This window comes from Musicola keenii, assembly GCF_014855505.1.
Lineage (GTDB): Bacteria > Pseudomonadota > Gammaproteobacteria > Enterobacterales > Enterobacteriaceae > Musicola > Musicola paradisiaca.
Window position 1 is genome coordinate 115,344 of sequence record NZ_JAAWVW010000004.1, and the last position, 57,671, is coordinate 173,014.

General features: G+C 53.2%; 53 protein-coding genes and 2 tRNA genes (2 of these 55 cut by a window edge). 17 read left to right on the forward strand and 38 right to left on the reverse strand.

Going from position 1 to position 57,671, the window contains the following annotated elements; translation table 11 throughout:
- Together HEP82_RS05625 and gpmA are read left to right on the forward strand one after the other, a co-directional pair.
- Nucleotides 1-1,259, forward strand: the end of a protein-coding gene (locus tag HEP82_RS05625) for an efflux RND transporter permease subunit (protein WP_192457195.1). Its footprint begins 1,879 nt before the window's first position; 1,259 of the gene's 3,138 nt are visible here — the last part of the coding sequence; the start codon falls outside the window, past its left edge; the stop codon is at nt 1,257-1,259.
- Between the two features lie 148 nt (nt 1,260-1,407).
- Nucleotides 1,408-2,160, forward strand: coding sequence for a 2,3-diphosphoglycerate-dependent phosphoglycerate mutase (gpmA, locus tag HEP82_RS05630; protein WP_012764785.1), 753 nt, complete (start codon nt 1,408-1,410; stop codon nt 2,158-2,160).
- Nucleotides 2,161-2,219: 59 nt separating this feature from the next.
- On the opposite strand, the gene aroG is transcribed toward gpmA, so the two are convergent.
- The 25 genes from aroG to sdhC form a co-directional block, all read right to left on the reverse strand.
- The gene (aroG, locus tag HEP82_RS05635) at nt 2,220-3,272 is read right to left on the reverse strand and encodes a 3-deoxy-7-phosphoheptulonate synthase AroG (protein WP_192457196.1); all 1,053 of its coding nucleotides are present in this window, start codon (nt 3,270-3,272) and stop codon (nt 2,220-2,222) included.
- A 184-nt stretch (nt 3,273-3,456) separates the two neighbouring features.
- Nucleotides 3,457-4,182 carry a nicotinamide riboside transporter PnuC gene (gene pnuC, locus HEP82_RS05640; protein WP_192457197.1) on the reverse strand — a complete coding sequence of 242 codons (726 nt, stop codon included), beginning with the start codon at nt 4,180-4,182 and terminating at the stop codon, nt 3,457-3,459.
- Nucleotides 4,183-4,275: 93 nt separating this feature from the next.
- Nucleotides 4,276-5,319: a quinolinate synthase NadA gene (gene nadA, locus HEP82_RS05645; protein ID WP_192457198.1), complete on the reverse strand. Its 1,044-nt coding sequence runs from the start codon at nt 5,317-5,319 to the stop codon at nt 4,276-4,278.
- Nucleotides 5,320-5,536: 217 nt separating this feature from the next.
- On the reverse strand, nt 5,537-6,253 hold the full coding sequence (locus tag HEP82_RS05650) for a DUF554 domain-containing protein (protein ID WP_192457199.1): 717 nt from the start codon (nt 6,251-6,253) through the stop codon (nt 5,537-5,539).
- A 397-nt stretch (nt 6,254-6,650) separates the two neighbouring features.
- Nucleotides 6,651-6,726: transfer RNA gene (locus tag HEP82_RS05655), tRNA-Lys, on the reverse strand.
- Nucleotides 6,727-6,762: 36 nt separating this feature from the next.
- A tRNA-Lys gene (locus HEP82_RS05660) sits at nt 6,763-6,838 on the reverse strand.
- A gap of 171 nt (nt 6,839-7,009) precedes the next feature.
- Entirely contained in the window at nt 7,010-7,819 is an 810-nt protein-coding gene (gene cpoB / locus HEP82_RS05665; protein ID WP_192457200.1) for a cell division protein CpoB, read from the reverse strand.
- Between the two features lie 9 nt (nt 7,820-7,828).
- Nucleotides 7,829-8,335 (reverse strand): peptidoglycan-associated lipoprotein Pal, encoded by a 507-nt coding sequence (pal, locus tag HEP82_RS05670; RefSeq protein WP_012764779.1) that lies wholly within the window; start codon nt 8,333-8,335, stop codon nt 7,829-7,831.
- 38 nt (nt 8,336-8,373) lie between these two features.
- Nucleotides 8,374-9,660, reverse strand: coding sequence for a Tol-Pal system beta propeller repeat protein TolB (gene tolB, locus HEP82_RS05675; protein ID WP_192457201.1), 1,287 nt, complete (start codon nt 9,658-9,660; stop codon nt 8,374-8,376).
- 129 nt (nt 9,661-9,789) lie between these two features.
- Complete coding sequence (gene tolA, locus HEP82_RS05680) at nt 9,790-10,959, reverse strand: cell envelope integrity protein TolA (RefSeq protein WP_192457202.1); 1,170 nt, start codon at nt 10,957-10,959, stop codon at nt 9,790-9,792.
- 64 nt (nt 10,960-11,023) lie between these two features.
- Nucleotides 11,024-11,449, reverse strand: coding sequence for a colicin uptake protein TolR (tolR, locus tag HEP82_RS05685; protein ID WP_192457203.1), 426 nt, complete (start codon nt 11,447-11,449; stop codon nt 11,024-11,026).
- A gap of 12 nt (nt 11,450-11,461) precedes the next feature.
- Entirely contained in the window at nt 11,462-12,148 is a 687-nt protein-coding gene (tolQ, locus tag HEP82_RS05690) for a Tol-Pal system protein TolQ (protein WP_192457204.1), read from the reverse strand.
- On the reverse strand, nt 12,145-12,549 hold the full coding sequence (ybgC, locus tag HEP82_RS05695) for a tol-pal system-associated acyl-CoA thioesterase (RefSeq protein ID WP_192457205.1): 405 nt from the start codon (nt 12,547-12,549) through the stop codon (nt 12,145-12,147). Before ybgC ends, tolQ begins: the two co-directional genes overlap by 4 nt.
- Before the next feature lie 134 nt (nt 12,550-12,683).
- Nucleotides 12,684-12,977 carry a cyd operon protein YbgE gene (ybgE, locus tag HEP82_RS05700; protein WP_192457206.1) on the reverse strand — a complete coding sequence of 98 codons (294 nt, stop codon included), beginning with the start codon at nt 12,975-12,977 and terminating at the stop codon, nt 12,684-12,686.
- Complete coding sequence (gene cydX / locus HEP82_RS05705) at nt 12,974-13,090, reverse strand: cytochrome bd-I oxidase subunit CydX (RefSeq protein ID WP_012764772.1); 117 nt, start codon at nt 13,088-13,090, stop codon at nt 12,974-12,976. The genes ybgE and cydX overlap by 4 nt, the downstream gene beginning before the upstream one ends.
- Nucleotides 13,091-13,106: 16 nt before the next feature.
- On the reverse strand, nt 13,107-14,246 hold the full coding sequence (gene cydB, locus HEP82_RS05710) for a cytochrome d ubiquinol oxidase subunit II (RefSeq protein ID WP_192457207.1): 1,140 nt from the start codon (nt 14,244-14,246) through the stop codon (nt 13,107-13,109).
- 12 nt (nt 14,247-14,258) lie between these two features.
- Nucleotides 14,259-15,827, reverse strand: a complete 1,569-nt coding sequence (cydA, locus tag HEP82_RS05715) for a cytochrome ubiquinol oxidase subunit I (RefSeq protein WP_192457208.1) — start codon at nt 15,825-15,827, stop codon at nt 14,259-14,261.
- A gap of 701 nt (nt 15,828-16,528) precedes the next feature.
- Nucleotides 16,529-17,401, reverse strand: a complete 873-nt coding sequence (gene sucD, locus HEP82_RS05720; RefSeq protein WP_192457209.1) for a succinate--CoA ligase subunit alpha — start codon at nt 17,399-17,401, stop codon at nt 16,529-16,531.
- Complete coding sequence (sucC, locus tag HEP82_RS05725) at nt 17,401-18,567, reverse strand: ADP-forming succinate--CoA ligase subunit beta (RefSeq protein ID WP_192457210.1); 1,167 nt, start codon at nt 18,565-18,567, stop codon at nt 17,401-17,403. Before sucC ends, sucD begins: the two co-directional genes overlap by 1 nt.
- Before the next feature lie 132 nt (nt 18,568-18,699).
- The gene (gene odhB / locus HEP82_RS05730; RefSeq protein WP_192457211.1) at nt 18,700-19,920 is read right to left on the reverse strand and encodes a 2-oxoglutarate dehydrogenase complex dihydrolipoyllysine-residue succinyltransferase; all 1,221 of its coding nucleotides are present in this window, start codon (nt 19,918-19,920) and stop codon (nt 18,700-18,702) included.
- A gap of 16 nt (nt 19,921-19,936) precedes the next feature.
- On the reverse strand, nt 19,937-22,744 hold the full coding sequence (sucA, locus tag HEP82_RS05735; RefSeq protein WP_192457212.1) for a 2-oxoglutarate dehydrogenase E1 component: 2,808 nt from the start codon (nt 22,742-22,744) through the stop codon (nt 19,937-19,939).
- Between the two features lie 228 nt (nt 22,745-22,972).
- Nucleotides 22,973-23,689 (reverse strand): succinate dehydrogenase iron-sulfur subunit, encoded by a 717-nt coding sequence (locus HEP82_RS05740; RefSeq protein ID WP_012764765.1) that lies wholly within the window; start codon nt 23,687-23,689, stop codon nt 22,973-22,975.
- An 18-nt stretch (nt 23,690-23,707) separates the two neighbouring features.
- Nucleotides 23,708-25,474 carry a succinate dehydrogenase flavoprotein subunit gene (gene sdhA / locus HEP82_RS05745; RefSeq protein ID WP_192457332.1) on the reverse strand — a complete coding sequence of 589 codons (1,767 nt, stop codon included), beginning with the start codon at nt 25,472-25,474 and terminating at the stop codon, nt 23,708-23,710.
- Nucleotides 25,474-25,821 (reverse strand): succinate dehydrogenase membrane anchor subunit, encoded by a 348-nt coding sequence (gene sdhD, locus HEP82_RS05750; RefSeq protein ID WP_192457213.1) that lies wholly within the window; start codon nt 25,819-25,821, stop codon nt 25,474-25,476. The genes sdhA and sdhD overlap by 1 nt, the downstream gene beginning before the upstream one ends.
- Entirely contained in the window at nt 25,815-26,255 is a 441-nt protein-coding gene (gene sdhC, locus HEP82_RS05755; protein ID WP_051122267.1) for a succinate dehydrogenase cytochrome b556 subunit, read from the reverse strand. Before sdhC ends, sdhD begins: the two co-directional genes overlap by 7 nt.
- Before the next feature lie 594 nt (nt 26,256-26,849).
- Between sdhC and HEP82_RS05760 the strand changes: the two genes are divergently transcribed.
- Nucleotides 26,850-28,136, forward strand: a complete 1,287-nt coding sequence (locus HEP82_RS05760) for a citrate synthase (protein ID WP_192457214.1) — start codon at nt 26,850-26,852, stop codon at nt 28,134-28,136.
- Between the two features lie 108 nt (nt 28,137-28,244).
- Here HEP82_RS05760 and pxpA read toward each other — a convergent pair whose 3' ends face one another.
- From pxpA to HEP82_RS05795, 7 genes are all read right to left on the reverse strand, one after another.
- Nucleotides 28,245-28,982, reverse strand: a complete 738-nt coding sequence (gene pxpA / locus HEP82_RS05765; RefSeq protein ID WP_192457215.1) for a 5-oxoprolinase subunit PxpA — start codon at nt 28,980-28,982, stop codon at nt 28,245-28,247.
- Nucleotides 28,972-29,901: a 5-oxoprolinase subunit PxpC gene (gene pxpC / locus HEP82_RS05770; protein WP_192457216.1), complete on the reverse strand. Its 930-nt coding sequence runs from the start codon at nt 29,899-29,901 to the stop codon at nt 28,972-28,974. The genes pxpA and pxpC overlap by 11 nt, the downstream gene beginning before the upstream one ends.
- Nucleotides 29,895-30,551: a 5-oxoprolinase subunit PxpB gene (gene pxpB / locus HEP82_RS05775; protein ID WP_192457217.1), complete on the reverse strand. Its 657-nt coding sequence runs from the start codon at nt 30,549-30,551 to the stop codon at nt 29,895-29,897. Before pxpB ends, pxpC begins: the two co-directional genes overlap by 7 nt.
- Before the next feature lie 16 nt (nt 30,552-30,567).
- Nucleotides 30,568-31,311, reverse strand: a complete 744-nt coding sequence (locus tag HEP82_RS05780) for a type 2 GTP cyclohydrolase I (RefSeq protein ID WP_192457218.1) — start codon at nt 31,309-31,311, stop codon at nt 30,568-30,570.
- Nucleotides 31,312-31,350: 39 nt separating this feature from the next.
- Nucleotides 31,351-32,784: a deoxyribodipyrimidine photo-lyase gene (gene phrB, locus HEP82_RS05785; protein WP_192457219.1), complete on the reverse strand. Its 1,434-nt coding sequence runs from the start codon at nt 32,782-32,784 to the stop codon at nt 31,351-31,353.
- A gap of 24 nt (nt 32,785-32,808) precedes the next feature.
- The gene (locus HEP82_RS05790; protein ID WP_192457220.1) at nt 32,809-33,762 is read right to left on the reverse strand and encodes a YbgA family protein; all 954 of its coding nucleotides are present in this window, start codon (nt 33,760-33,762) and stop codon (nt 32,809-32,811) included.
- 322 nt (nt 33,763-34,084) lie between these two features.
- On the reverse strand, nt 34,085-34,291 hold the full coding sequence (locus HEP82_RS05795) for a YbfA family protein (protein ID WP_192457221.1): 207 nt from the start codon (nt 34,289-34,291) through the stop codon (nt 34,085-34,087).
- A 457-nt stretch (nt 34,292-34,748) separates the two neighbouring features.
- On the opposite strand from HEP82_RS05795, the gene kdpF reads away from it, so the two are divergent.
- From kdpF to kdpE, 6 genes are read left to right on the forward strand one after another with little or no spacing between them, the layout of a single operon-like run.
- Nucleotides 34,749-34,838: a K(+)-transporting ATPase subunit F gene (gene kdpF, locus HEP82_RS05800; RefSeq protein ID WP_153247079.1), complete on the forward strand. Its 90-nt coding sequence runs from the start codon at nt 34,749-34,751 to the stop codon at nt 34,836-34,838.
- The gene (kdpA, locus tag HEP82_RS05805; RefSeq protein ID WP_192457222.1) at nt 34,838-36,562 is read left to right on the forward strand and encodes a potassium-transporting ATPase subunit KdpA; all 1,725 of its coding nucleotides are present in this window, start codon (nt 34,838-34,840) and stop codon (nt 36,560-36,562) included. Before kdpF ends, kdpA begins: the two co-directional genes overlap by 1 nt.
- 14 nt (nt 36,563-36,576) lie before the next feature.
- Nucleotides 36,577-38,643, forward strand: coding sequence for a potassium-transporting ATPase subunit KdpB (gene kdpB, locus HEP82_RS05810; protein WP_192457223.1), 2,067 nt, complete (start codon nt 36,577-36,579; stop codon nt 38,641-38,643).
- A 16-nt stretch (nt 38,644-38,659) separates the two neighbouring features.
- Entirely contained in the window at nt 38,660-39,235 is a 576-nt protein-coding gene (gene kdpC, locus HEP82_RS05815) for a potassium-transporting ATPase subunit KdpC (protein WP_192457224.1), read from the forward strand.
- Nucleotides 39,236-39,249: 14 nt separating this feature from the next.
- Complete coding sequence (gene kdpD, locus HEP82_RS05820) at nt 39,250-41,982, forward strand: two-component system sensor histidine kinase KdpD (RefSeq protein WP_192457225.1); 2,733 nt, start codon at nt 39,250-39,252, stop codon at nt 41,980-41,982.
- Entirely contained in the window at nt 41,969-42,667 is a 699-nt protein-coding gene (gene kdpE / locus HEP82_RS05825) for a two-component system response regulator KdpE (RefSeq protein WP_192457226.1), read from the forward strand. Before kdpD ends, kdpE begins: the two co-directional genes overlap by 14 nt.
- Before the next feature lie 21 nt (nt 42,668-42,688).
- On the opposite strand, the gene HEP82_RS05830 is transcribed toward kdpE, so the two are convergent.
- Complete coding sequence (locus HEP82_RS05830; RefSeq protein ID WP_192457227.1) at nt 42,689-43,525, reverse strand: hypothetical protein; 837 nt, start codon at nt 43,523-43,525, stop codon at nt 42,689-42,691.
- Nucleotides 43,526-43,850: 325 nt separating this feature from the next.
- Here HEP82_RS05830 and HEP82_RS05835 point away from each other — a divergent pair, with 325 nt between their 5' ends.
- A complete protein-coding gene (locus tag HEP82_RS05835) occupies nt 43,851-44,279 on the forward strand; it encodes an EamA family transporter (protein WP_012764746.1) in 429 nt (142 codons plus the stop codon).
- 86 nt (nt 44,280-44,365) lie between these two features.
- Here HEP82_RS05835 and pgm read toward each other — a convergent pair whose 3' ends face one another.
- On the reverse strand, nt 44,366-46,009 hold the full coding sequence (gene pgm / locus HEP82_RS05840) for a phosphoglucomutase (alpha-D-glucose-1,6-bisphosphate-dependent) (RefSeq protein WP_192457228.1): 1,644 nt from the start codon (nt 46,007-46,009) through the stop codon (nt 44,366-44,368).
- Nucleotides 46,010-46,033: 24 nt separating this feature from the next.
- Nucleotides 46,034-46,564 carry a replication initiation negative regulator SeqA gene (gene seqA / locus HEP82_RS05845; protein WP_192457229.1) on the reverse strand — a complete coding sequence of 177 codons (531 nt, stop codon included), beginning with the start codon at nt 46,562-46,564 and terminating at the stop codon, nt 46,034-46,036.
- Nucleotides 46,565-46,846: 282 nt separating this feature from the next.
- Between seqA and ybfF the strand changes: the two genes are divergently transcribed.
- Complete coding sequence (ybfF, locus tag HEP82_RS05850; RefSeq protein WP_192457230.1) at nt 46,847-47,617, forward strand: esterase; 771 nt, start codon at nt 46,847-46,849, stop codon at nt 47,615-47,617.
- Between the two features lie 192 nt (nt 47,618-47,809).
- A complete protein-coding gene (gene ybfE, locus HEP82_RS05855) occupies nt 47,810-48,091 on the forward strand; it encodes a LexA regulated protein (protein WP_012764742.1) in 282 nt (93 codons plus the stop codon).
- Nucleotides 48,092-48,131: 40 nt separating this feature from the next.
- Here the strand turns inward: ybfE and HEP82_RS05860 are convergent, their stop codons facing one another.
- Nucleotides 48,132-49,817 carry a methyl-accepting chemotaxis protein gene (locus tag HEP82_RS05860; RefSeq protein ID WP_192457231.1) on the reverse strand — a complete coding sequence of 562 codons (1,686 nt, stop codon included), beginning with the start codon at nt 49,815-49,817 and terminating at the stop codon, nt 48,132-48,134.
- A gap of 404 nt (nt 49,818-50,221) precedes the next feature.
- On the opposite strand from HEP82_RS05860, the gene fldA reads away from it, so the two are divergent.
- Entirely contained in the window at nt 50,222-50,749 is a 528-nt protein-coding gene (gene fldA, locus HEP82_RS05865; protein ID WP_012764740.1) for a flavodoxin FldA, read from the forward strand.
- Between the two features lie 322 nt (nt 50,750-51,071).
- On the forward strand, nt 51,072-51,518 hold the full coding sequence (gene fur / locus HEP82_RS05870; protein WP_192457232.1) for a ferric iron uptake transcriptional regulator: 447 nt from the start codon (nt 51,072-51,074) through the stop codon (nt 51,516-51,518).
- A 166-nt stretch (nt 51,519-51,684) separates the two neighbouring features.
- Here fur and glnS read toward each other — a convergent pair whose 3' ends face one another.
- Both glnS and nagE read right to left on the reverse strand, forming a co-directional pair.
- Nucleotides 51,685-53,343 (reverse strand): glutamine--tRNA ligase, encoded by a 1,659-nt coding sequence (gene glnS / locus HEP82_RS05875; protein ID WP_192457233.1) that lies wholly within the window; start codon nt 53,341-53,343, stop codon nt 51,685-51,687.
- Between the two features lie 161 nt (nt 53,344-53,504).
- On the reverse strand, nt 53,505-54,971 hold the full coding sequence (gene nagE / locus HEP82_RS05880) for an N-acetylglucosamine-specific PTS transporter subunit IIBC (protein ID WP_192457234.1): 1,467 nt from the start codon (nt 54,969-54,971) through the stop codon (nt 53,505-53,507).
- A gap of 293 nt (nt 54,972-55,264) precedes the next feature.
- Between nagE and nagB the strand changes: the two genes are divergently transcribed.
- The 3 genes in view from nagB to nagC are tightly spaced (at most 30 nt apart) and all read left to right on the forward strand, a layout consistent with a single transcriptional unit that may run on beyond the window.
- Nucleotides 55,265-56,065, forward strand: a complete 801-nt coding sequence (nagB, locus tag HEP82_RS05885) for a glucosamine-6-phosphate deaminase (protein WP_192457235.1) — start codon at nt 55,265-55,267, stop codon at nt 56,063-56,065.
- Nucleotides 56,066-56,095: 30 nt separating this feature from the next.
- Nucleotides 56,096-57,250, forward strand: coding sequence for an N-acetylglucosamine-6-phosphate deacetylase (gene nagA, locus HEP82_RS05890; protein ID WP_192457236.1), 1,155 nt, complete (start codon nt 56,096-56,098; stop codon nt 57,248-57,250).
- A 7-nt stretch (nt 57,251-57,257) separates the two neighbouring features.
- On the forward strand, nt 57,258-57,671 hold the beginning of the coding sequence (nagC, locus tag HEP82_RS05895) for a DNA-binding transcriptional regulator NagC (protein ID WP_192457237.1). It continues 810 nt past the right edge of the window; the window shows 414 of its 1,224 coding nt (coding positions 1-414); the start codon lies at nt 57,258-57,260; its stop codon lies beyond the right edge, outside the window.

Here is a 57,671-nt window from a genome sequence, read left to right on the forward strand (position 1 = left end):
TCCGGCTGAAGCCGAAGGATCAATGGCGCCCCGGTATGACCATGGACAAGCTGGTTGCCGAGCTCGATCGCACCGTCAATATTCCCGGCATCGCCAACGTGTGGGTTCCGCCCATCCGCAACCGGCTCGACATGCTGGCGACCGGCATCAAAAGCCCGGTGGGTATCAAAGTCAACGGCGATAATCTGCACGATATCGAGCAGGTCGCCGCGCATATCGAGCAGGTGGTGAAACAGGTGCCGGGCGTGACGTCGGCGCTGGCGGAACGCCTCTCCGGCGGACGTTATATCGATATTGATATCGACCGGGTACGGGCCGCGCGTTACGGCGTGTCGGTGCAGGAGTTGCAATCGATGGTGTCGACGCTAATTGGCGGGCAAAACATCGGCGAAACTATCGAGGGGCGGCAACGCTATCCTATCAACGTGCGCTACCCACGAGAGATTCGCGATTCCGTCGAGGCGGTGCGCAATCTGCCGGTCGTTACGCGCAGCGGCGCGCGCGTAACGCTGTCTGAGCTGGCCGATATACAAATCAGTGAAGGGCCGCCGATGCTGAAAAGCGAAAACAGCCGTCTATCCAACTGGATTTATGTCGACCTGCGCGGCCGCGACCTGAAATCCGCTGTCGAGGACATGCAGCAGCAGGTCGCCCGGCAGGTGACATTGCCGCAAGGGGTCTCGGTGAGCTGGTCCGGGCAATTTGAGTATCTAGAACGCGCGACCGAGAAAATGAAACTGGTGGTGCCCTTCACGTTACTGATCATTTTCATCCTGCTGTACGTGACCTTCGGCAAGATCAAGGATGCATTACTGATCATGGGCACCTTGCCTTTGGCGTTGATCGGCGGCGTCTGGCTGCTTTACGGGCTAGGCTATAATTTGTCCGTCGCCGGTGCGGTGGGGTTTATCGCCCTGGCGGGCGTCGCCGCCGAATTCGGCGTCATCATGCTGTTGTATTTGAATCATGCCGTGGAAAAGTACCGTCGGCCGGGTAGTCCGTTGCAGTACGATCAACTGCTGGCGGCCATTCGCGAAGGCGCTGTACTCAGAGTCCGGCCCAAAATAATGACTGTCGCCACCATTATGGCGGGCCTGTTGCCCATCATGCGCGGCGGTGGTACCGGGTCGGAAATCATGCAACGCATCGCCGCACCGATGATGGGCGGCATGATCAGCGCACCATTGTTATCCATGTTGGTCATACCCGCAGTGTTCTTATTGTTGCATCGACCGTCTCGGTGCGACGACAAAAGCTGAACCGTTCAAGCTACCGGTATTAGTGCGATCCCGGTAGCTGTTCACCCCAGAGTGAGACGTGCGACTGACGATTGCCGATAACCGTATTCCGGCCCTATAATGGGCGCAGTTATCATAGAAATCTTAGGATCTGAAGGAGTTTAAAGCTATGGCAGTAACTAAGCTGGTACTGGTACGACATGGTGAAAGCCAGTGGAACCAAGAAAACCGCTTCACCGGCTGGATGGACGTTGAACTGTCCGAAAAAGGCGTTGGCGAAGCAAAGCAGGCCGGTCAGCTGCTGAAAAAAGAAGGCTTCGCTTTCGATTTCGCGTACACCTCCGTGCTGAAACGCGCCATCCACACCCTGTGGAATATCCTGGATGAAATCGATCAGGCTTGGCTGCCGGTAGAAAAATGCTGGAAACTGAATGAGCGTCACTACGGTGCACTGCAGGGCCTGAACAAGGCTGAAACCGCAGAAAAATACGGTGACGACCAGGTTAAACTGTGGCGTCGCGGCTTTGCGGTGACTCCGCCGGAACTGACTCGTGATGATGAACGCTTCCCAGGCCATGACCCGCGTTATGCATCCTTGAGCGACAAAGAACTGCCGCAAACCGAAAGCCTGGCGCTGACCATCGAGCGCGTAGTACCGTTCTGGAACGAAAGCATTCTGCCCCGTCTGAAGTCCGGCGAGCGCATTATCATCGCCGCGCATGGCAACTCTCTGCGTGCGCTGGTGAAATACCTGGATAACCTGAGCGAAGAAGAAATCCTTGAGCTCAACATCCCGACCGCAGTTCCGCTGGTGTATGAATTCGACGAAAACTTCAAACCGATCAAGCACTACTATCTGGGCGACGCTGACGAAATCGCAGCTAAAGCCGCAGCAGTAGCTAATCAGGGCAAAGCGAAGTAATTCGTAGCGACAAAAAAACCCGGCGATGCCGGGTTTTTTATTGTCACGGTAAAACCATCTCAACCACGACGCTGACGTACAGCTGCGGCTAACTGACGCAGCAACGTCTCGGTATCGTCCCAGCCAATACAAGCGTCTGTCACGCTCTTTCCGTAAACCAACGGCTCGCCGCCGTCCAGATTCTGGTTGCCTTCAACCAGATGACTTTCCACCATCACACCGATAATAGACCGCTCGCCGCCTGCGATTTGGCGGGAAACGTCTTCGCAGACATCCATTTGCTTCTTGAATTGCTTGCTGCTGTTGGCATGACTGAAATCGATCATAACCTGCTGCGGCAGACCGGCCTTTTCCAGCCCTTCCTTGACCGCTTTCACATGCTCTGCGCTGTAGTTCGGCGCTTTACCGCCGCGCAGGATGATGTGACAGTCATGGTTGCCGCTGGTATTAACGATTGCCGAATGCCCCCACTTGGTTACAGACAGGAAGCAGTGCGGCGCACGCGCAGCGTTGATGGCGTCAATCGCCACCTTGATCGTACCATCGGTGCCATTTTTAAAACCAACCGGGCAGGACAGACCTGACGCCAGCTCACGGTGAACCTGGGATTCAGTGGTACGAGCGCCAATCGCCCCCCAACTCATCAGATCCGCCATATACTGCGGCGTGATCATATCCAGAAACTCGCCGGCAGCAGGTAGGCCGGTGTCATTGATATCCAGCAACAGTTGACGCGCAATACGCAGCCCATCGTTAATCTGAAAACTGTTGTTCATATGCGGATCATTGATCAACCCCTTCCAGCCCACGGTGGTACGCGGTTTTTCGAAGTAGACGCGCATGACGACTTCCAGATCGCCGTCCAGCTCCTGACGCAGTTTCAACAGACGAGCTGCGTACTCTTTCGCTGCTTTCGGATCATGGATCGAGCACGGGCCGATAACCACCAGTAGGCGATCGTCATTGCCTTTCAGGATTTTGTGAATGGCGTTACGTGCTGCAAACACGGTTTGGGCTGCACGTTCTGTGGCGGGAAATTTCTCCAGCAGTGCAACCGGAGGCAAAAGCTCTTTGATTTCTTTGATTCTCAAATCGTCGTTCTGATAATTCATAGTGTTTCCATTACTCCTGACGTCGCCGTTTATCGTGCTGAACGTTCAGAGCAAGTCGAAGCGGATAAAAAAGGTCGCCGTCCATATTGCAGGCTGGTCGTGATAAGTCAAGCGAATCACGCTCCCCCCACAAACCCTATTGTTGCCGCCATGACGCTAAATGATCGAAGGGAAAAAACCTGCATTAATGGGCGCGGACAAGGGGCCGTGAATCATGCTCCCGAGCGCTCTTTATCCATAACCAGGAGCCGTTGAGCGCGATCAGCGTCAATACCAGATACTGAATGGACATGGCATACACACCCTGACAGGCGAAAATCACCACGCTTATCACATCGATAACGACCCACAATAGCCAGTTTTCCACATACTTGCGCGTCATCAGGATCATCGCCACTACCGACAACACCGTCATGGCGGAATCCCAGAATGGAAATGCGTCCGGTTGCAACTGCGGTATCGCAACCTCAAGACCGCTGAAAACCATCAATGCCACCGCCATCCGGGTCAGCATGGCGAAAAATGGATCGATAAACAACGTCATCAGGATAATGGCAACTAGGCTCCCACATCCCCAGCCCAACGCCTGCGAGAGCGACAGCCAACGAACCCGCAGCTCTGATTCGTTGTCGTCAGTCGTTCGACTCCACGCATACCAGCCATACACGTTGGCGACGATGAAAAAGATTTGCAGCAGCAAACTGGCATACAGTTGAATTTGAAAAAAGATCAGTGCGAACAACGTGACATTCAGTAAACCGAACAGGTAATTGATGGTTTTCTCCAGGCTGGCCAGCCAGATACAAAGCAAACCAAACAGCGTTCCGAATGCTTCAACCCAGGAGAGATCATAACCGTTAGCCCCTAAAGGAATATGAATCAAGATGTTATTAGTGCTGAAAAAATCCATTACTGCTCCATCAGAAATAAAGATCATGTGCGGCGTTGGCCGCACATATTTGCTCCATTGCGCAGGCGAGGCTGAATCGGCTGAAAACCAGAATCAGGATTTCAGTGTAGCGGCGAACGCCAGCATACGATTCAGCGGCAACAACGCTTTTTCCCTGATCTGGGCATCCACCTGAATCTCATGTTCGCGCCCGCTGGAAGTCAGCGCTGAAAAAATGGCCTGTACCCCATTCATCGCCATCCAAGGGCAATGGGCGCAACTACGGCATGTTGCCCCTTCGCCCGCCGTCGGTGCCTCAATCAGCACTTTCTCCGGACAGGCTTGCTGCATTTTGTAGAAAATGCCCCGATCAGTCGCCACGATTAACTCGCGGTGCGGAAGCGTTTTGGCGGCGTTGATCAACTGACTGGTTGAACCCACCGCGTCCGCCATCTCCACCACACTTTGCGGCGATTCTGGATGCACGAGCACAGCAGCCTGCGGATAAAGCGCCTTCATTCGCGCCAACGCCTGAGTCTTGAACTCGTCGTGCACGATACAAGCCCCCTGCCAACAAAGGATATCGGCTCCCGTCTGCTTCTGCACGTAGCTGCCCAGATGACGATCCGGCGCCCATATCAACTTTTCGCCCAAACTATCCAGATGTTCAATCAGCTCAACGGCAATACTTGACGTCACCACCCAATCCGCCCGAGCCTTTACCTCCGCCGAGGTGTTGGCGTAAACCACAACCGTTCGTTCCGGATGGCTATCGCAGAATGCGTTGAATTGCTCTATCGGGCACCCCAGATCCAAAGAACATTCCGCCTCCAGCGTCGGCATCAATACGGTTTTTTCCGGGTTCAGAATCTTGGCTGTTTCCCCCATAAAACGAACTCCGGCCACGATTAACGTCGTCGCCGGATGAAGGCTGCCAAAACGCGCCATTTCCAGCGAATCCGCTACGCATCCTCCGGTTTCTTCCGCCAATGCCTGAATGCCTGGGTCGGTATAGTAATGGGCTACCAGCACAGCATTACGCTCGACAAGCAACGTCTTGATACGCTCCCGGTAATATTGTTTCTCTTGCTCAGAAAGCAGCTTCGGGCGGGGAGGAAAAGGATAGTCAAGGATCGGATTTTCGAAGAACAGGCTCATAGTGAATTCCGTGCAGTTATCCAGGAGGGAGTAAATTGTTTTATATACTAAACAAATTACCGCAAAAACCGGCATCCGTCCGCTATTTTTTCTCTGCCAACGGAATTTTAGTTTAATTTATTAAAAATATGTGCTCACCTCATCCCACCTTCACAGTCATTGATATAAAAACGCTTTGCCGCTGGCAGAACCAACAACAAAGCGCTCAATGGTCAGATCAGGAAAACAAACGATGCCAGTACAAGGAAAGGGGGATAATCAGCACCAGTGCCGGCAGGAAATTCACTACCGCGAACGTTTTGATCTGAGCAATACGCAGCCCGACAGCCATCATCACAATCCCACCACAGGCAGCAAAATCACCCATCGTGATATCCGTCATCAGCGGCATAAGTAGCTTGGCGGAAAAAAACAGCAGCGACTGAACAATAAACTGAGGAACTGCAATCGATACCACCGCCAATCCCAACGTTATGGCAAAAATCAGCGCAGTGAAAATATCCAACGCCGATTTGATCAGCAGCAATTGATAATCGCCATTCAACCCTTCCGTCAACGCGCCGACAACGCCAGTACCACTGGCGCAAAACAACACGATCAGAGCGGTAAAATTCTGCGTATAGACATCCTGAGGAAGCCCGTGTTCAGGCTGTGGAACAAAGCGACTTAGCGTTTTTTCTATCAGCACAGCCCCTTTTTGCACGCCCGCTTCAAGACATAGCAACTCGCCAATACCCACGCCAAGAATAATTGCTAAAGCGACAGCCGGTAATTGATGCACCTTCACCACCAATGTCACCCCCATGGCAATCGATACCATGGCAAATGCAGGCGGTAATCCATCGCGCATGCGTTGGGGGATAAAACGGCGTAATGCAACACCCAGCGAACCACCGATAAGAATGGCGGCACCATTAATACAAGGTCCAATCATAGATACAATTCCCTCTGCGTTTTCTACCGTTCCAATATGGATGTAGAAACGGCAAAGTCTCTCTTCAAATAAATAAACGACTACTATACGCCAAATTCGCCAGTACGGTTCACGCTTAGCGGGAATATCCCCCTGCCTTGCACGACCTCACTGATAGAGGCTCCGGCTGCAATGCCCTGACTCATCAGCTCAGCGCGAACCGTTTATGCCGGGCATTATGGATAAGCGGAGCTGGAAACCTGACGGTATATGAAGAAAACACGCTCGCGGATCTGAAATCATCATGATCAGGGACAAGGCAAGAATATGAATGGATATGAACGCCGACGTATATTTTACGCCCGAACTATCGTGCCTAAAGCGTTATTTGAAAATATGGAGGAGAGACATACGAAATTGGTGGGTCGTGCAGGATTCGAACCTGCGACCAATTGATTAAAAGTCAACTGCTCTACCGACTGAGCTAACGACCCGTATAGATAGGTGCTACACAGAGATTCTTTCGTTTTTGGTGGGTCGTGCAGGATTCGAACCTGCGACCAATTGATTAAAAGTCAACTGCTCTACCGACTGAGCTAACGACCCACATTTTATGCTGCTTCAGCGATTCAGCTTCACCTCGGCAACGGCGGCATATATTACTAATATAATTTTTCCGTGCAACCTATTTTTCCAAAAAAAAACTCAACTGCTTATAGGTTAAACGTTAAGGAGCAAAAACCAGCCATATCGCACAGTTTTTGCCCCTGTCACATATTACAAACCCGCCAATCGCTTCTGAGCCTGTTTAGCGCCATCCGTATTAGGGTAATTTTTAACCACTTGCTGATAAATGGCTTTTGCCTTATCAGACTGGCCTTTTTCCTGCATGATGACACCGACTTTGAACATAGCTTCCGATGCTTTCGGTGATTTGGGGTAATTTTTGACGACATTGGCAAAATAATACGCTGAGTCGTCCTTTTTGCCCTTGTTATAAAACAGCTGACCCAGCCAGTAATTGGCATTTGGCTGGTACGTGGAATCAGGATATTTTTTGACAAAGTTCTGGAATGCCGTAATAGCCTGATCGTACTGTTTCTTCTCAAGCACCAACGCGACAGCCGTATTGTAATCGCTATTGACATCGCCGGTACTGGCTGGCGCAGCGGACGCATCAGCACTCCCCCCAGATGCGATACCGTTATCTACCGTTCCCGACGAAGCTGATGCGCTGCCAGCGGATGATGCAGCCGGAGTACCAGCGGATCCCCCCTGAGAACTCAGACTATCAATCTGCTGATAAATCTGTTTCTGACGTTCAACCACCTGATTCAGCTGATATTGGTTCTCCTGGATTTGACCACGCAAACCATCAATATCACGCTGAGTATCGGCAAGCTGTTGCTGAAGTTGGGTGAGAAGCTGACTATGAGCATTGGAAATACGCTCGAGGGAGGTGACTCGATCTTCTATCGAGCCTGAGCCGACATTACTGATTGGCGCCTGGGCAGTAGCGACCCAGGGGGCCGCTACGCCAACCAGTAACGACAGACCCAACAGGTGACGTCTGAAGTTACTGTTCATGCGATGCTCTTAATATACCAGAACGGCACGACGGTTTTTGGACCAGGCAGCTTCGTCATGACCCAGAACAGCCGGTTTCTCTTTGCCATAAGAAACTACGGAGATCTGATCAGCAGAAACGCCTTTACCCTGCAGGTACATCTGGACAGCGTTGGCACGACGTTCGCCCAGCGCAATGTTGTATTCCGGAGTACCACGTTCGTCCGCATGACCTTCAACAGTCACTTTATAGGACGGGTTGCTGCGCAGGAATGCAGCGTGAGCATCCAGCATCTGAGCAAAATCAGGACGAATGTCATACTTGTCCAGATCGAAATAAACGATGTTGTTACGCTGCAGTTCCTGCATCTGCAGACGAGCCTGCTCAGCAGAGGACATATTGCCGCCGTTTTCCAGACCTGCACCACCGTTCAGGGAAGATTGGTCGTTATTGGCATGTTTGTTGGAGCTACATGCGGCAACAGCCAGCACCGGCAGAGCCAACATCAGGCCTTTCAGCACTTTATTAAATTGCATTTCTATATCCTTTAAATAGGTTATTTTACATGTTTTCATTAGAGATACGGCGACCAGGCAGGAAATCTGACCTGACCATCAGTAGCCGGAAGACGCGCTTTGAAACGGCCGTCCGTCGAAACCAACTGCAGCACGGATCCCAGCCCTTGCTTCGAACTGTAGATTACCATGGTGCCATTAGGCGCGATACTCGGCGTTTCATCCAGGAACGTGTCCGTCAGAACTTGAACGCCACCCGTTACCAGATCCTGTTTAGCAATGTGTTGAGCACCGCCATTGGAGCTCACCATCACGATAAATTTGCCATCACTACTAACCTCGGAATCCTGGTTCTGAGCACCTTCCCAGGTCAGACGCTGCGGAGCGCCGCCATTAGCGCCAATTTTATAAATCTGTGGGCGCCCGGCCTGGTCAGAAGTATAGGCCAGCGTTTGACTGTCCGGGAACCAGGTTGGCTCGGTATTATTGCTACGGCCATCAGTGATCTGCGAGATCTGCCCCGACCCAAGGTTCATTACATACAGATTCAGACTACCACTCTTGGAAAGAGCGAACGCTAGTTTGCTCCCATCCGGAGAAAATGCCGGAGCGCCGTTGTGGCGGGGGAAAGAAGCCACCTGACGAATATCGCCATTAGCAAGCGTTTGAATAACCAGTGCAGAACGGCCACTCTCGAAAGTCACGTAAGCCAGTTTGCTCCCATCCGGAGACCAAGATGGTGACATCAACGGTTCGGGAGAACGATGAACAACAAACTGGTTGTAGCCATCATAGTCCGCAACGCGAAGCTCATAGGGATACTGGCCGCCATTCGTCTGTACAACGTAAGCGATACGTGTGCGGAAAGCGCCTTTGATTCCCGTCAGTTTCTGAAAAACTTCATCACTGGCAGTATGCGCGGCATAGCGCAGCCATTGTCTGGTCACTTTGAACTGATTCTGCGCCAAGACACTCCCTGCGTTGCCGGATGTATCAACCAGTTGGTAGGAAATCAGATATCCGTCGGCTGTTGGTTGAACCTGCCCCACAATAACCGCATCAATACCAAGCGCGGTCCAGGCTGCTGGAGTAACCTCAGCGGCCGTTCCCGGTTGCTGCGGCATACGGCTGGGATCAATAGGGTTGAACTTGCCACTATTGCGTAAGTCAGCCGCGACAATATTACCGATATCTTCCGGCACGGCACCACCGGCTGATTTGAACGGAACAACGGCAATCGGTCGAGCAGAATCGACCCCTTGGGTAATTTCAATGCGGACTTCTGCATGCAACACAGCAGCCCACAGCATCAGAAAACTCAATGCAATTTTTAATGCCTGCTTCATCTCATCTCCCTTATCCTGGCTCCAGAGCCTACGATAATCTGGCAGCGTTTTAACAATCTGTACTCACCAAACACGACAACATCTGCCGTCCGCCATCGTCATAATCTGAATCTATGACCAACAACAGGATTATTGCGGTTTAAAATCTATTGGTGCGTTCTTGAATGCGTCATAAACATCCGAGCTTGGTGGTTTGGGTATACGAGCCTGTTTAGCTGCCGCAATTGCAGCCTGGCACAGCGCAGGATCGCCCCCTTCCGTTTTCACATCAATCAGCAAACCATCGGGAGCCAACCGGATACGCAGCGTACAAGTACGGCCCTTGTATGACTCCCAATCATAAAATTTACTCTGAATAGCAGACCGGATCTGACTGCCGTAACTATCAAGAGCAGCGCCAGACGCGCCACTTTTCTTATTATTACCGACACCAGCAGGAGCACCACCGCTGGCCGCGCTACCGCCGCCTTTAGGCGCATTCTTCGAAGCAGCCAGGCCTCCCAGCAAATCATCGACTTCGCCCGCCTGTTTCGCGGCCGCCGTGGCAGCCTTTTTCTTGTCATCTGCAGCTTTCTTAGCTGCAGCAGCGGCCTCAGCCGCTTTTTCTTTAGCGGCGTCTTCCGCTTTCTGTTTCGCTTCCGCAGCGGCTTTTTGCTTGGCTAACTCGGCAGCTTTAGCCTTAGCCTCTTCCTCAGCCTTTTTCTTGGCCTCCGCTGCCGCTTGTTTCTTCGCGTCGTCTTCCGCTTTTTTCTTGGCTTCTGCAGCAGCCTGTTTTTTCGCTTCTTCTTCCGCCTGCTTCTTCGCTTCAGCAGCCGCTTTCGCCTGCTGTTCAGCTTCAGCTTTCGCTTTAGCTGCCGCCATTTCCGCCTGCTTCTGCTGCTCACGCGCTTTTTGAGCGGCATCTTCCGCCTGTTTACGCTGCTCAGCTTGTTCCTGTGCCTGCTGTTTCGCCTCTTCCTGAGCTTGCAAGCGTTCCTTTTCCAACTCTTTCAAACGCTGTTGCTCGGCAGCCTGTTTCTCCAGCAACTCCTGAGCTTGCTGCTCAGCCTGTTTCTTTCGAAGCTGTTCGGCCCGGCGAGCGTCACTTTGCTGCTGTTGCTGGCGATTGTATTGGTCGACCACTGCGCCAGGGTCAACCATCACCGCATCGATGGATGACCCACCACCACCCGCACTGGCGTCATCCATTTTCTGATTCAGTGAACTCAGGATCAGCAACACAATCAGAATGACGTGCAAGACGGCCGATATAATAATGGCGCGCCTTAGCTTATCGTTTCGTTCGTTTGCCTTTTGCACAAATGGTTCCCAAAAACAGTGTTGCCAGAAAAATGACGATTCATCATTTGTGGACTCGCCAGAATCAGATCGGTTGTGTCATCAGCCCAACGGATTTGACACCAGCCTGATGCAATAAATTCAATGCCTTAATGATCTCGTCATAGGGAACATTCTTGGCTCCACCGATCAAAAATACCGTCTTCGGGTTGGCAGATAGACGTGATTGAGCCTCTGCCACTACCTGCTCAGCAGGCAGCTGATTCATCCTGTTATGGTCAACCACCAGACTATATTGCCCAACACCGGAAACCTCGACGATGACAGGCGGATTGTCCGTGCTGGAAACTGTTTTAGATTCCGTGGCATCAGGTAAATCAACCTCAACACTTTGAGTGATAATGGGTGCGGTTGCCATAAATATGAGCAGCAACACCAGCAGTACGTCCAGCAAGGGGACAATATTGATCTCGGATTTCAGCCCCCGACGGCCGCTACGAACACGAGCCATAGGACCTCCCGTTTAACGATTGTTTTCGCTGGAGAATGCCTGACGATGCAGAATAGCGATGAACTCTTCCATAAAGTTATCGTAATTCTGTTCAAGCTTGTTTACACGCTGGTTGAGACGGTTGTAAGCCATAACAGCCGGGATAGCGGCAAACAGACCGATTGCCGTCGCTATCAGTGCTTCAGCAATACCGGGAGCCACCATTTGCAGGGTCGCTTGCTTTACTGCGCCCAGAGCAATGAAGGCATGCATAATCCCCCACACTGTACCAAAAAGACCGATGTAAGGACTGATGGAGCCCACCGTACCCAGGAAAGGAATATGCGTTTCAAGCGTTTCCAGCTCACGATTCATGGAAATACGCATTGCACGGGATGCCCCCTCAACCACCGCTTCCGGAGCATGGCTGTTCGCTCTATGCAGACGGGCAAACTCTTTGAATCCCGCATAAAAAATCTGCTCAGTACCGCCCAATGTTTCGCGATGGGACTGGCTTTCCTGATACAGACGAGAAAGTTCGATACCAGACCAAAATTTGTCTTCAAAAGCCTCCGCATCACGTGTAGCCGTATTCAAAATTCGAGTACGCTGAATGATGATTGCCCATGAGGCGATAGAAAAACCGATTAAAATTAGCATGATAAGTTTCACCAGAAGGCTAGCCTTCAGGAACAAATCAAGAATATTCATGTCAGTCACTGCTTAAACTCCGCGACGATAGACTTGGGAAGCGCGATGGGCTTCATTTGTGATGGATTAATGCATGCGACCAAAACCTCAGCATGGCTCAGCAGATTGCCATGTGAGTCAAGAATGCGCTGTGAGAACGTCAGAGAAGCGCCGCGTAGTGAAACAATCTCGCTCTGTACTTCCAGCAGATCGTCAAGGCGGGCTGGCGCAAGATATTCAACTGTCATTTTACGAACGGCGAAAGCGATATGCTCGCTCATGAGTGTACGCTGATGAAAACCATGTTCACGCAGCATCTCAGTACGAGCTCTCTCATAAAAGGCCACATAGCGCGCATGATAAACCACACCACCTGCATCTGTGTCTTCATAGTAGACGCGCACGGGCCAGCGGAACATTTTATTACTCACTCTACATCCCGGTAATGCAATAAACCCCGCTACTATACGCAAGAGGGTTAAGGTTTGGAATGGGTTCTTTGTACAGGCAGGTAAATAATTATGGGTTGCGAACAACCCATAACCAAAAGGAATGAAAGGGAATATTACAGAAAATAGTAATACAATCCTGCGCCCAGGATCACGAAGGCGGGCAGAGGGGAGAAGAAGGCCAGCCAACGAATACGTCTGGGTCGAAATCCCGTACCATGAACCACACCGGTGCACACCGCCCAGATGAGAAATAATCCCTGCCAGACAGCTAGAGAGCTGGTTCTTGCCGCAAAACGGGCTGGTTCCCAGAACACACATCCGGCCAGTAACAAGGCCATGATCAGGGAAAGGGCCCGTAACGGGCCCTTATCCATCAGACGATACAAATGTTCAATGAAGATACTCATTGCGGCTTATTCTTGTCCGCGCTGCTTACCTCGCTCTGTTCCAATGCCAGAGCAGTGATAACGCCCAGTGAACAAGCAAGAAGCGTTCCCAGAATCCAGGCAAAATACCACATAAATCAGGCTCCTTACTCAATACAAAGAATGTGTGTTCTGTTCAATATGCTCTTTGGTGATCCGTCCGTACATCTTGTAGTAACACCATATGGTGTAGGACAACACGATCGGCACGAAAATAATGGCCACAATGGTCATCACCTTGAGCGTCAGCAAGCTGGATGTGGCATCCCACATGGTCAGGCTCACATTCGGCACCGTCACAGACGGCATAATGAACGGGAACATGGCGATACCGGCAGTCAGAATCACTCCCGCGATGCTTAATGAAGAGAACAGAAACGCCAAGGCGCCTTTACCCGCACGCGCGGCCGCCAGAGTCACCAAAGGCGACACCGCCCCGATCAGCGGGAACAACCACAGTACAGGATAATGGTTGTAATTGGTCATCCAGGCACCAGCCTGACGAACCACTTCTTTATGGAGCGGATTGGATTCGGCAGCCTTATTGATTGCAGACGTTATCGCATATCCATCAATGCCATTCACGACCCAAACACCGGCCAATACAAACGTAATGGTTAAGATCAGCGAAGAAAGTTGCGCTGCTGATTTCGTTCGTACATACAAATCGCCTGTCGTGCGCATCATCAGGTAAGTCGCGCCCTGCGCAAGAATCATGCACAGGCTGACGATACCCGCCAGCAATCCAAATGGATTCAACAACTGGAAGAAGTTCCCGGTGTAATAGAGGCGCAGATACTCATCAACATGGAACGGTACACCTTGCAGCAAATTACCGAACGCTACACCGATGACCACTGGAGGAACAAAGCTACCGGTGAAAATGCCCCAATCCCATGCATTGCGCCAAGTCGTGTTCTCGACTTTCGAACGGTAGTCAAAACCGACCGGACGAAAATACAAGGACGCCAGCACCAGAATCATCGCGATGTAAAAACCGGAAAATGCGGCGGCGTAAACCATAGGCCAGGCAGCGAACAACGCACCACCTGCGGTTATCAGCCAGACTTGGTTGCCGTCCCAATGGGGAGCAACGCTATTGATCATCACCCGACGCTCAACATCGTTACGGCCAAGCAGACGCACCAACATCCCGACGCCCATGTCAAAACCGTCAGTGACTGCGAAACCGATCAGTAATACACCGATCAGCACCCACCAGACGAAACGCAATACTTCATAATCAAACATAGTGGCCTCCTGTTACCGTGCGTTCTGAGTCGATGCAATCGGCTGTTCAAAATGATAGGCGCCGGTTTTCAGGCTGCTGGGCCCCAAACGCGCATATTTGAACATCAGATAGAGTTCCGCAATCAGGAACAGCGTATACAAACCGCAAATCAGTACCATAGAGAACAGAATATCGCCTGCCGTCAGCGAAGAGTTCGCCACTGCAGTGGGCAGCACCTCGCCGATAGCCCACGGCTGACGGCCATATTCCGCCACAAACCACCCAGCTTCCACTGCAATCCACGGCAGCGGTATAGAATACAGCGCCACACGATGCAGCCATTTTTTCTGCCCGATGCGATTACGCAACACAGTCCAGAAAGAGAGCCCAATAACCAACAACATCAGAACTCCGCAAGCCACCATGATACGGAACGCGAAATACAGTGGTGCGACGCGAGGAATAGAGTCTTTGGTCGCCTGTTTGATTTGCGCTTCAGTTGCATCTGCCACATTCGTGGTATAGCGCTTCAACAACAGACCATAACCAAGATCCTGTTTATTCTTGTTAAACTCATCCCGTACAGCCTGATCGGTATTACCTGAGCGCAGCTGCTGCAGCAGTTGGTAGGCCTTCATGCCATTGCGTATGCGAACCTCATGCTGCGTCATCAAATCCTTCAGGCCCGTCACGGTCTTATCCGTGGAACGTGTAGCGATCAGACCCAATACGTAGGGCACCTGAATAGCATACTTATTCTCCATGGTATCCTGATTCGGCAGGCCAAACAGCGTGAACGCGGCTGGAGCAGGTTGAGTTTCCCACTCAGCTTCAATAGCAGCCAGTTTGGTTTTCTGCACGTCCCCCATCTCATAACCGGATTCATCACCCAGCACGATGACAGAAAGGACAGACGCCATACCAAAGCTTGCCGCGATGGCGAAAGAGCGTTTGGCAAAAGCGAGATCACGGCCCTTCAGCAGATAGTAGGAGCTAATCCCCAAAATGAAGATTGCACCGGTACAATAACCAGAAGCAACGGTATGAACGAATTTCACCTGCGCAACCGGGTTAAGAACAAGGTCGGCGAAACTCACCATTTCCATACGCATGGTTTCGAAATTGAAGTCGGAAGCGACCGGGTTTTGCATCCAGCCATTTGCCACGAGGATCCACAGCGCCGACAAGTTGGAACCCAATGCAACCAGCCAGGTTACTGCCATATGCTGAACTTTGCCGAGACGATCCCATCCGAAGAAGAAAAGGCCGACAAAAGTGGACTCAAGGAAAAAGGCCATCAGACCTTCGATAGCCAGAGGAGCACCGAAGATATCGCCAACATAATGGGAATAGTACGACCAGTTAGTCCCGAACTGGAACTCCATGGTCAAACCGGTGGAAACCCCCAAGGCAAAGTTGATGGCGAACAACTTGCCCCAAAACTTGGTCATATCTTTATAAACTTGTTTGCCAGTGAGCACATATACCGTTTCCATGATCGCCAGCAAAAACGCCATGCCCAGCGTTAATGGTACGAACAGGAAATGATACATCGCTGTTAAGGCAAACTGTAAACGCGACAGTTCGACTATATCAAACATCTTAACTCCTTGCTCCCCGCAGGAAGGTCCTAAGCTTGTTATAGATTCAAGCCATTAAACACCCGGCAGTAAATAACCCGAAAGAACACAACAATTGCTTCAGCACTGCTTCAATACCCTCGGAACAATTAACAACTCCAGGTGTATGAAGTTCAACTAAAGAGAAATTATAGAATTACAAACCACATACCAAAGATAAGAACATCGGTATATTACGCCTCTATAACCCTACAATAAATATGTTTTTACGTGATACAGATTGAGTTTTTGACCTCATAGTATTATCAGCGTTGCGTGGCATGTGAAGCATAATTGATTCGCCGCAATTTAAGCGTATTTCAAGGAGGATATCCAGACCATATTTTTGATCTAAAACAATTTCCCCATCAAATGTTAATAAATGGCGTTTTTTTATTTTAATTAAATCCCATTGTTAATTTAATGTAATTTCAAGGTTTCAATATTGATTAAATAAAAATATATATTTTGATGTTATGAAGAAAAAAATCGAGTTGCTCACAATTATCAAACATTACAGAAAAACATCTGGCTTGTTATTTTATTGTTATAATTTCAGCAATCATCTTTTTATGGGCAAAGAAACAATCACTATAGAGATATAGCGAAAATAATAAAAAAGGCCACCCGAAGGTGACCAAGCATGTCGAATTGAACGTACTACTAACGGTAAGCTGTATGTATTAACGATTCAACACTGACTTAACAGCTTCACCGATATCAGCCAGACTGCGCACTGTCTTCACGCCAGCCGCCTCAAGCGCTGCAAATTTGTCATCTGCAGTACCTTTCCCACCGGCAATAATCGCGCCAGCATGGCCCATACGTTTACCTTTAGGCGCGGTAACACCCGCGATATAGCCGACTACAGGTTTAGTCACATGCTCTTTGATATAAGCGGCAGCTTCTTCCTCTGCAGTTCCACCAATTTCACCAATCATTACAATGGCTTCAGTCTGAGGGTCCTGTTCAAACAGCTTGAGAATATCGATAAAATTCGAGCCTGGTATCGGGTCACCACCAATACCTACACAGCTTGATTGCCCCAGCCCGGTATCCGTGGTTTGCTTCACAGCTTCATACGTTAACGTGCCTGAACGGGAGACAATGCCAACTTTGCCAGGAAGATGTATATGCCCCGGCATAATACCGATCTTACACTCTCCTGGAGTAATAACCCCTGGACAGTTCGGCCCGATCATGCGCACCCCGGTTTGCTCCAGCTTCACTTTCACCGTCAGCATATCCAGCGTTGGAATACCCTCGGTAATACAGATAATGAGCTGAATACCGGCATCAATTGCTTCCAAAATCGAATCTTTGCAGAAAGGTGCTGGCACATAGATAACGGACGCAGTAGCTCCCGTTGCCTCCACCGCCTCGCGAACGGTATTGAACACAGGTAAGCCAAGATGCACGGTGCCGCCTTTGCCTGGCGTAACCCCGCCAACCATTTGCGTACCATAGGCAAGCGCCTGTTCAGAGTGGAAACTACCTTGGCTACCGGTAAATCCCTGGCAGATGACCTTGGTGTTTTTATCGATAAGAATGGACATTATTTACCCTCCGCGGCAGCAACCACTTGCTGAGCCGCATCCGTCAGGCTGGTCGCGGCAATGATATTCAGGCCACTGTCCGCCAGTTTCTGCGCGCCCAATTCAGCATTGTTTCCTTCAAGCCGGACAACCACGGGAACGCTGACGCCAACTTCCGACACCGCACCGATGATACCGTCGGCAATCAGGTCACACCGTACAATACCGCCGAAAATATTAACCAGAACCGCTTTCACCTTGTCATCCGACAAAATGATCTTAAACGCTTCGGTGACGCGCTCTTTCGTCGCGCCGCCGCCGACATCGAGAAAGTTAGCCGGTGCACCGCCATGCAGTTTCACGATGTCCATGGTTCCCATCGCCAAACCGGCACCATTGACCATACAACCGATATTGCCGTCCAGCGCGACATAGTTCAGTTCCCACTGAGCGGCATGTGCTTCACGCGCGTCTTCCTGGGAAGCATCACGCATTTCACGCAGTTCTGGCTGGCGGAACAGTGCGTTGCCGTCAACACCCAGCTTGCCGTCCAGACAGACTAGATCACCTTGTTTAGTGATCACCAAGGGGTTGATTTCGACCAATGCGAGATCTCGCTCCAGAAACAGCGTCGCCAATCCCATGAAGATTTTGGTGAATTGTGCAATCTGCTTACCGCTTAACCCCAACTTGAACGCCAGTTCGCGGCCCTGATAAGGTTGAGGCCCTGCTAGCGGATCCAATGCCATTTTGTGAATCAGGTGGGGCGTTTCTTCCGCAACCTTTTCGATTTCCACGCCGCCTTCCGTCGACGCCATAAAAACAACCCGGCGACTACCACGATCCACAACCGCGCCCAAATAAAGTTCTTTATCAATATCTGTAGCGCTTTCCACCAGAATCTGGTTGACCGGCTGACCGTTTGCATCAGTCTGATAGGTCACTAAATTCTTACCCAGCCATTTCTCAGCAAAGGCGCGAATGTCTTCCTTGCTGTTGACCACTTTCACGCCACCGGACTTGCCGCGACCGCCTGCGTGTACCTGGCATTTTACCACCCACGGCCCCGCGCCGATTTTGGATGCGGCTTCTTCCGCTTCACGCGGCGTTGTGCAGGCGTAACCGGCTGGAGCCGGCAAACCATACCGAGCAAAAAGCTGTTTTGCCTGATACTCATGTAAATTCATGATGTTCTATCCATTTAGGTTTGAAGAATAAGTCTAAAGACTTTCTGTCGTGGATAATGTCGTTGCCAGACAACGACCCTGCATAGCACATAATAAAGGCGGCATCGTCATGCCGCCTCACAACCGGTTTACCTAAACGTCCAGCAGCAAACGCGCCGGATCTTCCAGCATTTCTTTTACTGTAACCAGGAACCCGACTGACTCACGTCCATCAATCTGACGGTGATCATAAGAGAGAGCCAGATACATCATCGGCAGAATCACCACCTGGCCGTCAATCGCCATTGGGCGATCCTTGATGGCATGCATACCAAGTATCGCGCTCTGTGGCGGGTTAATGATCGGTGTAGACATCAAAGAACCGAAGACACCACCGTTAGTAATCGTGAAATTACCCCCAGTCAGCTCCTCTACGGTCAGCTTGCCGTCGCGGCCTTTAACAGCTAATTCTTTAATTCTCTTCTCGATATCGGCCATACCCATCAGGTCGACATCTTTTAATACTGGTGTCACCAAGCCACGTGGCGTAGATACCGCAATGCTGACATCGAAGTAGTTGTGGTAAACCACATCCTCACCGTCAATCGAAGCGTTCACTTCGGGGTAACGTTTTAGCGCTTCCACGACAGCTTTAATGTAAAACGACATAAACCCAAGCCGGACACCGTGACGTTTTTCGAACGCTTCACCATACTGTTTGCGCAGATCCATAATGGGTTTCATGTTGACTTCATTAAAGGTCGTCAACATCGCCGTACTATTTTTCGCTTCAAGCAAACGCTCGGCGACACGTTTACGCAAACGGGTCATCGGCACACGTTTTTCACTGCGGCTCCCCAGTGCTTGAGTCGGCTGAGATGGAGCAGCTGCAGGCGCTACCGCCTTCGGAGCACTCTTGCCGGCCAAATGTTTTTCTACATCTTCGCGGGTAATCCGACCACCGACTCCACTCCCCTTAATGGCTGCTGCATCCAGATCGTGCTCGGCGATCAGGCGTCGAATCGCCGGACTGAGTGCGTCGTTACTTTCCTCATCCAGGCCCGCAGTATGACGTTGGGCCGGCGTTGACTCCTGAGGCTGAGCTTTAGCACTGGTTTCCTTGCCGGAATTATCGCCTGGACGTAAACGCCCAAGTACCTGGCGCGCTGTTACCGTCGCCCCCTCAGCTTCCAGAATCACGTCTAGCACGCCAGCTTCAATCGCAGACACTTCCAGTACGACTTTATCAGTTTCAATTTCAACCAGTACCTCATCACGCTGGACGCTATCCCCCGGTTGTTTGTGCCAGGTCGCCACCGTAGCATCCGCCACAGATTCAGGCAGGTCAGGTACAAGAATATCTATGCTACTCATTCTATATCCTTTTGATTTAATTAACGTTCAGCGCGTCATTCACCAGATTTTTTTGTTGTTCCTGGTGTACGGACATATAACCGACTGCAGGTGAAGCCGAGGCAGGGCGACCGGCATACCGCAAGGATGCACCAAACGGAATCACCTCACGGAAATGGTGCTGACTGCAATACCACGCGCCCTGATTGAGCGGCTCTTCCTGGCACCAGACAAAATCATGTACATGCGCAAACGGTTCAAGCGCCGCTTGTACAGCCTGATGTGGGAACGGATACAGCTGTTCGATACGCACAATCGCAACATCTTTTTGCTCATTTTTGCGACGTTGCTCCAACAAATCATAGTAAACCTTGCCGGAACACAGGACGACGCGCTTCACTGCTTTTGGATCCAGATCATCAATTTCACCGATTGCCGGCTGGAATTGACCATGAGCGAGTTCATTTAGCGACGAAACCGCCAACGGATGACGCAATAACGACTTGGGAGACATCACAACCAGCGGACGACGCATCCCACGCAGAGCCTGACGTCGTAACATGTGGTAGACCTGGGCAGGTGTCGACGGTACGCAAACCTGCATATTCTGCTCTGCACACAACTGCAAATAGCGTTCCAGTCGTGCAGAAGAGTGCTCTGGCCCCTGTCCTTCATAGCCATGAGGCAGTAGCATGACCAAGCCGCACATGCGTCCCCATTTCTGTTCACCAGAACTGATGAACTGATCAATCACAACCTGCGCACCATTGGCGAAATCACCGAACTGCGCTTCCCAAATGGTCAGCGTGCGGGGTTCGGCTGTGGCATAGCCATATTCAAACGCCAACACGGCCTCTTCAGACAATACCGAGTCCCAAACCTTAAACGACCCTTGCCCATTGTGCACATGCGTTAATGGTGTATAGGTGGAACCGTCTTTTTGATTGTGGATAACCGCATGACGATGGAAGAACGTACCGCGCCCTGAATCTTCGCCGGATAAACGGACGGGGATACCTTCATCCACCAGCGTGGCGTAGGCTAACGTTTCCGCGCCGCCCCAATCAAACAGCTTCTCACCAGCAGCCATATCCGCGCGATCTTTATAGATCTTGGCGACTCGCGGCTGCATTTCCACCGATTCCGGCACTTCACTGATACGACGCGCCAGCTCCTGCAAACGTTTCATCTCAACTTTGTGCGCGTAAGTCTCATCCCATTCATGATGGAGGTATGGCCGCCAGGTAAAGGAGTGCATATCCATCGGACGCCACTCTTCAACCACGCACTCGCCGGCATCCAATGAGTCACGGTACAAGTTGACCAGTTCAGTTGCGTCTTCCAGCGTTGCAATACCATCACGCTCCAAGCGATCGGCATAGATTTTGCGCGGAGTCGGGTGCTTTTTGATCTTCTGATACATCACGGGCTGAGTCGCGCTCGGTTCATCCGCTTCGTTATGGCCATGGCGGCGGTAACAAACCAGATCGATAAACACATCCCGCTTGAAGGTGTTGCGGAAGTCCAGAGCCAGCCGGGTAACGAACGCGACCGCTTCCGGATCGTCCGCATTCACATGAAAAATCGGTGCCTGCACCATCTTGCCGATGTCAGTACAGTATTCAGTGGAGCGGACATCACGAGGATTGGACGTGGTAAAACCAACCTGGTTATTGATAACAATACGAATGGTTCCCCCCACCTCATAACCGCGCGCTTTGGACATGTTCAGTGTTTCTTGCACCACGCCTTGCCCACTGATGGCGGCATCGCCATGAATAGTGATGGGAAGAACCAGCGAGCTACTCGGATTATCAAGGCGATCGATACGGGCGCGTACCGACCCCATCACGACCGGGCTGACAATTTCAAGATGGGACGGGTTGAATGCCAGCGCCAGGTGGATCTTACCGCCCTCTGTTTCGATATCGGACGAAAAACCCTGATGGTATTTCACATCGCCGGTGCCAAGGTGATCCTTGTGAATGCCGGAAAACTCGTCGAACAAATCCTGAGACTGTTTACCCAGCACATTGATTAATACATTCAGACGGCCGCGATGGGCCATTCCCAGCACAACCTCATGGGTGCCGTTTTTACCGGCATGACGCACCATTTCTTTCAACATCGGAATCAACGCATCGCCGCCTTCCAGCGAGAAGCGCTTGGCACCGGGGAATTTCGCACCCAGATAACGCTCCAGCCCCTCGGCGGCCGTCAGTTCCCTGAGAAAGCGTTTCCGTTCCTGGGGCGTAAAACTCGGCTGTCCAACAACGGATTCGATACGTTGTTGAATCCAACGCTTTTCTTCCGTATTGGTAATATGCATGTATTCCGCACCGATCGGGCCGCAATATGTCTGCTTCAGCGCAGCATAAAGTTCGCCCAAACGCATGGTATCCCGACCGATAGCGAAAGAACCGACGTTAAACGTCTCATCCAGATCTTGCTCGGTTAAATTGTGGTACGCGAGATCCAGATCAGGCACTCGCTCCTGTTTCCATAATCCCAAAGGATCAAGATTGGCGTGTTGATGACCACGGAAACGAAAAGCATTAATCAGCTGCAATACCTTAACCTGCTTGGCATCGCTATCCGGATCATTGATGGAGGAGGTAAAACGCGAAGTATCTTTCGCCAGACGGCGGAAATATTCGCGGGTTTTGGAGTGAAGTTGATCCGGTTTGACCCCAGTGGTAGGAAGTTGCTGAAAAATTGAACGCCAACTGAAATCAATCGAGTCTGGATCCGTTAAATAATCTTCATAGAGCTGCTCTATGTAGGACTGGTTTGCGCCCGCCAGATAGGAGGAATCCAGCCAGGCCTTCATTGCGCCGTTCTGCATCGTGATCCCTTAAGCTAATAAGCTTTTGTTTTCGCCGTGGTTAACATGATTTTTTGCCGTGAATACGGTTCACTTGTGTGCCCTCTTCCGCACGAGTGTGGATAATTTATCCGAAGGAACCTTTAAAAGGCGGTTCTGGCGCAAAACCAGCTTTTAAAGATTTCCTGTTTCTTCCTACAGTTCCCGCCCCCACACAGGGGAGCGGAAACATGCCTTACACTTGCATCGTCATGCACTACGCTGCAACAACATCGATTTGATATGACCAATGGCTCGCGTCGGATTCAGCCCCTTCGGACATACGCTGACGCAATTCATGATTCCGTGGCAACGGAACACGCTGAAAGCATCGTTCAGATCGTCCAGCCGCGATGCTGTTTCCGTATCACGACTATCAATCAAGAAGCGATAAGCCGCCAACAACCCCGCAGGCCCGACGAACTTGTCTGGATTCCACCAGAACGACGGACAAGACGTGGAACAGCAAGCACACATAATGCATTCATACAAACCATCCAGCTTCTCACGTTGATCCGGTGACTGCAGATGCTCGCGAGCTGGAGGATTCTTCCCATTATTCAACAGGTAAGGTTTGATTTTCTCATATTGTGCATAGAACTGCCCCATGTCCACAACCAAATCGCGGATTACCGGTAAACCAGGCAGAGGACGGATCACTATCTTGCCGTTACTCCCACGTAGCGTCGAAACCGGTGTGATGCAAGCCAGACCGTTTTTACCGTTCATGTTCAGCCCATCGGAACCGCATACGCCTTCACGGCAGGATCGGCGGAACGACAGGGTCGGATCCTGTTCTTTTAATTGGATCAGGGCATCCAACAACATCATGTCCCGGCCTTCTTCCGCCTCGAGCGTGTAGTCCTGCATACGAGGAGCGTTATCAACATCAGGGTTATAACGATAGATTGAAAATTCGAGTTTCATCGCCAGCTCTCCGCAGAATCAGTAAGTACGCACTTTCGGCGGAAACGCCGGGCGCAATTTAGGCTGCATGTTCACCTGACGGCGTGTCATGCTCTCGGTTTGCGGCTGATACAGCGTATGGCACAACCAATTCTCATCATCACGATCAGGATAGTCGAAGCGACTGTGCGCGCCACGACTCTCAGTGCGGAAATTCGCAGAGACCGCAGTGGCATATGCAGTTTCCATCAGATTATCCAGCTCAAGGCACTCAATACGCTGGGTATTGAACTCACTTGATGCATCATCCAAACGAGCCTGTTTCAGGCGTTCGCGAATCACTTTGAGCTCTTCAAGGCCTTTTGCCATCGCATCGCCTTCGCGGAAGACCGAGAAGTTATTCTGCATACAAGACTGCAATGCTTTGCGAATTTCAACCGGATCTTCGCCAGAACGGTTATCGTTCCAACGGTTAAGACGTTCAAGGGATGCATCGATATCCGAGTCACTGGCATCGCGGGAAACGCCTTGTTCAATCAACGATTCCTGCAGGTGCATCCCTGCCGAACGACCAAACACTACCAGGTCAAGCAACGAGTTGCCGCCCAGTCGGTTGGCACCGTGAACAGAAACGCAGGCAATCTCACCCACAGCGAACAGACCAGGAATCACCACATCTTCGCCGTTTTCATTCACCGTCAACGCTTGGCCAGTGACCTTCGTCGGGATACCGCCCATCATATAGTGGCAAGTCGGAATAACCGGAATCGGCTCTTTGACCGGATCAACATGGGCAAAAGTACGCGACAACTCCAAAATACCCGGCAAACGAGACTCCAGAACTTCTTTACCAAGGTGATCCAGCTTCAGTTTGGCGTGTGGTCCCCATGGGCCATCGCATCCGCGGCCTTCACGAATCTCAATCATGATGGAGCGAGCGACCACATCACGCCCAGCCAAATCTTTGGCGTTTGGCGCATAGCGTTCCATAAAACGCTCGCCATGTTTGTTAAGCAAGTAACCACCTTCACCACGGCACCCTTCCGTTACCAGTACCCCAGCACCAGCTATCCCCGTGGGGTGGAACTGCCACATTTCCATATCCTGTACCGGCACACCTGCACGTAGCGCCATCCCCACACCGTCACCGGTATTGATATGCGCATTGGTCGTTGACTGATAGATGCGCCCGGCCCCGCCGGTCGCCAATACGGTGGCACGAGCTTTAAAATAAACGACTTCGCCGCTTTCAATACAGATGGCGGTACATCCCACCACCGCACCATCCTGATTTTTCACCAAATCAAGCGCATACCATTCAGAAAAGATAGTGGTGTGATTTTTAAGGTTCTGCTGATAAAGCGTATGCAGCAGCGCGTGCCCAGTACGGTCTGCTGCCGCCGCAGTGCGAGCAGCCTGCTCACCGCCGAAATTCTTAGACTGGCCGCCGAACGGGCGCTGGTAAATACGCCCATCATCCAAACGGGAAAACGGCAATCCCATGTGTTCCAGTTCCAGAATCGCTTCCGGCCCCGTTTTGCACATATATTCAATGGCGTCCTGATCACCGATGTAGTCAGACCCCTTTACGGTGTCATACATATGCCATTCCCAATTGTCCTCATGGGTATTGCCCAAAGCAACGGTAATTCCACCCTGGGCGGATACCGTATGGGAACGAGTCGGGAATACTTTGGACAATAGGGCACAGGACAAGCCCATCTGGGAAATCTGAAGCGCGGCGCGCATACCCGCGCCACCCGCGCCAACAACAACGGCATCAAACTCTCTGACTGGCAAATTCATCATGCACCCCACACCACAACTGTTCCATAAATGACATACACCACCAATACCACCACAATCGCTAGCTGTAATACCAGCCGGATTGCCAGCGGTTTTATGTAGTCAGTCAGTACCTGCCATAGACCTATCCAGGCATGAACCAGAATAGAAATCAGCGTCAACAGGGTGAACACTTTGGTGAGATGCATGGCAAAAAAACCACGCCAGATTTCATAAGTAATACCGCCGGCGCTCGCAATAAAACCGACGATATAAAGGACATACAGTACGATGACGATGGCAGAAGCGCGAAGTAGCAACCAGTCGTGTACGCCATTGCGTCCCAAAGCGGAAGCATTGCTTACCATACGAGGACTCCAGCCAGAAGAGAAAGCACGACAGTGATGATGAAAGAAATTTTCGCGGAACTCGACCCCGCCGCGAAAGTCTCCTCTATGTATCCAAAATCCATCAACAGATGACGCAGGCCACCGACAATATGGTAGGAGAGCGCGGTTAGAATGCCCCAGACGATGAATTTCACGATAAAGCTGCCCATAATTGCAGCCGCATGCACAAATCCTTCCTGAGAAGACAGGGAGAGACCGAGCAGCCACAACAAGATTCCAACAGCAACAAACGTGATAACGCCTGAGACACGATGAAGAATGGATGCTATCGCAGTAACAGGGAATCGGATCGTTTGCAGATCCAGATTGACAGGTCTTTGTTTTTTCACGGATTTGCCCACACAGCTTTTATTATTTTCTTCCTCCGGACCTGTTGTGGGGTCAGACAGCATGAGAGAAGAGAAAGGAGATAGGCTCCCTTCATTATTATTACGCATCTCGACGACTTTCCTGTTTGCGAACTGCGCCAATCAATCATGCTGGGTGCTCCTACTGCAGGGTATTCCGGAGACCTGGCGGCAGTATAGGCACTTCACATTCTTATTACAATTACCCTACAAATTGTTTGGACACATTTGCTTTGAACAGTGAGCGGAATCACGAATTTCACAAAATATATAAAATTAATTATCTGATTTGACAAAACTTCAACATTTCAATTACAAATAATCATGAAAATAAGTCTACCCTGTTAAAGCTTGTCGGTGGCCCTTTCCCATTTATATAAGTTATGTAACAGTGGGTATCAAAGACCCCGGAAAACTTATAGGTAGTGGCTACACTTAAAGCAGAACAAGGCTACCCCGAACCGGAGAGCATCTATCCGACTGTAGCGACCTGATACTGCATCCGAACACTGTACCCTGGCAGTACGAAACAGCAGACTGGCACAATAATCTGTACTGTTAATCTCATCCAGCGTGCGGACATGACGGTATTTCTACGGTGAAAAGATTTTTAGAATTAAAGCGCTAAGGAGACTGTAAATGGCTGATAAAAAAGCAAAGCTAGCGATAGACGGCAAAGATCCCATCGAGCTCAATATCCTATCTGGTACGCTTGGCTATGATGAAATTGACATTCGTAGCCTCGGTTCCAAAGGCTACTTTACTTTTGACCCCGGTTTTACTTCCACCGCATCCTGCGAGTCCAAAATTACCTATATCGACGGCGATCAAGGCATCTTGCTGCATCGGGGCTACCCCATCGCCCAGTTGGCGGAAAAGTCCAACTATCTGGAAGTCTGTTACATTCTGTTGTTCGGTGAAGCCCCCACGCAGGCGCAGTACGAAGAGTTCAAAACCACCGTCACCCGCCATACCATGATCCATGAACAGATTACCCGGCTGTTCCATGGCTTCCGGCGCGACTCTCATCCAATGGCGGTGCTGTGCGGCGTGACAGGTGCTCTCGCGGCTTTCTACCACGATTCGCTGGACATCTCCAATGCGCGTCATCGTGAAATCGCGGCCTACCGCCTATTGTCAAAAATGCCGACCGTGGCTGCCATGTGCTATAAATATTCGATTGGCCAACCATTCGTATATCCGCGTAACAATCTTTCCTATGCCGGTAACTTCCTGCATATGATGTTCTCAACACCGTGTGAAGAATACGAAGTCAATCCCGTATTAGAACGCGCTATGGATCGTATTCTGATCCTCCACGCCGACCATGAGCAGAATGCCTCAACCTCGACAGTGCGTACTGCCGGTTCTTCCGGTGCCAACCCGTTTGCCTGTATCGCGGCCGGTATTGCTTCACTATGGGGGCCGGCTCACGGCGGCGCTAACGAAGCTTGTCTGCGCATGCTGGAAGAAATCAGTTCCGTGAAACACATCCCGGCATTTATCGCTCGCGCCAAAGACAAGAATGACTCGTTCCGTCTGATGGGATTTGGCCACCGTGTCTACAAAAATTATGACCCACGCGCTACCGTCATGCGTCAAACTTGTCACGAAGTATTGAAAGAGCTGGGCACCAAAGATGATCTGCTGGAAGTCGCGATGGAGCTCGAACACATTGCGCTGAACGACCCGTACTTCATCGAACGCAAGCTCTATCCGAATGTCGACTTCTACTCCGGCATCATTCTCAAAGCGATGGGGATTCCGTCCACCATGTTCACGGTGATCTTTGCCATGGCGCGCACCGTCGGCTGGATCGCCCACTGGAGTGAAATGCATGCCGAAGGCCTGAAAATCGCCCGTCCGCGCCAGCTGTATACCGGCTACGACCAACGCGATTTCGAACCGTTGATTACTAAACGTTAAGCACTGTTCTCATCACCTAAAAGGCCGGAATTCCGGCCTTTTTTACGGTTCATACTACAACGTCTTTGTATTACCGACTGATTACCAACGGCAGGCTATTCGTTCGGGCTATTGGGCCGTAACCCGAATGCCATACTGACTAAAGCTATGCCGTAGCCGGCGAGCGAACGCCAGTGCATGCTCACCATCGCCATGCAGGCAGACCGTATCCGCCTGAACCGCAATCCAGCTGCCATCGCTGGTGCGCACCCGATGACGCTGTATCATTTCCAGCGTCTGAGCCAGAGCCAATTCACCGCTATTGATGACCGCCAGCGGCTGATCCCTCGGCACCAGCGAACCATCAGGTCGATAGCTACGATCGGCAAACACTTCCTGGCGCGTTTTCAGCCCCCGATGTTTCCCCGCATGAACCAAATCACTTCCCGCCAGTCCCACCAGATACAGCGAAGGATCCACCGCCTGTACCGCTCGAGCGATAGCATCGGCCAATGCGGGCTCTCGTGCAGCCTGATTGTAAAGCATACCGTGCGGTTTCACATGAAACAGTCTGGCCCCCTCGGCTTTGACGATCGCCGCCAGCGCACCGATTTGATAAACCACCTGCGCAAATACCGTTTCGGGCGGCAATTGCATCGCGACACGACCGAAGTTGTCTCGATCAGGGAAACTGGGGTGCGCGCCGATGGCGACGCCATACCTGATGGCCCAGCGCACCGCCTGACGCATGGTATCCGCATCTCCGGCATGAAAGCCGCAGGCGATATTGGCAGAACTCACCAACTGTAACAGCGCTTCATCATGCTGCCCGCCTTCGCCAAGATCGACGTTTACATCAATTACCATGCAACCTCCTGGTTAATTGTTCCAGATAACGCTGTTGATCCTGTAATGCCTGCCGGGCTTCTGACAGTGAACAAGGGATAAAATGCACTTGTTCACCCAGTCGGGTCTGAGCCAGATGGTACAAATCCGCTTCGATCACATGGCCGATACGCGGATACCCCCCCGTTGTCTGCGCATCGGCCAACAGCACAATTGGCTTGCCGTTGTGGGGAACCTGAATCACACCCGGCAACAAGCCGTGCGACAGCATCTCTCGCGTCGTGTCACGCTGCAATTCCGGCCCCAACAAACGGTACCCCATGCGGTTACTCTGCGGGCTCAGATGCCAGCCAGTGCGCCAGAAATTCTCCCGTGACGATTCGCTAAACTCTTGATACTCCGGTCCCGGCAGCACCCTCACCCGATTATTGAACAGTAATTGCCGCACGCCGATCTGCCGTTTGGGCTGACGTAAAGGAACGCCCACCGACAACATATCGCCATCAGTCAACGCGCGTCCGTCTAACCCGCCGAAACCACTTTTCAGGTCGGTACTGCACGAACCCAGCACCCTGGGAACCGCAATACCGCCGGACACCGCCAGATAGCTGCGCATACCGTTGCGCGGCACCCGCAACCGCAGCGTCTGGCCGGGCTGTACTGGAAAACACCACCCCGTCCACAGGTTTTTCCCTTCCAGCCGTGCGTGACAGTCAGCGCCGGTCAGCGCAATCCAGCCGCGAGAGGTGAACGTCGCCGTCAGTTGTCCCAGCGTAATCTCCAGTGCCGCAGCATCTGCCGCATTGCCCACCAGCAGATTGGCGATCTGCAGCGCCGGGAGATCCAACGCCCCGCACTGGCTGACGCCAAGATGGCGCATACCAAAACGCCCGGCATCCTGGATCGTGGTCAGCAATCCGGCATGGATAATCTTCAGCATACGCCCTCCCGCTGCGGCACAAATCGGATCTGATCCCCTGGCTGCAACAAAGTAGGCGGAGTCTGAGAGGGATTGAACAGTGTCAACGCCGTTCGGCCGATCAACTGCCAACCGCCGGGAGTGGCCAACGGATAAATACCCGTCTGCTGACCGCCGATACCGACCGAACCTGCAGGCACCAGCACTCTGGGTTCGGCACGACGCGGCGCGTACAACCGCTCATTCAGCCCTCCCAGATAGGGAAACCCCGGTTGAAACCCCAGAAAGTAGACGACATAGCGCCCAGCGGCATGGCATTCCACCGTTTGACGCGGCGTCAGACCGCAATGTGCGGCGACAACATCGAGATCAGGCCCATGCTCGCCGCCATACACCACGGGGATCTCCACCAACCGCGACGCCTGTGGTAGCGGCTCACTCGTCTCCCACCATGACAGCAGTTGATCGATAGCGTCACGAGCATCGGAGTGGACATCCATCAACACAACCGTCAGGTTGTTCATACCGGGAATAACCTCCCGAACCGCATCATGCTGATTCAAATGCTCCGCCAGCGCCCAGATCCGCTGCTGGCTCGCCAACGATAACGGGGGTTCCAGCTCCAGCACGACCGTCCGTTCGCCCAACAGATAACAGCGCGCGCGTTGCATTGTTCCTCCTACCGATTCAGGCCGGGTTAGGAATATCGACGAATGTCACCTCAAAACCATGCTGCGCCGCCAGCCATTCCCCCAATGCCTGAATACCGGCGCGTTCGGTGGCATGGTGGCCGGCGGCAAAAAAGTGCACCCCCATCTCGCGGGCGATATGGATGGTTTTTTCCGAAACCTCGCCGGTCACAAAAGCGTCCACACCGAATTCGGCGGCCTGTTCGATAAAGCTCTGACCACCGCCGGTACACCAGGCGATCCGTTTGATTTTCGCCGGCGCATTATCACCGCAATGCAACACCGACCGCCCCAACGCCGATTCCAGATGTTGACGCAATGCCGTGCCACTTTTGGGCTCGCGCAGTTCACCATAAGGCAGCAATACCTCGATGGCACCGTGAATATTCGCCTCCAGCAACTCGCCCAGTCTGGCGTTATTGCCCACTTGCGGATGCGCATCCAGCGGCAAGTGATAACCATAAAGATTGATATCGTTCACCAACAAAGTCTTCAGCCGCTGGCGTTTCATCCCTCGCACCACCGCTGGCTCGTTCTTCCAGAAATAACCATGGTGTACCAACACGGCATCCGCATTACGTTCGGCGGCGACGTCCAACAGCGCCTGGCTCGCCGTTACTCCGGTGATAATCCGATGCACCTGAGCACGGCCTTCCACCTGCAACCCGTTCGGCGCGTAATCCTGGAATGCCCCAACATTGAGGAAACCGTTAATCAGGGTCTCCAGTTCCGTATTCTGCATAGTCTTTACTCCTTATCTTTCTTTGCCAGCGCGAACCGGTTATTCATTGGCGGCGAGTTTTTTAGCTGCATCAAATGCCGCCAACGTGCGCACCCGAGCCTGTTTGTGATCCACTATCGGCAGAGGGTAGTCGAGGCGGCAGCGCATTTTTTCCGCCCAACGGTGCGGCTGATGAATTTCCTTGCCCGGCACCCCAGCGAGCTCCGGTACCCAACGGCGAATGAAATCGCCATTCGGATCGAAGCGCTCCCCCTGAGTGGTGGGATTGAAAATACGAAAATAGGGTGCCGCATCAGTACCGGTGGATGCTGCCCACTGCCAGCCGCCGTTGTTAGCGGCCAGATCGCCATCCAGCAGTTGGCTCATGAAATAGCGTTCCCCCTCGCGCCAGTCAATCAGCAAATCCTTAACCAGAAAACTGGCGCAGATCATCCGCAAACGGTTATGCATCCAGCCGGTCTGATGCAACTGCCGCATGCCGGCGTCCACGATGGGATAACCGGTCTCGCCACGCTGCCAGGCGAGCAACTCCTGCGGCACCGAGCGCCAGATCACGCGATCGGTCCAGGCGATAAACGGCTGATGCCGGCACAACGCGGGGTGAAACATCAGCAGGTGGCGGTAGAACTCCCGCCATACCAGCTCGTTAAACCAGCTGAACGCCCCCCCTTCACGCTGCACCAGCCAATCCGGGTGCTCAGCGCGCAGGCAATTAACACACTGGCGTGGCGACAGCACGCCCAGCGCCAGATATGGCGACAATCTGCTGGTGGCCGGCCGAGAGGGCACGTCCCGCAACTCATGGTAAACATGCACCTGCTCGCGGCAGAACTGCCGCAGACGCTGTAGAGCCACCGCTTCACCCGCAGGGAAATCCCCGGCGACATCCAACTGCGGGTAGTCAAACGGTGCCGGCGGCGTCAATGGCGGCAGTGGTTGTCGACGGGCTGTCGGCGCGGGCACGCTGTCCGTGGAAATCTGCAATAACTGTGTGATGAACGCCGTCCGAAACGGGGTAAACACTTTGTACATCTCGCCGCTTCCCGTCACGACGCTACCGGGCGCCAGCAACAGGCTGTCGTCAAACGCTTGAATCCGTACCCCATTTCCCAGATGGCGCGACAACGCTTGATCCCGCCGCTGTTCATTCAATTCATACTGCCGGTTATAAAATAGATGGGTCGCCTGACGCTGACGACACAACGCCGCCAGCCACTCTAGAGCGCCGTCAAAATCCTCACACTGATGGTAGTGCAGCGGAATCCCTTTCTCATAAAGCGCTCGCTGCAATTGCAATAAACAATCAAACAATAACGCCGCCTGACGCGGCGCCATTTCATGGCGTGTCCATTGCCCTGGCGTGGCGATAAATACTGCCTCCACCTGCGCCTCGGGATCCTGACAGGCGGCGTACAACGCCAGATTGTCGGTAATACGCAAATCGTTGCGAAACCAAACCAGATGCGTGGTCATGAACCGTCCTTTTCGTGTGAAAAATCAGTGACCGTAGCGAAGTCTCAAGGCTTCCGGATACGGATCGAAATAGCGCTGTTCAAGCAGATAAGCGTCCGGGTATTCGGACAGGTAATGCCGCAGCAGCGTCATCGGCGCCAGCAACGGCTGCGTCCCGCGACGATAGCGATCGATCAAATCGGATAACGCCTGCCGCTGGCGCGCCGAGAGATGACGACGGAAATACCCCTGAATATGCATCAATACGTTGGTGTGATTGCGGCGCGAAGCAGGATGCGCCAGTAGCTTCATCAGGCGCAGGCGGTATTCCACCGCAAACGCCTCCAGCGAATTCCACTGATCCATTGACGCGACGAAACGCCCCAGCTCGCGATATTCCGGCTGAGAATGGGCCAGCAGCAACAATTTATAACGGCTGTGAAACGCCATCAGCCCGCCGCGGCTCAACCCCTGTCGCCACAGTTGCTGCAACTCGTGCAGGGCATAAACCCGTTCGATGAAGTTTTCCCTCAGTACCGGATCATGCAGCCGGCCGTCCTCTTCCACCGGCAGCCAAGGCAGCGCCACCATCAGTTGACGGGTAAACAGCCCAACGCCGCTCTTGCGGGCGCCGGCACCGTCATACACTTTCACCCGCTCCATCCCGCAGCTCGGCGATTTGGCGCAAACGATATAACCGCACAGCGACGCCAACGTCGGCACGATGCTGGCGGCAAACTCGTGCATCGGCTGAGTAACGTCTAACCCGGAGCCATTGCTGGCCTGCAACGCGATATCCCCTTGCCCATCTTTAACTAACCGCAACGCCGGGCGCGGTACTGGCAGCCCCACTGCCATTTCCGGACACAACGGCTCAAACCGGAAAAACTCCGCCAGTTGTTCGACCGCAAACGCCAGCCGTTTGTGTCCGCCATCAAAACGCACCGGGTTTCCCAGCAAACAAGCGCTGATGCCGACAGGAATCTGATTGACTGTCATAAATAACCTCATGCCAAAAAGATGATGCTATCTCAATAGCATAGCGGATTTATTCCGCTTTCAGCGGGGAAATCAGCGGGAAAAAACCGATGCCGACGACAATGCCGCCAGGCGGCATGCCGGTCACGCCGAGGGGAATGCGGATAAAGGTCGTAAGGAGATGTGACACCACGGCTCGTCATGCCGTTCGTCAACAAAAACAGACAGGGTGATACGAAAACAAGAGGGTACCAACCGCCTTCGGATTCATACCCGGATAGACCATCAATCGCCGGGCTGGCAGGCGCCGTCGGCGGGCGACGCGAAAGCCTGACGCCGCCGCTTAATACAGCTCGTTGACGGCACGCTCAGACTGCGCCAGCCATACCGGTTTATCACTGGTCTTGAGCCAGACACGATGCAGATAGCTATAAAAACGGGCGCGGTCGCGCCAGAACAACATGCAAGGCAAGGCCAGCACACCGATAACGATCACGGCGACCCGGCGCAACACCACGCGGTATAAGGGATACACGGAACCAAACGCCATAACCATCCTCCTTGCTAACAAATAGGTCGATGTAAAACGCCGGGGCGAGGGAAACAACGACACATCGACATCCACTGGTTAATCTTTGCACTCATCCGACCAGATTACAATCCTGAACGCCGGCCTGATTAGGCTAACCATGACCTATGACATGATAATGAATCAAAACCCTCACGGGATATCACCGCGCAGACGGACTCCGCGTTAAATCATCGCATCCACGCCAGGGAAAGGGCCGCAGAAACGGGCCGCCCGTTCCCCTCGCCGAGAGCAAACATGTCGGGCAACCGCTGACGTCGCCCGCTCGTTCCTCCCCTCCGGTTTCAGCACCCAGGCACCGCTTCAGCCGTCGTTTTTATACTTTTTTTACGCCCACCCCCACTAAATTTGCACCCTCTTTTTACCGCGCTACCTAGACTGACAGCATCGACCAATGACCTCGACTGGGAGGTATCTCGTGAATATCGATTTGATTGCAGAAGGTATTCTGGTGGCGCTGCTGCTGGTGTACCTGTGTTATGCATTGCTTAATGCGGAGGAATTCTGATGGCCGGCAATGCGTTCTTACTGATCGTCAGCCTGTTTGCGCTGCTGCTGGTGCTGTCGCAGCCGTTAGGTGCCTGGCTGGCACGTTTGGTTGAAGGGGAAACCGGCGTATTGCTGCCGCTGGAACACGGCCTTGCCCGGCTGTGCGGTTTCCCGCGGAGTGACATGAACTGGCGGCAATACGCGCTAGCCATTCTGCTGCTCAACGCCGGCGGCATCGTGCTACTGCTGTTGATCCTGATGTTTCAACAACATCTGCCGCTGAATCCCCAACATCTGCCCGGCATGTCCTGGCATCTGGCGTTAAATACCGCCATCAGTTTTGTGACCAATACCAACTGGCAGGCTTACAGCGGCGAGAACACGCTCAGTTATTTCAGTCAGATGCTGGGATTAACGGTGCAGAACTTTCTCTCCGCCGCCACCGGCATCGCTGTCGCCTTTGTTTTGATGCGTGCGTTTGCCCGCCGCTCCACACAGGCGCTAGGCAACGCCTGGCTCGATTTGATACGCATCAACCTCTATCTGTTGCTGCCGATCGCGATACTGATAGCGCTATTTTTCATCAGTCAGGGCACGATCCAGAACCTTCTGCCCTATCAGTCGGCAACCACGCTGGAAGGCGCAACGCAGAGTCTGCCGATGGGCCCGGTAGCGTCGCAAGAAGCCATCAAGATGCTCGGTACCAACGGCGGCGGTTTTTTTGGCGCCAACTCCGCGCACCCGTTTGAGAACCCGACCGCGCTGAGCAACCTGATACAGATGCTGTCGATCCTGCTCATCCCCGCAGCGCTCTGCTTCGCCTTCGGTCGGGTAGTCAACGATGTTCGCCAGGGTCATACCCTGCTCTGGGCGATGTCGCTGATGCTGATCGCCGCGTCTGCAGTGACGATGTACGCCGAAGTCAGCGGCAACCCGCATCTACTGGCGCTGGGCGCAGATTCCGCACAAAACATGGAAGGGAAGGAGACCCGTTTCGGCGTACTCGCCTCCGCCTTCTTCGCCGCCATCACCACCGCGACGTCCTGCGGCGCGGTCAATGCCATGCATGACTCGTTCACCGCGTTGGGCGGTATGGTACCGATGTGGCTGATACAAGTAGGGGAAGTGATTTTCGGCGGCGTGGGGTCCGGCTTATACGGCATGCTGATCTTCGTACTGCTGACGGTATTTATCGCCGGGCTGATGATCGGCCGCACGCCGGAGTATCTCGGCAAGAAAATCGATGCCTGGGAGATGAAAATGTATCTCGGCAAGAAAATCGATGCCTGGGAGATGAAAATGGCGGCGCTGGCTATCCTGATCACCCCGGCATTGGTGCTGCTGGGCACCGCGCTGGCGCTTGGCACCGAAGCGGGGCGCAGCGGCATCTTCAACCCCGGCGCACACGGTTTCAGCGAAGTGCTCTACGCCTACTCCTCCGCCGCCAACAACAACGGCAGCGCCTTCGGCGGTCTCAACGTCAATACACCGTTTTATAACCTGACGCTGGCATTCGCCATGCTGGTCGGCCGTTTCTCGGTCATTATCCCGGTATTGGCTATCGCCGGCTCGTTAGCCGCCAAGAAACGCCAGCCGGAAACCCGCGGCTCCCTCAGCACCCGAGGGCCGCTGTTCATCGGCATGCTGATTGCCATTATCTTGCTTATCAGCGCGTTGACTTTCATCCCTGCACTGGCGCTCGGCCCGGTTGCCGAACATTTACAGTTGAGTCTGGTTCGCTGAACCGGAGAAAGAACATGATTCGTAAACAGCTTTCCCTCGTTGATTCCGCACTGGTGCGCAACGCGCTGCTGGATGCGGTGAAAAAATTCGACCCACGCGCTCAATGGCGCAACCCAGTGATGTTTATCGTCTATCTGGGCAGCCTGCTCACCAGCGGCATCTGGCTGGCGATCCTCACCGGCCAGACCGAAGGTAACGGCATGTTTACCGGGCTGGTGGCCCTGTGGCTATGGATTACTGTCCTGTTCGCCAATTTCGCCGAAGCGCTGGCCGAGGGGCGTAGCAAGGCACAGGCCGAAACCCTGAAAGGCGTGAAAAAAACCAGTTGGGCCAACAAGCTCACCGAACCGCGAGCCGACGCCGACAGTCAAAAAGTCGCCGCCGATGCCTTGCGCAAAGGTGATTGGGTGATTGTGCGGGCCGGAGAGATGATCCCTTGCGACGGCGAAGTGCTGGAAGGCGGTGCTTCGGTGGATGAGAGCGCCATCACCGGCGAATCCGCCCCGGTGATCCGTGAATCCGGCGGCGATTTCGCCTCAGTGACCGGCGGAACCCGGGTACTGTCGGACTGGTTGGTGATCCAGTGTTCCGTCAATCCCGGCGAAACCTTTATCGATCGGATGATCGCCATGGTGGAAAGCGCCCGGCGGCGCAAAACGCCTAACGAGATCGCACTGACTATCCTGCTGGTGGAGCTGACCATCATTTTCCTGCTCGTGACCGCCACACTGTCGCCGTTCTCCTGGTTCAGTGTGCTCGCCAACCACCACGGCGCCACGATCAGCGTCACTATTTTGGTTGCACTGCTGGTGTGTCTGATCCCCACGACCATCGGCGGCCTGCTGTCGGCCATCGGTATCGCCGGGATGAGCCGGATGCTGAGCGCCAACGTGATTGCCACCAGCGGCCGCGCGGTGGAAGCCGCAGGCGACATCGATGTTCTGTTGCTGGACAAAACCGGCACCATCACGTTAGGCAACCGTCAGGCCTCCGCCTTTCTGCCCGCGCCGGGGGTCAGCGAACAGGCGCTGGCGGACGCGGCCCAACTGGCGTCGCTGGCGGATGAAACACCGGAAGGCCGCAGCATTGTGATACTGGCTAAACAACGTTTCAATCTGCGCGAGCGCCCGTTGCAGGATCTGGACGCGACCTTCGTCCCCTTCTCGGCCCAAACCCGGATGAGCGGCGTCAATGTTCAGGGGCGCACCATCCGCAAGGGCGCGGTGGATGCCATTCGCCGTTACATCGAGGCCAATCAAGGGCATTTTTCCAGCAGCGTGGAAGAGACCGTCGCCAACGTCGCACGTCAGGGCGGCACACCGCTGGTGGTCGCCGAAGGCCGTAAAGTGCTGGGGGTGGTCGCGCTGAAGGATATCGTCAAAGGCGGCATCAAGGAGCGTTTCGCCGAACTGCGCAACATGGGGATCAAAACGGTGATGATCACCGGCGATAACCCGCTAACCGCCGCCGCCATCGCCGCCGAGGCCGGCGTGGATGATTTCCTGTCGGAGGCCACGCCGGAAGCCAAGCTGGCGCTGATCCGCCAGTATCAGGCCGAGGGCCGCATAGTAGCGATGACCGGCGACGGTACCAACGATGCCCCAGCGCTGGCGCAAGCCGATGTCGCGGTGGCGATGAACTCCGGTACCCAGGCTGCCAAAGAAGCGGGCAACATGGTGGATTTGGACTCCAACCCCACCAAGCTGATCGAGGTGGTGCACATCGGCAAACAGATGCTGATGACCCGCGGATCATTGACCACCTTCAGTATCGCCAACGATGTCGCCAAGTATTTCGCCATCGTTCCTGCCGCTTTCGCCGCTACCTATCCGCAGCTCAACGCGCTGAACGTCATGCAGTTGCACTCCCCGACCTCCGCCATGCTGTCGGCAGTGATCTTCAACGCGCTGATCATCGTATTTCTGATCCCGCTGGCGCTAAAAGGCATCGACTATCGCCCGATGAGCGCCGCCGCGCTGCTCAGCCGCAACCTGTGGATTTACGGCGTCGGCGGTTTGGTGGTGCCGTTTCTGGGCATCAAATTGATCGACCTCATGCTGACGGCGCTCAGCGTGGCGTAAATAAGGAGACATTACCATGAGTTATCTTCGCTCTTCGCTGGTCATGCTGTTGCTCATGACACTGATAACCGGGGTGGCTTACCCACTGTTGATCACCGGCCTTGGCCAGTGGTTGTTTCCGGCGCAAGCCAACGGTTCTTTGTTGTATCGGCAGGATAAGGTCGTCGGTTCCGCACTGATCGGCCAGTCTTTCAGCCGCGATGACTACTTCCAGGGACGTCCGTCCGCGACCCAGGACAGCGCCTATAACCCGCAGGCGTCCGGCGGCAGCAATCTGGCGACCAGCAACCCGGCGCTGGATCAGGTCATCGGCCAGAACGTCAAAAACTGGCGTCAACGCCAGAACAATGACGCCCCGGTGCCGGTGGATTTGGCCACGGCTTCCGCCAGCGGCCTCGACCCGCATATCTCGCCGCAAGCGGCGCAATATCAGGCAGAACGCATCGCTAAGGCACGTGGTCTATCGACAACCGTGGTCGAACAATTAATCACTCGCGCTACCCAAACACCGATGCCGGCCTTTATCGGCGCGCCGGTGGTGAATGTAGTAGAGTTGAATTTGGCGCTGGACCAGATCAAAGCGCAGCCCTGAGATAAGGAACCGCCATGACCGAAGAGGAACAACATCGCCCTGATCCGGACACGTTGCTTAGCCAGATTGACGAACAACCGCGCGGGAAACTGAAGATTTTTTTTGGCGCCTGTGCGGGCGTGGGCAAAACCTACGCCATGCTGCAGGAGGCTCAGCGGCTAAAATCCCAGGGGCTGGATGTGCTGGTCGGCGTGGTGGAAACGCATGGCCGCAGCGAAACCGCCGCATTGCTGGATGGCCTGCCGCAGTTGCCGATGAAGCGTATTGGCCATCACGGCCGTCATCACCACGAATTCGATCTGGACGCCGCGTTAGCCCGTAGCCCGGCACTGATCCTGATTGACGAACTGGCGCACAGTAACTTACGCAGTTCTCGCCACCCCAAACGCTGGCAAGATGTGCAGGAATTGCTGGATGCAGGTATTGATGTGTTCACCACCGTCAACGTTCAGCATCTGGAAAGCCTGAATGATATCGTCGGCGGCATTACCGGCATCCGGGTACGGGAAACCGTACCCGACCCTATTTTTGACGAGGCCACCGAAGTGGTGCTGGTCGACCTACCGCCGGATGATTTACGCCAGCGATTAAACGAGGGGAAAGTTTATCTGCCGGTTCAGGCGGAACGCGCCATCGAAAATTTCTTTCGCCGGGGCAATCTGATCGCTTTGCGTGAACTGGCGCTGCGCCGCACGGCAGACCGGGTAGACGATCAGATGCGCGCCAGCCAAGGCAAGGAGCGTGTCTGGCATACGCGCGACGCCATACTGCTGTGCATCGGCCAAGGGCAAGGCAATGAAAAATTGGTGCGTACCGCGGCCCGGCTGGCAGCCCGATTGGGTAGCGTCTGGCACGCGGTCTACGTGGAAACCCCCGGTTTGCACCGTCTGCCGGAACCACAGCGCCGCTCCATCCTGCGGGCGCTGAAACTGGCGCAGGATCTGGGCGCGGAAACCGCCACGCTGTCCGATCCGGATGCGGAGCGCGCCGTGCTGCGTTACGCCCGCGAACACAATCTCGGCAAAATCGTGATTGGCCGCCACAGCGAGACAGGGTTCGGCTGGCGCCGGAAACGCTTTGCCGACAAGCTGGGCCGGCTGGGGCCGGATCTCGATTTAGTGGTGGTCTCGACACAGAATGAACGGCCGCTGTCTGCCATCAAAGCCACCGACACCCGTAGCATGGTGGACAAATGGCGGTTGCAGTTTTATGGCTGCGGTGTCGCGATCGGTTTGTGTACCCTGATCACTTTGCTGGCGCTGTGGTCGCCCTTCGCGATGCTGGAGCCCGTCAATCTGGTGATGCTCTATCTGTTGGCGGTGGTGGTGGTATCGCTGTTCTATGGTCGTTGGCCGTCGGTATTGTCGGCGGTGCTCAATGTCGCCAGCTTTGATCTGTTCTTCGTCGCGCCCAAAGGCACCTTTGCCGTCGCCGACGCCCAATATCTGGTGACATTCGCGGTGATGCTCAGCGTCGGCATTCTCGTGGGCAATCTCACGGCAGGCGTGCGCTATCAGGCCCGCGTCGCCCGTTACCGCGAACAGCGCGTCCGCCATCTGTACGAGATGTCCAAAGCGCTGAACCGCAGCCTATCCGTGCAGGATATCGCCAAAGCCAGCCACCATTTTCTGCGCACCACCTTTCAGGCGCGCATCGCCATTCTGCTTGCTGATCGCGCATCGCCGGATGATGAACTGCACCCCATGGCACTGGACGAACCGGATCGCTTAAGCGTTGACCCTGCCATTGCCCGCTGGAGTTACGACCATGCCACACCGGCGGGGGCCGGCACCTCAACGCTACCCGGCGTTCCCTACCAGTTGCTGCCACTGGTCACGGCGCAGCAGGCATTTGGCGTTATCGCCATCGAACCCGGTAATGCCCGCCAGTTGATGATCCCGGAACAGCAGCGCATGCTGGAAACCTTCACGGTATTGATCACCAATGCGCTGGAACGTCTTTATCTGGTGAAAAGTACCGAAAATGCCCGGCTGGACGCCGAACGGGAACAGTTGCGCAACTCACTGCTGGCCGCGTTGTCCCACGATTTGCGAACACCGCTGACAGTGCTGTTCGGGCAGGCGGAAATACTCACGCTCAATCTGGCATCGGCGGGCTCTCCCTATGCGCCGCACGCAAATCAACTCCGTCAGCAAATTATCAACACCACACGTTTGGTGAATAATCTGCTGGATATGGCGCGCATCCAATCCGACGGTTTCCATCTGCGCAAAGAGTGGCAAACGCTAGAGGAATTAACCGGAAGCGCGCTGCGACAGTTGGAAAATTCGTGGGCAAACCATACCATTCAGCTACAGTTGCCGCAGGAGATGACGCTGGTGTACTGCGACGCCAGCCTGATCGAGCGTGTGCTGATCAACTTGCTGGAAAATGCGATCAAATATGCCGGCGAACAAGCGATCATCACACTGTCGGCCCAGGCGGTATCGTCATCCATTGACGGCGAACAACTGGAAGTACAGGTGCAGGATAATGGCCCCGGCATTCCGGCCGGGCAGGAAAAGGCCATCTTCGACAAGTTCGCCCGCGGGCAAAAAGAGTCGTCGATACCGGGCGTGGGGTTGGGGCTCGCCATCTGCCGGGCGATTGTCGAAATCCACGGCGGCCGCATATGGGCCAATAACGTCAACACGACAAATTCTGCCGACACCGGCGGTGCGGTATTCCACTTTACCCTGCCGCTCAACACGCCGCCTGATATCGAACCCGAGGATGGGGAGACATAAACCGTTGCAGACCAACATACTGATCGTGGAAGACGAGAGAGAGATCCGCCGCTTTTTGCGCAACGCGCTGGAAAGCGAGGGTTGCCGTGTTTTCGATGCCGAAACCCTGCAACGCGGCCTGATTGAGGCGGCGACCCGCAAACCCGACCTGATTATTCTCGATCTGGGCCTGCCGGACGGCGACGGTATCGACTATATCCGCGATCTGCGCCAGTGGAGCGCCATTCCAATTATCGTGCTCTCCGCACGCACCGATGAACAGGACAAGATCGACGCGCTGGACGCCGGCGCCGAAGATTACCTGACCAAACCCTTTGGCATTGGCGAGTTGCTAGCCCGCGTGCGGGTCGCGCTGCGTCGCTCCAGCGCTACGCCGCAGTCTTCGCCACTGATTGCTTTTTCCGATGTCACCGTCGATCTGGTCAATCGCCAGGTCAGCCGCGCCGATGAGGAGATCCATCTCACCCCCATCGAGTTCCGACTGCTGGCCACCCTGCTTGCCAATCCCGGCAAAGTGCTGACCCAGCGCCAGTTGCTCAATCAGGTATGGGGGCCGAATGCAGTGGAGCACAGCCACTACCTACGTATTTATATGGGCCATCTGCGCCAGAAACTGGAACAAGACCCAGCGCGTCCCCGTCACTTTATTACCGAAATTGCCATCGGCTACCGCTTTATGCCTTAGCCCCGATAGCCGTTGGCGCCGTCAGGCGGTCATCAAACGATCCCGTAATACTTGATAGTTCGCGATCATGCGTAGCACATTTTCGCGCTGCTCATCGGTTTCCTGATACGAGTAACTGTTAATTGTCGATTCCAGTTCGCCATCTACCAGCGCTTTATAGTCCAGTTTGGTGCCATCCACATAAACCCGGCCGGGAGAACCATCCGAATTGAGCGTTACCGACGCAGCCTGTACCGACATCCACATGCTCAGCATCATCATACCCACATCATCGGAGCTCATATCTTTCGTGCTCTCTTCCCAGGCATCTTTAAACGATTGCGGCGCATCCCTGGGGGGAAAAACCATCATGGGAAACTCATGGCCGACGTTCGTATACCCATCTCTGTCGATATCCTGCGACTGGTTCATCGATACCAACAGGTTAAATGCCTGTTCAGTGCTCATCTCATCAGGATGCAATGCCGTGAGCCCCATGTGGGTATGTTGCAACGCGCTCAGTTCTTTTTCACTGAGACTTTGCACAAAGGATTGGGGATCGCTATACCCGCCTTCTTCCTGCGCCCTTTTCACGACGCTAAGAAAGGTTTCGCGAGAATCGGCAATAAGCTGCAGCCGCTCCTGAGGCAAACCGGCCGCTTCCCGCTCGGCAAGCCATTCATCGAAGCTGTTCTGTATCGACTCAAACGACAGATCATTGCCTGAACCCGCAATATCTTCCGCCGTTCGCCCTTTCGCCGTTCCCTGATTTAATGCTTCCGCTTTGCTATTGAGCATCTGCGCAAAAGTCGCCTCTCGGCTTTGATTACTCACCGTAGAAATCACACTCTGGCTATACGCCGTCGATGTAATTCTCATCAATATTCTCCTTATTCCTCAGAGGGCTGACGGGTAACGATTCGTCTTTACAGACAGATGAGGCATAGACAGTAGCCTCATAACCGAGACGACTGTCGAAAATCCCAAACAGGACAGGCCGCAACCATCAACGACATAAATTGAAAAGATTTATCCCATAAACTTATCTTTTTGAGTCAGTAAACGTAACTAGACGTAAGTATAGCGATGAGCGACGTCATACCCGGTATTAATGCAGACCACAGCCGTTTTTTTGCCGGCTGGTGCCTGACGCCGCATCGGCGTAGCATTTGCGAACAGATATCATTTTCTCAGGGAGATTCATGTGAGTAGCTGGTTGTTCTATGCGCTGCTTTCCGCGCTGTGCGCCGCGCTGGTGGCGCTGTTTGGCAAAATAGGCCTGCAACAATTGGACGCCAACACCGCCACCGCCGTTCGTGCCGTGATCATGGCGTTGTTTCTGGTCGGTGTGGTGGTGGCCCAGGGTAAGCTGTCGCTGGTCAGCGATGTGCTGACCAATCACCAGGCTATGTTGTTTATCGTTCTGAGCGGTGTGGCCGGCGCGTTGTCCTGGTTGTTCTATTTTATGGCGTTGAAAAACGGCAATGTGGCGCAGGTTGCCCCTATCGATAAGCTCAGCGTGGTGTTCGCCGTGATCCTGGCCGTCATTTTGTTGGGAGAAAAGGTGTCGCTATTAGCGGGCGTGGGTGTTGCGTTAATCTCGGCGGGCGCGCTGTTGGTTGCGCTCGGCTGACGCGAGATGGACTGACGAACCGGCGAATCCGTCACATCCGGCAGCGGGCGCTGCCGATACAGCGCCCGACTATCATCAAGCAGGCATTACTTCGCGTTGCTCAGCACGGCGCTGACAATTTCCACCGCTTCTTTTTCGATCCGTTCGCGATGCTCGGCGCCCAAGAAACTTTCGCAGTAGATTTTATACGCCTCTTCCGTGCCGGACGGACGCGCGGCAAACCAGCCGTTTTCCGTCATCACTTTTAGCCCGCCGATAGACGCGCCATTACCCGGCGCCGCCGTCAAACGTGCAGTGATCGGATCGCCAGCCAGCGTGCTGGCCGCTACCTGTTCAGGCGACAATTTGGACAACGCCGCTTTCTGGGCATGCGTCGCCGACGCTTGCAGGCGGTTGTAACTCGGCGCGCCAAAACGTGCGGCCAGCGCATCGTAGTGCTGTTGCGGGTTCTTACCAGTCACGGCGGTGATTTCGGCAGCCAGCAGACACAGAATGATACCGTCCTTATCGGTCGACCACGGTTTCCCGTCGAAACGCAGGAACGACGCCCCGGCACTCTCTTCACCGCCGAAACCCAGGCTCCCATCAAACAGACCATCGACAAACCACTTAAAGCCAACCGGCACTTCCACCAGCTTGCGCCCCAGATCCGCCACCACGCGATCGATCATGGCGCTCGACACCAGTGTTTTCCCGACGGCGACACCACGGCCCCACTGCGGACGGTGACGGAACAGATAATCAATGGCCACAGCCAGATAATGGTTTGGATTCATCAACCCGGCTGGAGTGACGATGCCGTGGCGGTCATAATCCGGATCGTTGGCGAACGCCAAATCAAACTTGTCACGCAGCGACAGCAAGCCCACCATCGCCGAAACGGAAGAGCAATCCATGCGAATCACGCCGTCGTGATCCAGCGTCATGAAACGGAACGTCTGATCCACCGCGTCGTTGACCAGCGTCAGATCCAGTTTGTAATGTTCAGCGATGCGCTGCCAGTAGGCGATACCCGAACCACCCAGCGGGTCGACGCCCAATTTCAAACCGGCGCGCTGGATTGCCGCCATGTCCACCACCGACATCAACCCTTCGACATAGGGCTGAACCAGATCCTGCTCGTGCAGATACCCGCTCTGGCGAGCTTTATCCAGTGTCAGACGCTTCACTTCGCGTAGATTATCCGCCAGTAGCGCATTGGCGCGTTTTTCGATAACGCTGGTCAGATTGGTATCCGCCGGGCCGCCATTGGTTGGGTTATATTTGATGCCGCCGTCTTCCGGCGGGTTGTGGGACGGCGTGATCACAATACCGTCCGCCAGAGCACCGCCGTTACGGTTATGCACCAGAATGGCATTGGACACCGCAGGCGTCGGCGTAAAGCCATTGTCCTGCTGAATCACCACATCCACACCGTTCGCCGTCAGCACTTCCAACACTGAAATGAACGCCGGCTCAGACAACGCATGGGTATCTTTACCGACATAGCAAGGGCCGGTAACGCCCTGACGGCTCCGCTCTTCAGCAATGGCTTGAGCAATGGCGAGAATGTGCGCCTCATTGAAACTGTGGCGGCTTGCGCTGCCGCGATGACCGGAGGTACCGAATTTCACCGCATGCGCCGGATTGGAAATCTCCGGGCGCAACACATAATACTGGGACGTCAACTGTGCGACATTAATCAGGTCGCTCTGTCGGGCTGGCTGGCCAGCGCGTGGATGATTTGCCATGGCGTATTTTCCTGACGCAGTGATTTAAATGGTGCCGCAAACTTTTTCTATCAGTTCCGGTGGAAACTGCATGGCCAGCATGATGTGCTCAATCATGCTTCGCTTGCGACCGGTATTGGTATTGGTAATCACCCAGTATGGCGTGCCCTGAATATGTTTGGGCTTGGTGTGATTGCCGTGCAGCATTAACGTTTGCTCATCCCCGGCGAAATAGACGCGGGTGCGGCCATGCAATGACTCGGTAGCGGCGGCGAATTCCTGAGAAGACAGGCTATACAAGGTGGACAGCACCAGCATAAAACGATTGATCGCCTTATTCTGTTCAGCGTATTCATCAGAAAGCAGCAACTCACGCAAGGTTCTAACCTTGTCTCGCGTGCCTTGCAACGCCGCAGGCTGAGCGTCTTCCACCGCAGGGGTTATCGTTTCAGCAGCCACAAGCGTCTCATTGAATTTCAGCATCCGACGCAAAATATCCGATGCGCTTTCGCCAATGTGTTGGGTATGGCTGGCGATATAACGATAAAGCTCTTCGTCGACCTCAATAGTTTTCATCTTTATCCAGTGCTGTTTCTTAATCTTTAATCATTAGGGATTATACAAATTAAGCGTTACCGACCAACGGCGAACAGCCTCATCGGTATCACATTCAGGAAAATCCTCAGGCCGCTCGCCGATTAATCTGACCTCGACTGGCTTTCCCTTTCGCCATCACCGAACGGCCTCTGACTGTGCCTCACCCGCAGCCCTCATGGGCACTGCGGATTTATACTGCGGCAGGATCGCTGAGTAAAGTCATGATACCCTAACCCTCTGTCTCTCTGAATGAACTTCACCATGAAATTGAATTATCGCTGGCAAAACGCACAACAACCGCAGAATCGTCTTCCCGTCATTCTCATTCATGGGCTGTTTGGCACCCTCGACAATCTGGGCGTACTGGCCCGCGATCTGCAACAGCGTCACGATACCGTGCAAATCGATCTGCGTAACCACGGGCTATCGCCGCGTGCGCCGGAAATGAATTATTCCGTTATGGCTCAGGATATACGCCAGTTGATTGACGAACTGGGATTCGAGCGCGTCATTCTGATCGGCCACTCGATGGGAGGCAAAGCCTCCATGGCGTTGAGTGCGCAACTCCCCGAGCGTATCGACCGTATCGTCGCCATTGATATCGCACCGGTGGATTATCAGGTGCGCCGTCACGACAAGGTTTTCGCCGCTATCCGCGCCGTGACCGAGGCCGGCGTAATGCGACGCAGCGAAGCCGCCGATCGGATGCGCCCTTACTTGCCGGGTGAAGAAGGCGTTGTCCAGTTTCTGCTGAAGTCGTTCCAGCAAGGTGAATGGCGCTTTAACGTTCCCGTGCTCTGGGATCAATACGAAAATATCGTCGGCTGGCAGGAAATCCCTGCCTGGCATGGCCCGATACTGTTCATCCGTGGCGGCAATTCGCCTTACCTGGATGATCGTTACCGCGAAGCGCTGTTGCGTCAATTTCCGCAGGCGAAAGCACACGTCGTCAATGGGGCGGGACATTGGGTGCATGCAGAAAAACCCGATGCGGTGCTAAGGGTGGTAAACCGTTTTCTTAATGACGATTAATCGTGCCGCGCGCGCCGCTCAATGCGGTACAAACCGTTGTCGCAGCGGCGGTGGCTGGGGTATTATGGCGCGCGCAGAAAAAGGAACGGCTCACTGGCCTTGCATCGTTAACCACATTTCATCAAAACACCGCCGCCCGCAATGACGAAGCTGCGTTGTGTTTTGGCCGAATTTCTTGCAGTACCATGACTTATGGCAAAAGAACAAACGGATCGCACCACGCTTGATCTGTTCGCGGATGAGCGTCGCCCGGGCCGCCCCAAAACTAATCCGCTTTCCCGTGATGAACAGTTGCGAATCAACAAACGCAACCAACTTCGGCGTGATCGGGTTCGCGGTTTGCGGCGTATAGAATTGAAGATAAACCACGAAGCCGTGGAAATTCTGAATGCGTTGGCTGAGGAAAAAAACATCAGCCGCAGCGAATTGATCGAGCAAATGTTGCTGGCCCAGTTGGCCGGAGAGAAAACCTGACGTCTTTGTGGGCGTCATCCATGACGCCGGTTTCAATCACTCAGAACGTTTCCCAGTTATCACTTCCCTTACTGCTTTTCCCACTCGCAGGTAATGCTTTGGCTGCAGGCGTCGGGATCGTTTTCGGCTCCATGCGAGGGCGAGACGGTTGAGCAGAGACAGATTGGTGTTCCGATAACCGGAATACGGACACCGCTTCTGTCAGGATGGCGGCCTGTTCTTCCAGAGAACGAGTCGCTGCAGACGCTTCCTGAACCAGCGAAGCATTCTGTTGAGTAACACCGTCCATCTCCGTAATCGCCAGCCCTGCCTGTGCGATCCCCTTGCTTTGTTCGGAAGACGCGACAGCGATCTCGGACATGATATCCGTCACATTGGTGACAGCAGTCACGATCTCGCTCATGGTATTGCCGGCGTCGGCAACCAAGGCTGATCCTGAATCTACACAACGGACAGATTCGGCGATCAACCCCTCTATTTCTTTCGCCGCCTGAGCGCTGCGCTGCGCCAGGCTTCTTACCTCGCCCGCCACCACGGCAAAACCACGCCCTTGCTCACCCGCACGCGCAGCTTCCACCGCCGCATTCAGCGCCAAGATATTGGTCTGAAATGCAATTCCGTTGATCACACTCGTGATTTCGGCGATTTTCTTCGAGCTGCCGGAAATATCGGCCATGGTTTTCACGACATTGTCGACCAGCTTCCCGCCTTTGCTGGCAGTCTGCGACGCCTGATTAGCCAGTTGGCTGGCATGGCTGGCGTTTTCCGCATTCTGTTTCACGGTTGACGTAAGCTCTTCCATGCTAGCAGCGCTTTCCTCAAGCGCTGCTGCCTGCGATTCCGTTCGCGCAGCCAGATCGTTGTTACCAGACGCAATTTCAGACACACCCTGATAAATGGTATCCGCGCTGGAGCGAATGGTGCTGACCGTATTGGCCAGGCTGGACTGCATATCTCTCAACAACGGAAACAGCCTGCCCACACAGTTGTTGCCGAAATCTATAATCGGTTTGCCCAACCTGCCAGACGCAATCACCTGGAAATGATCACGCAGATCATTCAGAGGACGTACCAGATAGGCAACCAGATAGCGATCCGTCATGAACAGCATCAACAGGCCGCCAGCCAACCCGGCCAGCAGAATGTTTTGTCCATACCAGGTTATTTTTTCAAGGCGTTTTCCAGCATCCACGAACATTTCGGAACCGGCCTTGTTGAAATTGGTAAAAGAGACATTGAATTGACGGCTGAAAACCGGCACGACATCTTTGGCGAATTTGTCATACTCGGCGAGATTATTTTCCACCGCCCGCTGATACATGGGTTCGACCCCTTGAGTAATCAGGTTTTCCCAATCCCGGATAACCGCATCCACCAACGGCTGCGATAAACCGGCATGGTCGATCTTTTTGAATGCCTCAAGGTTGGATTTCAGTAAATCTAGTGCAGCCAGAGATGACTTCTGCTGTTCGTCGGCTTTTTGGTTATCACCACTCTTACGGTAGTCCACACCGCGCGCTAACCGGGTCACCATTCGAAAATACTGATCATTCCCCGTATTGACCAAATCCATATTGTTAACCAGCAATGAACTGGTTTTTGACGTCTCGTTCATGGTACGAAACGAGTACATAGTATAAACCGACACCGCAACCCATAGCGCACAAAAGGTACCCAGTACCCACATCATTGCAGTGCGAATAGCAATATTTTTCAGGAATTGCATAGATAGACTCCAGCCTGAATGATTACACAAGGTAAGATTTGTTGTGAGGTATTCAATAAATAAAGACTATGATTGCGCAAAAAACATTGCTGTGATTTACATTTCACGAAGAAACTTGTTCCATTCATCGAGCAAATCACAGGAACATTTAGCGCGTTAACGCCTTTAAAAAGCTAAAAATCATGATGCCTTTTAGCAATCCGTCTATTTTCCAATGAGATATCACAGACCTGTATTTTTAAAAAACTAAAAAAAATTAAGTAATGAAATTCGCACTGACATTTACTTATCCCGCCGAACGGCATAGAGATTCGAGTTTCTCCACTATAAACTGTCTGCTATCATTACCGGATCGCTGGTGAGACATACACCATATCCTTAGAAATTAAGAGGTTATCCAATCCATGGCTCTCATAGGCATTTTCTTTGGCAGTGACACAGGCAACACTGAAAATATAGCCAAAGCAATCCAACAGCATCTTGGAACAGAAGTTGCTGAAATTCATGACATTGCTAAAAGCAGTAAAGAAGATCTTGAGCGTTTTGACATCCTGTTGCTGGGTATCCCGACTTGGTACTACGGTGAAGCGCAGTGCGACTGGGATGATTTTTTCCCTACGCTGGAAGAGATCGATTTCGCCGGCAAGCTGGTAGCAATTTTCGGCTGTGGAGACCAAGAAGACTACGCCGAGTATTTCTGTGATGCCATGGGGACTATCCGTGACATTATTGAGCCGCGCGGCGCCACCATCGTCGGAAACTGGCCGACGGAAGGTTACTATTTTGAAGCGTCGAAAGGCCTGGTGGATGACAAGCATTTTATCGGGCTCGCCATAGATGAAGACCGTCAGCCGGAATTGACGACAGAGCGGGTCGCTGCCTGGGTAAAACAGATCAGCGAAGAGATGAATCTCAAAACATTACTCTCCTAACACACAATGGCCCTGCCAAGCTCAGGGCCATCTCTTATCAAGAGATAAAACCTATCATATAGATAAATTCGATTTTTTAATTTTCTGCTATAACAGAGTATAATATTTTCCGGTTTGCTTGCCGCATCGCAATATTGCTCTCGTCAACGGGGCATAGATCGTAGATCTGTGTAGTAGGCGGGAATAGTATGGTAAAGGTTCGGCTGTTTTAATTTCGACAGTGCAGTCCTATAATTGAGGGCAGCAGCCTTTTTTAAGCCGACCGATGAGACCAGGCTATTAGCCTGACTGACAAAAAGTAGAGCAACAGGACAATATCCGCATGACTGACAATAATACCGCATTAAAGAAGGCCGGCCTGAAAGTCACACTTCCTCGATTAAAAATACTGGAAGTGCTTCAGGCTCCTGAGTGCCATCACGTCAGCGCGGAAGATCTCTATAAAAAGCTGATCGATATGGGCGAAGAAATCGGTCTGGCGACGGTCTATCGCGTACTGAACCAGTTTGATGACGCCGGCATTGTCACCCGACATAATTTTGAAGGTGGTAAATCGGTTTTTGAACTGACCCAGCAGCACCATCATGATCACCTTATCTGTCTGGATTGCGGTCGTGTTATCGAATTCAGCGACGAATCCATCGAGGCGCGTCAGCGCGAGATCTCTGAAAAACACGGCATTAAGCTGACCAACCATAGTTTATATCTTTATGGTCACTGTACTGACGGCAACTGCCGTGAAGATGATAGCCTACATGAAGAGCGCTAATGTCTTCTTATCCGAGTGTTAAAAAACCGCAAAAAGCGGTTTTTTTACGCACCGAAGACGCGACGCAAGCATAGCGAATCCGTCGCCTGATTCCTGCCTTGCAACACATCCGGCTAAAAAAAACCGCCACTCGGCGGTTTTTTTGTCATGCAAGGTGTAAATAGTATTAACCCACCCAGCTGTCTCTCAGACCAACAGTACGATTGAACACCAGATGTTCAACGCTGGAGTATACCGGGTCAGCACAAAAATACCCTTCACGTTCAAACTGATAGGCTTTTTCTGCCTGAGCCTGGCTCAAGCTCGCCTCAACAACCCCCAGCACGATCCTCAGAGAATCCGGGTTGATCGTGGAGAGAAAATCATCCGCCGCACCGGGATTCGGTACGCTGAACAGACGATCATACAAGCGGAATTCCGCAGGCAGTGCATGAGCAGCAGAGACCCAATGAATCACCCCTTTTACCTTGCGACCGTCCGCCGGATCCTTGCTCAAGGTATCCGCATCGTAACTGCAGTAAATCGTGGTAATGGCGCCCTGTTCATCCTTATCGATACGTTCGGCTTTAATAACGTAAGCGTTACGCAGACGTACCTCTTTGCCCAACACCAGACGCTTGTATTGTTTATTGGCTTCTTCACGAAAATCGGCCCGATCGATGTAGATTTCGCGGCTAAAAGCCACCTGCCGGGTTCCCATCTCCGGTTTATTTGGATGGTTCGGCATTTCAACCCACTCTTCGTGGTTCTCTGACAGGTTTTCAATAACAACGCGCACCGGATCCAGCACCGCCATTGCACGCGGTGCATTTTCATTCAGGTCATCACGAATACAGGATTCCAGCGCGGCCATCTCCACCGTGTTATCTTGTTTGGTGACACCGATACGACGACAAAATTCACGAATAGACGCAGCGGTATAACCACGACGGCGCAGACCGGAGATCGTCGGCATACGAGGATCGCTCCAGCCCTCTACATGCTTGTCCGTCACTAACAGATTCAGCTTACGTTTAGACATCACCGTGTATTCGAGATTGAGTCGAGAAAACTCATACTGCCGCGGATGGCAGGCAATGCTGATGTTATCCAGCACCCAGTCATAAAGGCGGCGGTTATCCTGGAACTCAAGGGTACACAGCGAGTGGGTGATACCTTCCAGCGCATCGGAAATGCAGTGGGTAAAATCATACATCGGGTAGATGCACCACTTGTTGCCAGTCTGATGATGCTCGGCAAATTTGATGCGATATAACACGGGGTCTCGCATCACAATAAAGGGCGAGGCCATATCGATTTTCGCACGCAGGCAAGCACTACCTTCGGTGAATTCCCCATTGCGCATTTTTTCAAACAGCGCGAGGTTCTCTTCCACGGTGCGATCGCGGTAAGGGCTGTTTTTCCCCGGCGCGGTCAGTGTGCCGCGATACTCGCGAATCTGTTCCGGCGTCAACTCATCAACATACGCCAGACCCTTGTTGATCAGCTCAACCGCATACAAATACAGCTGATCGAAATAATCAGAGGAATAGCGGATATCACCGCTCCAGGAAAAACCGAGCCATTGCACGTCATGCTTAATCGACTCAACGTACTCGATATCTTCCTTCGCCGGATTGGTATCGTCGAAACGCAGGTTACATTTGCCCTCGTAATCAACGGCGATACCAAAATTCAGACAGATGGATTTGGCATGGCCAATGTGCAAATAGCCGTTCGGCTCCGGCGGAAACCGCGTCTGAATACTGCGATGCTTACCAGAAGCCAAATCTTCATCAATAATCTGGCGAATAAAATTGGTTGGGCGGGCTTCAGCCTCACTCATGCTTGGTTCCTCAATGCGAAAAACAACTCATAACCGCTAATGATCCAACAAGCTAAGCAGGGAAACAACTGTTTGTTGAATGAAAGTTTAAGATAAAAAACGGAGAACTGCTTTCGCATATTCTCCGTTTTCGTCGCGGACAGCCAATAACGATGCGAAGTTTATTCTTCCGCTACCTGCCGCAAAGCCATAGCGATACTTTCAGCCTGTGTCCCCACAACAATCTGCACGTTCTGTTTGTTAAGACGTATCACACCGGCCGCCCCTAGCTGTTTGGCCGCGGATTCATCCACCAGCGACGAGTCTTTCACCGTCAGCCGTAACCGGGTAATGCAAGCGTCGATCGCTGTCAAATTGTCCTTACCGCCCAAAACCTGCAGATAGGCACGCGCCACAGACTTGTCATCCCCGACATCCACTCGAGCAGCAGGTGCATCGGTCGTAGCAGCCTCGCGGCCTGGCGTCATCAGATTGAAACGAACAATCGTGAAGCGAAACACGACATAATAAATCGCAAAAAATACGATGCCTTGCAGCAACAACATGTACCACTGCGTCGCCAGCGGGTTACGAGAAGAAAGCACCATATCCACCAGACCGGCGCTGAAACCAAACCCGGCAATCCAGTGCATACTGGCGGCGATGAAAACGGAAATTCCGGTCAGCAGCGCATGCAACACATACAACACCGGCGCAACGAACATAAAGGAGAATTCCAGCGGTTCGGTGATACCGGTAAAGAACGCAGCAAATGCTGCCGCCACCATGATACCGGCGACACGGCTGCGGTTTTCCGGACGCGCACAGTGATAAATGGCCAGCGCCGCGCCGGGCAAACCGAACATCATGATCGGGAAGAAACCGGCTTGATAGCGCCCAGTGATTCCCGGAATTGCTTTACCGGCATCAATCGCCTGCTGCCCGCTCAGGAAATTAGGAATATCGTTGATACCCGCAACATCGAACCAGAACACCGAGTTAAGCGCATGATGCAACCCAACCGGAATCAGCAAACGGTTAAAAAACGCATAGACACCGGCGCCCACCGCCCCGAGTTGCTGGATATGTTCGCCAAAAGCGACCAACGCGCCGTAAATCACCGGCCAAACGTACATCAACACGAATGCAGCCACGATCATCAACAACGATGTCAAAATCGGAACCAACCGGCGCCCACTGAAGAAAGACAGCGCCTTAGGCAATTCGACATTACTGAAGCGATTATAGAGTTCGGCGGAAATCACCCCGACCAAAATCCCCACGAACTGGTTTTCAATTTTTGAAAACGCAGCAGGCACCTGTGCCAGCGGAATATGCTGGATCATCGATACGGCTGCCGGTGAGCACAACGTCGTCACCACCAGGTATCCAACGAATCCGGACAACGCCGCAGCCCCATCCTTATCCTTCGACATGCCGTAAGCGACGCCGACAGCGAACAGCACAGCCATATGTTCAATGATCGCAGCGCCGGATTTGATCAGCAACGCCGCCAACGCGCTTTCGCTCCCCCAGCCAACCGGGTCAATCCAGTATCCCACCCCCATCAGGATGGCGGCGGCGGGCAATGTGGCGACCGGAACCATCAGCGCCCGGCCTACCTTTTGTAAATAACTGAGTATACTCACCTTCCCTCTCCCCTTTCAGACCAACAGGTTATTTTACTGGTGCAACCATCTTCACTTATCGCCAGTCTTCTAGACCGGATACAACGTGTCAACAAAATAATTCGTCACGAAAATTAATAGCATGGATTATGTGATAAAAATCACCAAAAACGCACATATTAAAAGTTTATGGCGCACCATTATCACGACTTATTTCAAGATAAAAAAAAACGCGCTACACTGAGCCCAGATTTGAAAACATTCAATACGACTTTACCGCTCACCAGGCAACCCCATCGACGAGGAGTACAGCAATGAGATTGATTCCGTTAACCCACGCCGAACAGGTCGGAAAATGGGCCGCCCACTACATTGCACAACGCATCAACGCATTCAAGCCTACGGCGGAATGCCCTTTCATTCTGGGGCTGCCAACCGGCAGTTCGCCGCTGGAAGCGTACAAAGCCCTGATCGAGTTATATAAAGCGGGCAAAGTCAGTTTCAAACATGTCGTCACTTTCAATATGGATGAATATGTCGGGCTGCCCGCCGATCATCCGGAAAGTTACCGTTCCTTCATGTACAACAATTTTTTCAATCATATTGATATTCAAGACGAAAATATCAATCTGCTGAATGGTAACGCAGCAGACATCACCGCTGAATGTCAGCAATATGAAGAAAAAATCAGGTGTTACGGTAAAATCCACTTATTCATGGGCGGTGTTGGCAATGACGGGCATATCGCGTTCAACGAACCGGCGTCATCACTGGTTTCCCGTACCCGGATCAAAACCCTGACGGAAGAAACCCGCATCGCCAATTCCCGCTTCTTCGGCGGCGATGTTAATCAGGTGCCCAAATATGCGCTGACGGTAGGAGTGGGGACCTTGCTGGATGCGGAAGAAGTCATGATTTTGGTGACGGGGCGACACAAAGCGCTGGCATTACAAGCCGCCGTGGAGGGCAACGTCAACCATCTGTGGACCATCAGCTGTCTGCAGTTACATGCCCGTTCGCTGATTGTCTGCGACGAACCGTCTACCATGGAACTGAAAGTGAAAACGGTAAAATATTTCCGCGAACTGGAAACTGAAAATATTAAAAACCTGTAATCAGTGAGTCGGGAGATTAAGGAGATTACGATGTACGCTTTAATCAACGGTCGTATTTTTACCGGCCATCAGGTATTGGACGCACATGCGGTTATCATTGCCGATGGTGCAATTCATCAGGTCTGCCCGGTGCAGGATGTACCACCAGATCTAAACAAACGCGACCTGGCGGGCGCCCTGCTGGCACCCGGTTTTATCGATCTGCAGTTGAATGGCTGCGGCGGCGTTCAATTCAACGATTCGATGGAGACCATTTCCGTCAAAACGCTGGAAATCATGCAGCGAGCAAATGAAAAATCCGGCTGCACCAGTTTTCTGCCGACCTTGATCACCTCGTCCGACGCCTTTATGAAACACAGTGTGGAAGTGATGCGTGCCTGGCTGGCGCAGCATCGCAACCAAGCGCTGGGGTTACATCTTGAGGGGCCCTGGCTGAATCCGGTGAAAAGAGGTACGCACGACGCAAGTTTTATTCGCCAGCCGGATAACGAGCTGGTGGATTATCTGTGCGATAACGCCGATGTCATCAGCAAAATCACGCTGGCGCCGGAATGTGTGCCTACCGCCGTCATCAGAAAATTGATACGGGCGGGAATTGTGGTTTCCGCCGGCCATTCCAACGCCACTTGGGCAGAAGCGAAACAAGGCTTTGCCGCCGGTATCCGATTTGCCACCCATCTGTTTAACGCCATGCCTCATATAACAGGGCGTGAGCCAGGGCTGGTCGGCGCCATCTACGATGCCCCCGAAGTTTACTGCGGCATCATCGCCGACGGCTATCACGTCAACTGGGCGTCGATCCGCAACACGAAGCGCATCAAAGGCGACAAGCTGGTGTTGGTCACTGATGCCACTGCGCCGGCTGGCGCCAACATTGATCGGTTCATTTTTGCCGGTAAACCCATATACTACCGCGATGGTATCTGCGTGGACGAACACGGCACTCTTAGCGGTTCCGCACTCACCATGATAGACGCCGTACACAATTGTGTTGAACATGCGGGTATTGCTTTGGATGAAGCATTAAGAATGGCGACGCTGTATCCGGCGAGAGCCATCGGGGAAGACCACCGACTGGGCAGCATTGAAGCCGGCAAGGTGGCAAACCTGACCGTCTTTACCCGCGATTTCCAGATCCTCAATACCTTCGTCAACGGTGAAGATGTATTGAATACCGACGAGTAGCGTTTTCATGACCACAGGCGGACAGGCACAGATAGGCAACATTGATCTTGTCAAACAGCTCAACAGCGCGGTGGTATACCGCCTGATTGATCAACAAGGCCCGATTTCACGCATACAAATCGCCGAGCAAAGCCAGTTAGCCCCCGCTAGTGTCACCAAAATCACCCGCCAGTTGTTGGAGCGCGGGTTGATCAAAGAAGTAGATCAACAAGCCTCTACCGGAGGCCGGCGCGCCATCTCCATCATTTCCGAAACACGCCCCTTTCACACCATTGCCGTCCGGCTCGGACGGCACGATGCCACCATCGCCTTGTATGATCTTCAGGGAAAACGGTTGGAGGAATCGCACTACGATCTGCCGGAAACGACCCAAGATACGCTGGAAACCGCGCTATTCAACGCCATCCGGCAATTTACCGAC

Bases quoted from the DNA above. Each gene is read 5' to 3' on its own strand.
- gpmA (WP_012764785.1), top strand. From the start codon at position 1,408: ATGGCAGTAACTAAGCTGGTACTGGTACGACATGGTGAAAGCCAGTGG.
- aroG (WP_192457196.1), bottom strand. From the start codon at position 3,272: ATGAATTATCAGAACGACGATTTGAGAATCAAAGAAATCAAAGAGCTT.
- pnuC (WP_192457197.1), bottom strand. From the start codon at position 4,182: ATGGATTTTTTCAGCACTAATAACATCTTGATTCATATTCCTTTAGGG.
- nadA (WP_192457198.1), bottom strand. From the start codon at position 5,319: ATGAGCCTGTTCTTCGAAAATCCGATCCTTGACTATCCTTTTCCTCCC.
- HEP82_RS05650 (WP_192457199.1), bottom strand. From the start codon at position 6,253: ATGATTGGACCTTGTATTAATGGTGCCGCCATTCTTATCGGTGGTTCG.
- cpoB (WP_192457200.1), bottom strand. From the start codon at position 7,819: ATGAACAGTAACTTCAGACGTCACCTGTTGGGTCTGTCGTTACTGGTT.
- pal (WP_012764779.1), bottom strand. From the start codon at position 8,335: ATGCAATTTAATAAAGTGCTGAAAGGCCTGATGTTGGCTCTGCCGGTG.
- tolB (WP_192457201.1), bottom strand. From the start codon at position 9,660: ATGAAGCAGGCATTAAAAATTGCATTGAGTTTTCTGATGCTGTGGGCT.
- tolR (WP_192457203.1), bottom strand. From the start codon at position 11,449: ATGGCTCGTGTTCGTAGCGGCCGTCGGGGGCTGAAATCCGAGATCAAT.
- ybgE (WP_192457206.1), bottom strand. From the start codon at position 12,977: ATGAGTATCTTCATTGAACATTTGTATCGTCTGATGGATAAGGGCCCG.
- cydX (WP_012764772.1), bottom strand. From the start codon at position 13,090: ATGTGGTATTTTGCCTGGATTCTGGGAACGCTTCTTGCTTGTTCACTG.
- cydB (WP_192457207.1), bottom strand. From the start codon at position 14,246: ATGTTTGATTATGAAGTATTGCGTTTCGTCTGGTGGGTGCTGATCGGT.
- cydA (WP_192457208.1), bottom strand. From the start codon at position 15,827: ATGTTTGATATAGTCGAACTGTCGCGTTTACAGTTTGCCTTAACAGCG.
- sucD (WP_192457209.1), bottom strand. From the start codon at position 17,401: ATGTCCATTCTTATCGATAAAAACACCAAGGTCATCTGCCAGGGATTT.
- sucC (WP_192457210.1), bottom strand. From the start codon at position 18,567: ATGAATTTACATGAGTATCAGGCAAAACAGCTTTTTGCTCGGTATGGT.
- odhB (WP_192457211.1), bottom strand. From the start codon at position 19,920: ATGAGTAGCATAGATATTCTTGTACCTGACCTGCCTGAATCTGTGGCG.
- sucA (WP_192457212.1), bottom strand. From the start codon at position 22,744: ATGCAGAACGGCGCAATGAAGGCCTGGCTGGATTCCTCCTATCTGGCG.
- HEP82_RS05740 (WP_012764765.1), bottom strand. From the start codon at position 23,689: ATGAAACTCGAATTTTCAATCTATCGTTATAACCCTGATGTTGATAAC.
- sdhA (WP_192457332.1), bottom strand. From the start codon at position 25,474: ATGAATTTGCCAGTCAGAGAGTTTGATGCCGTTGTTGTTGGCGCGGGT.
- sdhD (WP_192457213.1), bottom strand. From the start codon at position 25,821: ATGGTAAGCAATGCTTCCGCTTTGGGACGCAATGGCGTACACGACTGG.
- sdhC (WP_051122267.1), bottom strand. From the start codon at position 26,255: ATGCTGTCTGACCCCACAACAGGTCCGGAGGAAGAAAATAATAAAAGC.
- HEP82_RS05760 (WP_192457214.1), top strand. From the start codon at position 26,850: ATGGCTGATAAAAAAGCAAAGCTAGCGATAGACGGCAAAGATCCCATC.
- pxpA (WP_192457215.1), bottom strand. From the start codon at position 28,982: ATGGTAATTGATGTAAACGTCGATCTTGGCGAAGGCGGGCAGCATGAT.
- pxpC (WP_192457216.1), bottom strand. From the start codon at position 29,901: ATGCTGAAGATTATCCATGCCGGATTGCTGACCACGATCCAGGATGCC.
- pxpB (WP_192457217.1), bottom strand. From the start codon at position 30,551: ATGCAACGCGCGCGCTGTTATCTGTTGGGCGAACGGACGGTCGTGCTG.
- HEP82_RS05780 (WP_192457218.1), bottom strand. From the start codon at position 31,311: ATGCAGAATACGGAACTGGAGACCCTGATTAACGGTTTCCTCAATGTT.
- phrB (WP_192457219.1), bottom strand. From the start codon at position 32,784: ATGACCACGCATCTGGTTTGGTTTCGCAACGATTTGCGTATTACCGAC.
- HEP82_RS05790 (WP_192457220.1), bottom strand. From the start codon at position 33,762: ATGACAGTCAATCAGATTCCTGTCGGCATCAGCGCTTGTTTGCTGGGA.
- HEP82_RS05795 (WP_192457221.1), bottom strand. From the start codon at position 34,291: ATGGCGTTTGGTTCCGTGTATCCCTTATACCGCGTGGTGTTGCGCCGG.
- kdpA (WP_192457222.1), top strand. From the start codon at position 34,838: ATGGCCGGCAATGCGTTCTTACTGATCGTCAGCCTGTTTGCGCTGCTG.
- kdpB (WP_192457223.1), top strand. From the start codon at position 36,577: ATGATTCGTAAACAGCTTTCCCTCGTTGATTCCGCACTGGTGCGCAAC.
- kdpC (WP_192457224.1), top strand. From the start codon at position 38,660: ATGAGTTATCTTCGCTCTTCGCTGGTCATGCTGTTGCTCATGACACTG.
- kdpD (WP_192457225.1), top strand. From the start codon at position 39,250: ATGACCGAAGAGGAACAACATCGCCCTGATCCGGACACGTTGCTTAGC.
- kdpE (WP_192457226.1), top strand. From the start codon at position 41,969: ATGGGGAGACATAAACCGTTGCAGACCAACATACTGATCGTGGAAGAC.
- HEP82_RS05830 (WP_192457227.1), bottom strand. From the start codon at position 43,525: ATGAGAATTACATCGACGGCGTATAGCCAGAGTGTGATTTCTACGGTG.
- pgm (WP_192457228.1), bottom strand. From the start codon at position 46,009: ATGGCAAATCATCCACGCGCTGGCCAGCCAGCCCGACAGAGCGACCTG.
- seqA (WP_192457229.1), bottom strand. From the start codon at position 46,564: ATGAAAACTATTGAGGTCGACGAAGAGCTTTATCGTTATATCGCCAGC.
- ybfF (WP_192457230.1), top strand. From the start codon at position 46,847: ATGAAATTGAATTATCGCTGGCAAAACGCACAACAACCGCAGAATCGT.
- ybfE (WP_012764742.1), top strand. From the start codon at position 47,810: ATGGCAAAAGAACAAACGGATCGCACCACGCTTGATCTGTTCGCGGAT.
- HEP82_RS05860 (WP_192457231.1), bottom strand. From the start codon at position 49,817: ATGCAATTCCTGAAAAATATTGCTATTCGCACTGCAATGATGTGGGTA.
- fldA (WP_012764740.1), top strand. From the start codon at position 50,222: ATGGCTCTCATAGGCATTTTCTTTGGCAGTGACACAGGCAACACTGAA.
- fur (WP_192457232.1), top strand. From the start codon at position 51,072: ATGACTGACAATAATACCGCATTAAAGAAGGCCGGCCTGAAAGTCACA.
- glnS (WP_192457233.1), bottom strand. From the start codon at position 53,343: ATGAGTGAGGCTGAAGCCCGCCCAACCAATTTTATTCGCCAGATTATT.
- nagB (WP_192457235.1), top strand. From the start codon at position 55,265: ATGAGATTGATTCCGTTAACCCACGCCGAACAGGTCGGAAAATGGGCC.
- nagA (WP_192457236.1), top strand. From the start codon at position 56,096: ATGTACGCTTTAATCAACGGTCGTATTTTTACCGGCCATCAGGTATTG.